The organism is Mesorhizobium sp. 113-3-3, assembly GCF_016756495.1.
GTDB lineage: Bacteria > Pseudomonadota > Alphaproteobacteria > Rhizobiales > Rhizobiaceae > Mesorhizobium.
The window spans coordinates 2704347-2762017 of record NZ_AP023243.1; the positions used below are offsets into that span (position 1 = coordinate 2704347).

At 65.1% G+C, this 57671-nt stretch carries 43 protein-coding genes and 1 pseudogene (1 of these 44 only partly in view); 30 read left to right on the forward strand and 14 right to left on the reverse strand.

Annotated features, from left to right (window positions below; all coding sequences use genetic code 11):
* Both JG746_RS13130 and JG746_RS13135 read left to right on the forward strand, forming a co-directional pair.
* A protein-coding gene (locus JG746_RS13130; protein ID WP_202358514.1) for a xanthine dehydrogenase family protein molybdopterin-binding subunit crosses the window boundary here: on the forward strand, positions 1-2124 show its 3' portion. The gene continues 141 nt to the left of window position 1, outside the view; 2124 of the gene's 2265 nt are visible here — the last part of the coding sequence; the start codon falls outside the window, past its left edge; the stop codon is at positions 2122-2124.
* Between the two features lie 17 nt (positions 2125-2141).
* Positions 2142-2387: a MoaD/ThiS family protein gene (locus JG746_RS13135; RefSeq protein ID WP_023778960.1), complete on the forward strand. Its 246-nt coding sequence runs from the start codon at positions 2142-2144 to the stop codon at positions 2385-2387.
* 229 nt (positions 2388-2616) lie between these two features.
* On the opposite strand, the gene JG746_RS13140 is transcribed toward JG746_RS13135, so the two are convergent.
* Positions 2617-3477 carry a DUF1194 domain-containing protein gene (locus tag JG746_RS13140; protein ID WP_202358515.1) on the reverse strand — a complete coding sequence of 287 codons (861 nt, stop codon included), beginning with the start codon at positions 3475-3477 and terminating at the stop codon, positions 2617-2619.
* Between the two features lie 177 nt (positions 3478-3654).
* Between JG746_RS13140 and JG746_RS13150 the strand changes: the two genes are divergently transcribed.
* Positions 3655-8469, forward strand: a complete 4815-nt coding sequence (locus tag JG746_RS13150) for an nSTAND1 domain-containing NTPase (RefSeq protein WP_244730771.1) — start codon at positions 3655-3657, stop codon at positions 8467-8469.
* A 451-nt stretch (positions 8470-8920) separates the two neighbouring features.
* Positions 8921-9403 (forward strand): transcription elongation factor GreA, encoded by a 483-nt coding sequence (gene greA / locus JG746_RS13155; protein WP_202359342.1) that lies wholly within the window; start codon positions 8921-8923, stop codon positions 9401-9403.
* On the opposite strand, the gene JG746_RS13160 is transcribed toward greA, so the two are convergent.
* Positions 9400-10356 (reverse strand): ornithine cyclodeaminase family protein, encoded by a 957-nt coding sequence (locus JG746_RS13160; RefSeq protein WP_202358516.1) that lies wholly within the window; start codon positions 10354-10356, stop codon positions 9400-9402. The two genes, greA and JG746_RS13160, sit on opposite strands and share 4 nt — an antisense overlap.
* A gap of 261 nt (positions 10357-10617) precedes the next feature.
* Here JG746_RS13160 and JG746_RS13165 point away from each other — a divergent pair, with 261 nt between their 5' ends.
* A complete protein-coding gene (locus JG746_RS13165) occupies positions 10618-11031 on the forward strand; it encodes a DOPA 4,5-dioxygenase family protein (protein WP_202358517.1) in 414 nt (137 codons plus the stop codon).
* A gap of 199 nt (positions 11032-11230) precedes the next feature.
* Here JG746_RS13165 and JG746_RS13170 read toward each other — a convergent pair whose 3' ends face one another.
* On the reverse strand, positions 11231-12007 hold the full coding sequence (locus JG746_RS13170) for an IclR family transcriptional regulator (protein WP_202358518.1): 777 nt from the start codon (positions 12005-12007) through the stop codon (positions 11231-11233).
* 247 nt (positions 12008-12254) lie between these two features.
* Here JG746_RS13170 and JG746_RS13175 point away from each other — a divergent pair, with 247 nt between their 5' ends.
* The 6 genes from JG746_RS13175 (at position 12255) to JG746_RS13200 (ending at position 19637) form a co-directional block, all read left to right on the forward strand.
* Positions 12255-13919, forward strand: coding sequence for an amidohydrolase (locus JG746_RS13175; protein WP_202358519.1), 1665 nt, complete (start codon positions 12255-12257; stop codon positions 13917-13919).
* A complete protein-coding gene (locus tag JG746_RS13180; protein ID WP_202358520.1) occupies positions 13906-14988 on the forward strand; it encodes a CobW family GTP-binding protein in 1083 nt (360 codons plus the stop codon). Before JG746_RS13175 ends, JG746_RS13180 begins: the two co-directional genes overlap by 14 nt.
* Positions 14989-15026: 38 nt before the next feature.
* Positions 15027-16211: an ABC transporter substrate-binding protein gene (locus JG746_RS13185; protein WP_202358521.1), complete on the forward strand. Its 1185-nt coding sequence runs from the start codon at positions 15027-15029 to the stop codon at positions 16209-16211.
* A 162-nt stretch (positions 16212-16373) separates the two neighbouring features.
* The gene (locus JG746_RS13190; protein ID WP_202358522.1) at positions 16374-17243 is read left to right on the forward strand and encodes a branched-chain amino acid ABC transporter permease; all 870 of its coding nucleotides are present in this window, start codon (positions 16374-16376) and stop codon (positions 17241-17243) included.
* Positions 17230-18948, forward strand: coding sequence for a branched-chain amino acid ABC transporter ATP-binding protein/permease (locus JG746_RS13195; RefSeq protein ID WP_202358523.1), 1719 nt, complete (start codon positions 17230-17232; stop codon positions 18946-18948). Before JG746_RS13190 ends, JG746_RS13195 begins: the two co-directional genes overlap by 14 nt.
* Positions 18945-19637: an ABC transporter ATP-binding protein gene (locus tag JG746_RS13200; RefSeq protein WP_202358524.1), complete on the forward strand. Its 693-nt coding sequence runs from the start codon at positions 18945-18947 to the stop codon at positions 19635-19637. The genes JG746_RS13195 and JG746_RS13200 overlap by 4 nt, the downstream gene beginning before the upstream one ends.
* A 5-nt stretch (positions 19638-19642) precedes the next feature.
* Here the strand turns inward: JG746_RS13200 and JG746_RS13205 are convergent, their stop codons facing one another.
* On the reverse strand, positions 19643-21454 hold the full coding sequence (locus tag JG746_RS13205) for a dipeptide ABC transporter ATP-binding protein (protein ID WP_202358525.1): 1812 nt from the start codon (positions 21452-21454) through the stop codon (positions 19643-19645).
* A gap of 194 nt (positions 21455-21648) precedes the next feature.
* Between JG746_RS13205 and JG746_RS13210 the strand changes: the two genes are divergently transcribed.
* The 5 genes from JG746_RS13210 to JG746_RS13230 are packed head-to-tail and all read left to right on the forward strand — an operon-like array spanning position 21649 to position 27331.
* Positions 21649-23001 (forward strand): LLM class flavin-dependent oxidoreductase, encoded by a 1353-nt coding sequence (locus JG746_RS13210; protein WP_202358526.1) that lies wholly within the window; start codon positions 21649-21651, stop codon positions 22999-23001.
* Positions 23002-23013: 12 nt separating this feature from the next.
* Positions 23014-23787, forward strand: coding sequence for a DUF427 domain-containing protein (locus JG746_RS13215; RefSeq protein WP_202358527.1), 774 nt, complete (start codon positions 23014-23016; stop codon positions 23785-23787).
* A gap of 45 nt (positions 23788-23832) precedes the next feature.
* Entirely contained in the window at positions 23833-25485 is a 1653-nt protein-coding gene (locus JG746_RS13220; RefSeq protein WP_202358528.1) for an ABC transporter substrate-binding protein, read from the forward strand.
* An 8-nt stretch (positions 25486-25493) separates the two neighbouring features.
* Positions 25494-26453, forward strand: a complete 960-nt coding sequence (locus JG746_RS13225; protein ID WP_202359343.1) for an ABC transporter permease — start codon at positions 25494-25496, stop codon at positions 26451-26453.
* Positions 26450-27331, forward strand: a complete 882-nt coding sequence (locus JG746_RS13230) for an ABC transporter permease (RefSeq protein WP_202358529.1) — start codon at positions 26450-26452, stop codon at positions 27329-27331. Before JG746_RS13225 ends, JG746_RS13230 begins: the two co-directional genes overlap by 4 nt.
* Before the next feature lie 10 nt (positions 27332-27341).
* On the opposite strand, the gene JG746_RS13235 is transcribed toward JG746_RS13230, so the two are convergent.
* Both JG746_RS13235 and JG746_RS13240 read right to left on the reverse strand, forming a co-directional pair.
* Positions 27342-27710 (reverse strand): response regulator, encoded by a 369-nt coding sequence (locus JG746_RS13235; RefSeq protein ID WP_202358530.1) that lies wholly within the window; start codon positions 27708-27710, stop codon positions 27342-27344.
* A 15-nt stretch (positions 27711-27725) separates the two neighbouring features.
* Positions 27726-29993 (reverse strand): PAS domain S-box protein, encoded by a 2268-nt coding sequence (locus JG746_RS13240; RefSeq protein WP_202358531.1) that lies wholly within the window; start codon positions 29991-29993, stop codon positions 27726-27728.
* Between the two features lie 391 nt (positions 29994-30384).
* Between JG746_RS13240 and JG746_RS13245 the strand changes: the two genes are divergently transcribed.
* Positions 30385-30528, forward strand: coding sequence for a hypothetical protein (locus tag JG746_RS13245; RefSeq protein WP_202358532.1), 144 nt, complete (start codon positions 30385-30387; stop codon positions 30526-30528).
* A 24-nt stretch (positions 30529-30552) separates the two neighbouring features.
* Here JG746_RS13245 and JG746_RS13250 read toward each other — a convergent pair whose 3' ends face one another.
* Positions 30553-32766 carry a cation:proton antiporter domain-containing protein gene (locus tag JG746_RS13250; protein WP_202359344.1) on the reverse strand — a complete coding sequence of 738 codons (2214 nt, stop codon included), beginning with the start codon at positions 32764-32766 and terminating at the stop codon, positions 30553-30555.
* Positions 32767-32985: 219 nt separating this feature from the next.
* Entirely contained in the window at positions 32986-33678 is a 693-nt protein-coding gene (locus tag JG746_RS13255) for a DUF2270 domain-containing protein (protein ID WP_202358533.1), read from the reverse strand.
* Positions 33679-33996: 318 nt separating this feature from the next.
* Between JG746_RS13255 and JG746_RS13260 the strand changes: the two genes are divergently transcribed.
* From JG746_RS13260 to JG746_RS13270, 3 genes are all read left to right on the forward strand, one after another.
* On the forward strand, positions 33997-39393 hold the full coding sequence (locus JG746_RS13260; protein WP_202358534.1) for an autotransporter domain-containing protein: 5397 nt from the start codon (positions 33997-33999) through the stop codon (positions 39391-39393).
* Positions 39394-39795: 402 nt separating this feature from the next.
* Positions 39796-41892, forward strand: a complete 2097-nt coding sequence (locus JG746_RS13265; protein ID WP_202358535.1) for a glycosyl hydrolase 108 family protein — start codon at positions 39796-39798, stop codon at positions 41890-41892.
* 23 nt (positions 41893-41915) lie between these two features.
* Entirely contained in the window at positions 41916-44759 is a 2844-nt protein-coding gene (locus tag JG746_RS13270; protein WP_202358536.1) for a DUF2235 domain-containing protein, read from the forward strand.
* Here the strand turns inward: JG746_RS13270 and JG746_RS13275 are convergent.
* On the reverse strand, positions 44646-45869 hold the full coding sequence (locus JG746_RS13275; RefSeq protein ID WP_202358537.1) for an MFS transporter: 1224 nt from the start codon (positions 45867-45869) through the stop codon (positions 44646-44648). The two genes, JG746_RS13270 and JG746_RS13275, sit on opposite strands and share 114 nt — an antisense overlap.
* A 97-nt stretch (positions 45870-45966) precedes the next feature.
* Between JG746_RS13275 and JG746_RS13280 the strand changes: the two genes are divergently transcribed.
* Complete coding sequence (locus tag JG746_RS13280; RefSeq protein WP_202358538.1) at positions 45967-46875, forward strand: LysR family transcriptional regulator; 909 nt, start codon at positions 45967-45969, stop codon at positions 46873-46875.
* A gap of 97 nt (positions 46876-46972) precedes the next feature.
* Here JG746_RS13280 and JG746_RS13285 read toward each other — a convergent pair whose 3' ends face one another.
* Entirely contained in the window at positions 46973-47605 is a 633-nt protein-coding gene (locus tag JG746_RS13285; protein WP_244730773.1) for a 3-methyl-2-oxobutanoate hydroxymethyltransferase, read from the reverse strand.
* A 59-nt stretch (positions 47606-47664) separates the two neighbouring features.
* On the opposite strand from JG746_RS13285, the pseudogene JG746_RS13290 reads away from it, so the two are divergent.
* Together JG746_RS13290 and JG746_RS13295 are read left to right on the forward strand one after the other, a co-directional pair.
* A pseudogene (locus tag JG746_RS13290) lies at positions 47665-47919 on the forward strand (helix-turn-helix domain-containing protein); the annotation flags it as partial.
* Positions 47920-48080: 161 nt separating this feature from the next.
* Positions 48081-48800 carry a gamma-glutamylcyclotransferase gene (locus tag JG746_RS13295; protein WP_202358539.1) on the forward strand — a complete coding sequence of 240 codons (720 nt, stop codon included), beginning with the start codon at positions 48081-48083 and terminating at the stop codon, positions 48798-48800.
* Positions 48801-49120: 320 nt separating this feature from the next.
* Here the strand turns inward: JG746_RS13295 and JG746_RS13300 are convergent, their stop codons facing one another.
* Entirely contained in the window at positions 49121-49984 is an 864-nt protein-coding gene (locus JG746_RS13300) for an NAD(P)H-binding protein (RefSeq protein WP_202358540.1), read from the reverse strand.
* A gap of 115 nt (positions 49985-50099) precedes the next feature.
* Between JG746_RS13300 and JG746_RS13305 the strand changes: the two genes are divergently transcribed.
* The 7 genes from JG746_RS13305 to JG746_RS13335 all read left to right on the forward strand — a co-directional run bounded on the left by JG746_RS13305 (position 50100) and on the right by JG746_RS13335 (position 53796).
* Positions 50100-50423 carry an ArsR/SmtB family transcription factor gene (locus JG746_RS13305; protein ID WP_115142524.1) on the forward strand — a complete coding sequence of 108 codons (324 nt, stop codon included), beginning with the start codon at positions 50100-50102 and terminating at the stop codon, positions 50421-50423.
* Positions 50420-50851: an SRPBCC family protein gene (locus JG746_RS13310; RefSeq protein WP_202358541.1), complete on the forward strand. Its 432-nt coding sequence runs from the start codon at positions 50420-50422 to the stop codon at positions 50849-50851. Before JG746_RS13305 ends, JG746_RS13310 begins: the two co-directional genes overlap by 4 nt.
* A gap of 135 nt (positions 50852-50986) precedes the next feature.
* Complete coding sequence (locus JG746_RS13315) at positions 50987-51379, forward strand: VOC family protein (RefSeq protein WP_202358542.1); 393 nt, start codon at positions 50987-50989, stop codon at positions 51377-51379.
* Positions 51380-51414: 35 nt separating this feature from the next.
* Complete coding sequence (locus tag JG746_RS13320; protein ID WP_202358543.1) at positions 51415-51636, forward strand: hypothetical protein; 222 nt, start codon at positions 51415-51417, stop codon at positions 51634-51636.
* A gap of 11 nt (positions 51637-51647) precedes the next feature.
* Complete coding sequence (locus JG746_RS13325) at positions 51648-52076, forward strand: DUF1801 domain-containing protein (RefSeq protein WP_202358544.1); 429 nt, start codon at positions 51648-51650, stop codon at positions 52074-52076.
* Positions 52077-52110: 34 nt separating this feature from the next.
* On the forward strand, positions 52111-52503 hold the full coding sequence (locus JG746_RS13330; RefSeq protein ID WP_202358545.1) for a DUF1801 domain-containing protein: 393 nt from the start codon (positions 52111-52113) through the stop codon (positions 52501-52503).
* 198 nt (positions 52504-52701) lie between these two features.
* Entirely contained in the window at positions 52702-53796 is a 1095-nt protein-coding gene (locus tag JG746_RS13335) for an acyltransferase family protein (protein WP_202358546.1), read from the forward strand.
* 11 nt (positions 53797-53807) lie between these two features.
* Here the strand turns inward: JG746_RS13335 and JG746_RS13340 are convergent, their stop codons facing one another.
* From JG746_RS13340 to JG746_RS13350, 3 genes are read right to left on the reverse strand one after another with little or no spacing between them, the layout of a single operon-like run.
* Positions 53808-55796 carry a glycoside hydrolase family 127 protein gene (locus JG746_RS13340; RefSeq protein WP_202358547.1) on the reverse strand — a complete coding sequence of 663 codons (1989 nt, stop codon included), beginning with the start codon at positions 55794-55796 and terminating at the stop codon, positions 53808-53810.
* 49 nt (positions 55797-55845) lie between these two features.
* On the reverse strand, positions 55846-56703 hold the full coding sequence (locus tag JG746_RS13345) for a carbohydrate ABC transporter permease (protein WP_202358548.1): 858 nt from the start codon (positions 56701-56703) through the stop codon (positions 55846-55848).
* Positions 56703-57632, reverse strand: a complete 930-nt coding sequence (locus JG746_RS13350; protein ID WP_202358549.1) for a carbohydrate ABC transporter permease — start codon at positions 57630-57632, stop codon at positions 56703-56705. The genes JG746_RS13345 and JG746_RS13350 overlap by 1 nt, the downstream gene beginning before the upstream one ends.
* Positions 57633-57671 lie beyond the last annotated feature (39 nt).

A 57671-nucleotide genomic window follows, 5' to 3' on the forward strand; every position in this document is an offset into this window, starting at 1 on the left:
GTGCTGCGCAGCCCGCACGCGCATGCGGTCATCAGGAAGATCGACACGTCGAAGGCGGAGAAGCTGAATGGCGTGAAGGCGGTGATCACGGCGAAAGACCTGCCCGACCTCACCAATGGCGATGCCGCCATGTACGACATTCTCGACAATTGCATGGCGCGCACCAAGGCGCTCTATGACGGCCATGCGGTAGCGGCTGTCGCGGCGATAGATGCCCGCACGGCAAGGCAGGCGCTGAAGCTGATCGAGGTCGAGTACGAGATCCTGCCGCATGTCACCGATGTCGACGAGGCGATGCAGCACCATGCGCCGCTGATCAACGACGCGATCTTCACCGAGGGGCTTGAGGAAAAGCCGGTAAAACCCTCCAACGTCACCAAGCGCAGCCAGTTCGGCCATGGTGATGTCCACCAGGGCTTTGGGCATGCCGATTTCATCGTCGAGCGCTCCTTCAAGACCGAGCAGACGCACCAGGGCTATATCGAGCCGCATGCGTGCGTGGCGAGCGTCTCGTCCGACGGCACCGCGGACCTGTGGGTCTGCACGCAGGGCCATTTCGTCTACCGCCAGCATTGCGCCCAGCTGCTCGGCATGGAAGCCTCGAAGCTGCGCGTCACCTCCTCCGAGATCGGCGGCGGCTTCGGCGGCAAGACCCATGTCTGGGCCGAGCCGGTAGCGCTTGCGCTGTCGCGCAAGGCAGGCCGCCCGGTGAAGCTGGTGATGACCCGCGACGAGGTGTTCCGCGCGTCGGGCCCGACCAGCGCCACCTCGATCGACGTCAAGATCGGCGCCCGCAAGGACGGCACCATCACCGCGGCGGAAGCGACGCTGCGCTATTCCTGCGGCCCCTATGCCGGCTCCTGGGCCGAGATCGGCGCCATGACGGCGTTCGCCTGCTACAAGCTCGATAACGTCAAGACGGTCGGCTACGAAGTGCTGGTCAACCGGCCGAAGACCGCGGCCTATCGCGCGCCTTCCGCGCCGATGGCGGCCTTCGCGGTGGAAAGCGCCGTCGACGAGCTCGCCAAGGAGCTCGGCATGGACCCGGTCGACTTCCGCATCAAGAACGCCGCGCAGGAAGGCACGCGCTCGTCCTACGGCCCGGTCTACGGCCCGATCGGCATCGGCCCGACGCTGGAGGCGGTGAAGAACCATGCGCACATGAAGGCGCCGCTCAAGAAAAACCAGGGCAGGGGCATGGCCTGCGGCTTCTGGTTCAACTTCGGCGGCCAGACCTGCGTGGACCTCAACATCGGCATGGACGGCTCGGTGTCGCTGGCCGTCGGCACGGTGGATGTCGGCGGTTCCCGCGCCTCGCTGTCGCTGGTGGCGGCGGAGGAGCTCGGCATCGATTACAGCCAGCTCAAGGCGATCGTCGCCGATACGTCCTCCCTTGGCTACAACGACATGACCGACGGCAGCCGCGGCACCTTCTCCTCCTCCATGGCGACCATCTCGGCCGCCCGCAACGCGATCAAGATCCTGCGCGAGCGCGCAGCGCAGATGTGGGACATTTCCGTCGACGACGTGATCTGGGAACAGGGCCATGCGGTCGCCAAGGGCGAGAAGCACGGCAATCTCGGAAAACTGTCGCTGAAGGAGATCGCGGCCGAATCCGGCAAGACCGGCGGGCCGATCGCCGGCCACAGCGAGCTCGTCGCCGACGGCGCCGGCGTCTCCTTCGCCACCCATATATGCGACATCGAGGTCGACCCGGAGACGGGCGCCACCAGGGTGATCCGCTACACGGTGGTGCAGGATGCCGGCAAGGCGGTGCACCCGACCTATGTCGAGGGCCAGTACCAGGGCGGTGCCGCGCAAGGCATCGGCTGGGCGCTCAACGAGGAGTATATTTACGGCAAGGACGGCAGGCTGCAGAACGCCGGCTTCCTCGACTACCGCATCCCGGTCTGCTCCGACCTGCCGATGATCGACACGCAGATCCTGGAAATCCCCAACCCCAACCACCCCTATGGCGTGCGCGGCGTCGGCGAAACCTCGATCGTGCCGCCGCTGGCGGCGATCGCCAACGCGGTGTCGAACGCGGCCGGCGTGCGCATGACCCACATCCCGATGTCGCCGCCACGGATTCTCGCGGCGATCGAGGCGGAACGGGGAGCGTAGGGCGAGGTCGAGCAACGATGGTCGAAGTCACCCTCTGGGGCGCGCTCGGCCAGCTCGCCGGCGGCAAGAGCAAGGTCGAGGTCGAGGCCAAGGACATCAGGGAGCTGTTCAGGAAACTGGCTGAACAGTATCCCGGGTTTGAACCGTGGATCGATCGCGGCATTGCGGTTGCGATCGATGGGGTGATTTATCGCGATACGTGGTCGAAGAAGCTGCCGGAGGGGGCGGAGATATTTCTGCTGCCGAGGCTGGCTGGGGGGTGAGGGGATGCCTCACTGCCATCGTCTGGCGCGTCAAGGGGTCGAACGTCTTGGTATAGGCCGAAACTTGCCTTTCCGCGATCGAGACGAAGTTATGGACAACCAGCCCTTCAGTTAACGGCCCTTTGACGGCGTTCATCGCTGTTGATGCTATCTGGCGTGTTTGACTGTGGGCAGCGATGCGCGAAGCTATTTCGTTGCTGCCCGCTCTCGGGCACCCCATTGCCGAGCGTTATCGGCCCGGCAACTGTCCGATCATGTTGCAATCGACCGTGCGGCCGGAACGCTCAGTGTACGCGGTGTAGATCACCTGATCCATGTCCATGGAAATCTCACGCACCAGCTTTCGACGAACGGCGGCGGCCAACATCGCGGCCTCGGTGACGCCGATTGCAAATGCGTCTGGTCCGCCAATAACGCAGCGCTCGAAATAGGATTGCAGGTTGGAAGGGTCGTACCTCGCAAACCCGTCCGCCGTGCCAGTCCGGGGCAGTGCGATAGGCAGCCCGTTGATCGTCACACCTTCCGCGATAAGAACTTGCCGAATGGGGTCAACAAGCGCTCCGGCATTGTTGGGTCCGTCACCGGACAGGTCGACAACGCTGCGCGGGCTGCGCAAGCCACTCTTCGCGAACAGATAGTTCGCCGCCGACAATGCGCCGGAAATCGACGTTCCGGGGCCTTCGGTCAACGACAGTGCCGCGAGCCTGTCTGCCAAATTTAGAGCGTCCCCGCGGCTTTCGACAATCGTCCACGGCACGATGACGGTTTGCTGGCTTGGCCCCGACCACTCCAGATAGAGCACTGCGATTCTGCCTCGCTCTCCCGACCTGATCGCCCTCGCGATATCGGCGTGACGGAAGGCCTCGACGTAGCCGTCGCGTTGCACCCTTTGCTCAGCACTGCTCATTGAGGGAGATACGTCCACGGCAAGGATCAATTGCAGATCGACTTCGGCCAAGCCGCCCGCGGGACGATCTGTCGAGTGAGCCTGCGGGGCTACCGCGAAGAACAGCGTCAGCAGGCAGGCGCCTGTGAGCCGCAGCACCGGTCTTGCACCCATACTCCCAGCAATCCGCAATAAGTAGCCCATGGCGAGACCCTCCCGTTGACAAGGGAATTGTCGGTCCGAGGCGTCTCCCCGGTCACGAATGACTTCCGATCATTCGCCGAAATCTGCGCTCCCCGCCGGTCTGGATGGTGATGGCTCTTCGTTGTGCGAAACCGTGCTAAGATCGAAGACTGCGGCTTCGTGCTTGAGGGAACTGGCTTGGATAGCTCGCCGCCCACGACGTTCGTACTCAACGGCGTTACCGCCGATCTGAGCAGCGAGACCTTGCGCGACAAGTCCAACAGGACAATCACACTTCGCCACCAGACCTTCGCGGTGCTTCGTCACCTTCTGGAGAACGCTGATCGCGTCATCACCAAGGACGACCTGATGAAGGCGGTCTGGAACGGGATAGCCGTGACCGATGACAGCCTGGTGCAATGCATTCACGAGATCCGTGCGGCGCTTGACGACAATCGGCAGGCCGTCGTGCAGACAGTGCCGAGGCGCGGTTACAGGCTTGTCCTTCCCGCAAATGCCGGACCGAGAATGGCCACCATCCTGGTCGCCGAAGTGGCCGCCGAGGGACGGCCGACGGGCAAGGATGGACGTATCTCTACTGCAACTTTCCGGGGGTACAGGCAGATATTCGATCGGCTGCTGGTTCAACATGCAGGTCGCGCCTTCTGGAGCGCCGAAGGGAGCGTGGTCGCCGAGTTCACCGGCCCTGTCGAGGCAATGCAGTGTGCGAGCGAGATCCAGCATGACGTCGATAAGCGGAACTGCGAAGTTCCCGCGACGAAGTGCCTGCGCTTCCGCATCGGCGTTCACCTGGGTTACGTCGTTCCCGAGGGCGACCACCTCGCGGGCGAAACTGTCGAGGTCGCCGCTCATCTGCAAAAATTGTCACGACCGGGCGGGGTTTGCGTCACGGAAGCGGTCCACACCCAGGCTCAGGACCGACTCTCGCTGGAATTCGTCGATCTCGGCGAGCACAAGCTGAAGAACGTCGCACGCGCCTTGCGCATCTACCGCGTACCCCTTGCTTCGGAGGAACCGGTCAGGTCGCCATTTCGCGGTCTCGATGCATTCGAATTCGAAGATGCCGACCTCTTCTTCGGCCGGGCGCGGGCGATTGCTGCCTGCACCGCAAGACTGGAGCAGCAGGCAGCCAGCGGCACGGCATTCCTGCTCATCTACGGAATGAGCGGTTGCGGCAAGTCTTCCCTCCTGCGCGCTGGTCTGCTGCCGTCGTTGACCCGGCCTGGAGCCGTGGCTGGCATATCCTTGTGGCGCCGCTGCCTGATCCGCCTATCCGAAGGACCGGATGCATTCTCTGTGCTGGCCGCGGCACTGCTTCGCGAAGCTGCTGTGCCGGAGCTGGCCTGCGAAGTAACAACCGCGGAGTTTGCTCGACTCTGCAGAAGCACGCCGGATCGGGCACTGGCGATGGTCCGACAGGCCCTTGGCAAGGCCGCCGGGCCGGCCCGTCCGCAGATCAGATTGCTTGTGGCCATCGATCAGCTGGAGGAGCTGTTTACGACGGAGAGGGAGCCGGCGACGCGCGAGGCCCTTGTGCGGCTCGTGGCGGCGCTGGCCGCGAGCGGACTGGTCTGGGTGATCGCGGCGATCCGTTCGGACTTCTTTCACCGCTGCGGTGAGGTTCCGGGTTTCTCGGCGCTCAAGGACGGCCTTGCCAGCTACGAACTCCTGCCGCCGACTGGCCCTGAGATCGCGCAGATCATCCGCGAACCGGCAGGCGTTGCCGGACTCCGTTTCGAGGAGAGTGCCGAGTTGGGGCGACTCGATGATGTGCTGCAGGAGGCAGCAGCTGCTGATCCCGGATCATTGCCGCTTCTCGAGTTTGTGCTCGACGCGTTGTACGAGGCCGGCCGCGAACACCGAGTTCTCACCTTTGCCCATTATCGCGCGCTCGGCGGGCTCGAAGGCGCAATCGCGCGCCGCGCTGATGAAGTCGTCGACTTGCTGGCGCCCGAGATCCAGGAGGCCTTGCCAGCGGTGCTGCGCGCCCTCACCACGGCAAATCCAGGCGATGAAACAGTCACGGCACGTCCGGCCCTGCTCACTGAAGTTGCAAGCACTCCCGCGCGATCGGCCCTCGTCAGGGCTTTGATCGACGCACGGCTCCTCGTCAGCGATGAGGACGCCGGGGGGCATGTCCTCGTTCGTGTTGCACATGAAGCACTGCTGAGCCGTTGGCCGCGCGCCGGTGAAATTGTGAATGCAAACCGGAACTTCCTCGAGACGCGCGACCGCCTGAGGGCCGACGCCCACCGATGGCACCTGGAGAGCAGGAATCGAGAGCTTCTCCTCCCGTCTGGCAAACGCCTTGCGGAGGGCGAGGAGCTGCTGCTGTCAAGGCGGGAGGAGATCGACGATGACGTCGTTGAATACATCGAGGCGTCCGTGCGTGCCCATCAGCAGAAAGAAGAGAAGGACCGGCGCGCAGAGCTGGCGCTGATCGAGGCCGCCGAAGAGGCAAAACGCGAGCGGTTGGAGCGCGAGGCCGAGCGCCGGAGCCTCGCGGCTGCCGCGGCAAACCGGCTTGCCCGACGTACGCGCAATGCCGCAATTGTGGCGATTGTGCTCGCTCTCTTGGCGGGTGCAGGCGCATTGGTCGCCTTCAAGGCGCAGGAGGAAGCAAGTTGGCAACGCGATCAGGCGCTGCGAAACCAGTCTCTTTCGCTCTCGTTTCTGTCGCAGCAGTCCACAGCGACAGGCAACACCGAGGCTGCAATCCTCTTGGCGCTCGAAGCACTTTCCTCGAAAGACCAGTCCGAGCGGCCGTATCTCTTTGAAGCGGAGGCAGCCCTCTACAAGGCCCTGCTGGTGCACCACCAGATCAAAATCTTCCGGCATGGCGCCGGCGTGGCGGATGCGGCGTTCAATCCGACGGGCGATCGCATCGTCACTGCATCCTTTGACAAAACTGCAGGCGTCTGGGACATCTCCAGCGGTGTCGAAACTGCAGTTCTAAAAGGTCATGAAGGGGCCGTGGAGCGGGCTGAATTCAGCCCCGACGGAAGCCGGATCGTAACGGCCGCGAGAGACGGCACTGCCCGCCTCTGGAACGCCATCTCGGGAGAACAGCTCTCCATCCTGCAGCCCGTAGGCAATTATCCAACGGCAATCTTCAGCCCTAATGGCAACCAGGTGCTGACGGCGGGGGAAAACAGCGATGCAATGCTCTGGGACGTCCGGACAGGGAAGAAAGTCCTGAGTGTAGGCAGCGATGGATATGCACGGGCTGACTTCAGTCCGGACGGTCGCAGCTTCGCGACGGCACATAAGCATGTTGTATCGATCTGGAATACCGCAGATGGCGCACTGACACGGTCAATCCGAATGAACTTCCTACCCTACAGCCTGGCATTCAGTCCCGACGGAAGCCGGCTTCTTGCTGGCGCGTGGGCACCGCTTTCGTACGGCGGTACTTCCTGCCTTTACGATGTGTCGACAGGAACGGAGATCGCAAAGTTGGCCGGCCACAACAGCGACATGCAATTGAATGGCGTGTTTTTTAGTCATGGGGGTCAGCGAATTGCCACGGTATCACTCGATGGCGCTGCCCGGACTTGGGATGGAGCGTCGGGAACCCCGCATGGCCTGCTCGGCCAGGAGGTTTCGGGTTTGAGGCTGGCCGATATCGGTGCGGACCAACGCGATGAGGAGATGAACGGTGCGTTCACCCCGGACGACCGCTTCCTGGCGACCGCTTCAGTCAATGGGCCGATCCGCATCTGGGACGTTGAACGAGCCTCGCAGGTCACGACGATCGCTGGCCATGATTCTTTGGTAGAGCATCTGGAATTCAGCCCGGTTGACAGCAACATTCTTCTCACGGCTTCACACGATGGCACCGCTCGGCTGTGGGATGTCGACGGCGCCCTGACGACCACGCTCTCTCATGAATATCGGCCGACCTTCGCAGTCTTCAGTCCCGACAATCTCCACCTGCTGACGGGTGGCGGCGACAGCGCGGTGCATCTATGGGATATTGTGAGCGGGCGCGAGATCACGCGGCTCGATACCCATGAGATCGTTCAACGCGCGACGTTCAGTCCCGATGGAAGGCGCGTCGCGACGGCATCTCTCGAGGGCCAGGTCCGAATTTGGGAGGTCGCCAGGGGATTCGAGACCGCCCAGTTCCAATCACATCGCGGGCTGATCCTGATCCAGTTTGGTCGCGATGGCAGATCGCTTGTTTCCGCATCGATCGACGGTACCGCCCAGCTGTGGGACGCGGCGACCGGCGCCGAGCACGCCGTCATCAATACAAGCAGCAAACTGCCGCAGGCCATTCTTAGCCCCGACGGACGTCTGATCTTCGCGGCCAGGGAAGACGATGCGGGCTACCTCCTGAACGCGGACGGGGCTGAGCTTAAGGCCCTTGTGGGGCATCAGGGTCGCATCACGGCAGCGGCCTTCAGCCCGGACGGTCAACTGGTCGCCACGGGCTCACGCGACCATACCGCCCGCATTTGGTCGACCACGGACGGAGCAACCGTCGCAACCCTAGAGGGACATACCGACGAGGTGACGGTGGTCGCCTTCAGCCAGGACGGTAAGTCGCTGCTGACTGCCTCACGCGACGGAGCCGTCCGGATCTGGAGCGTCCCTGGCGGACTGGAAAGGACCGTTCTCAGGGGCCACAGCGGCGCGGTGGACAGTGCCCAGTTCAGTGCCAGTGGTGGTTTGTATGTCGTGACCGCGTCGTCCGAAGATCGCACGGTCAGGCTGTGGGCGACGCAATCGGGGCGCCAGATTGCAGTTCTTGCCAGCCAGGACAAGGCGGACGCTCGACCGGGCCTTACACGCGCGGCTTTCACCTCCGACGGCACGCGGGTCGCAATTGTTTCGGGCGAAGAAACGGTCCGTGTTGTTCGCGTCTTCCAGACGCCCAACGATCTCATTGAGTTCGCACGGCGCACAGTGCCTCGCGAACTCACCCCTTGCGAGCGGCGAAGCTTCTTCCTTCCAGAAGACCCTGCAACGGGTACTTGTCCGGGCTGATGTCGGCAACGGATCAGACTTTGCCCCTTGGCCGGCTGCTGGAACCGTCATACGGCCGGTCCCAAATTGATGACCGAGCGGATCGGCCCTGAAACCCCACGAGTGAGCCGAGTTCGCCCATCGAAAGTGCAAAGGCCATATCTGTTTGTCGCCGGCATCAGCAGGTGGTCCTCTTCCAAGAAATCGATGCCAGAGGATATCTGGCACCGGTGGCGGCAGGTTACGGCATTTGGTTCGATGACCATTAATGACTGATTTTGGGCGCATTGCCGTCCGGCAGCTTTTGGCCGCAAAAGAACGGTTGGGTTCTAGCATTGAAGGCAAAGGAGCAGACCTGCCGTCGACCCCCTGTGGGCACTCCGCCGAAGCCAGCCGTCAAATTTGTTGCAGCTTTGTTGTCCCCCATAGTTTATCCCCTAACCAACATCATCCCACACGGAGTTACTCCCCATTGAGCGTAGCCTTTGCCAAGGAGGAAAGCGCGGAGGCGGCATCGGAAACCATCCTGCCGGCTCGGCCGATCTCCGATCGGATCAACCTCGTCACCGAGGCGGGTCTCGAGATGCTAAGAGATGAATTGGCTCGCGCTCGGCAGGCGCTGGAGGCGGCCAGCGTGTTGGAAGATGTCAACGAGAGGCGACGGCAGTCGGCGGTTCCGGTTCGGGATGTCACCTATTATGCCGAACGCGTCCGTACAGCTCAGCTCATGCCGGTGCCGACGTCCAATGACGTGATCGCCTTCGGTCACACCGTTACCTTCGCGCGTGATGATGGCCGCACCCAGACCTTCCGCATCGTCGGCGAGGATGAGGCCAACCCGGCGCAAGCTTCCATCTCGCATGGTTCACCGGTCGCGATCGCGCTGATGGGCAAGGCCATTGGCGATGTTGTCCAGCTGGGGCAGCGCGAACTCGAGATCCTGGCCATTTCCTAGCAGACCACCCCCGCCGCCTTTGCCCGCATGTACACCAGCCCCGCCACCGCCAGATCCCCCACGGCCATGCCCCGGAACACGAACGCCGTGGTCTCGCCCGCACCCTCCCGCCCCGCAAAGTCGCCGCAGACCAGGCCGGTCAGGTCGCCTGCGACCAGTGCTGCGTCGACCAAGGGTTTGGGCATCTGCTTCTCCTGCTCCAGATCGTCGATGACGATGCGGTCGAAGCGGCGCATCGTTGCGGGCAGCCAGGGCAGTGCCAGGTCGGTGATGGCGGCGAAGCTTCCCGGTTTCAGCCAGTTCGCGTCGAGGAACGGTTCGGGTTCGGGCACCAGGGTCACCGTCGACACCACCATGTCGGCTCCCTCCACCGCTTCCCTTGCCGTGTCGCAGGGGATTGCTTCCAGGCCTCGTGATCGCGCCATCTCGCACAGCGCGTCGCGATTGCTTTTGCCCCGGCCGAAGGCGCGGATTTCGCGCAGGGGAAAGAGGTCGGCGAATGCCTCCAAATGGCCACGCGCCTGCACCCCGCAGCCGATGAAGGCGACGGACGACGTATCGTGCCTTGCCAGGCGCCTGGCGGCGACGGCGCTGAGGCCCGCCGTGCGTTTGGCCGTCACCCAATTGCCGTCGACCAGCGCCAGCGGCAGGCCCGTCTCGGCGTCGAGCAGGGTGATCAGCGAATTGAGCGTGGCCAGCCCGCGCGCGGCGTTGCGCGGGTTGACCACCAGCGACTTGGTGGCCAGCACCGGCGGCACGGTGGCGACGCCCAGCGTGGCCATGAAGTAGCGGTCGTCGCCCGGCCACACGGCCGCCTTCGGCGCGCACCAGACTTCGCCCCGCCTCTGGCCTGATATCTGGCGTTCGATCTCGTCGACGATTTCAGGCGTGGAGATCGCCAGGCGATCGAGAACGGCCGACGACAGATAGGGCAGCGTTTCGGCGATGTTCATCTTGTCATGTTCCCCTGGGGATCATCAGGTTACACGATGTGCGCGCTGGCCGGAAAGCCTCGCGGCGCGAGCCCGTGAGCATGCCTGGCCGGGGAGAACCGCGTCCAGGCGTTGCCGATTGTCTGGGCCGATTGTCCTGGGCCGATTGTCCGGGGCCGATCGTCCCGGCCGGCCGGGCAGGGCAGTCGGATGGCCTTGCTTAAAGCCGCGTTCTTGGGCTCAATGGCCGGGTAGCCGCCACGCTGCGAGGAGAGCATTGAGATGAGCAAAGACAGTCCAAGGTCGCTCGCCGAGATCGCCAGCTATCACGCCCATATCTATTTCGACGGGCCGGCCGAGCGGCAGCGTGCCGAATGGCTGCGTTTGCGCATCGGCGAGCGGTTCCGCGTGCGCCTGGGCAATTGGCATGACAAACAGGTCGGCCCGCATGACCAGGCCATGTACCAGGTCTCCTTCGCCAACGCGGTTTTCGGCACGCTGGTTCCGTGGCTGATGCTGAACCATGGCGGCCTGAGCATCCTCATCCACCCGAATACGGAGAACCCCAAGCGCGATCATCTGGTCGATCCGGTCTGGATCGGCCGGCCGCTGGGCGTGCATGGCGACGTGCTGCCGGATGAGCATGAGGCGGAAGAGGCGCTGGAGCCAAACACCGAGCCGACCCTGCCGGCGTAGGGGTTCCGGCGCGGCCGAAATCTCCGATGGTCGCCGGAGATATCTTCCGCGGGGCAATCGCAAAACTGCACGCCCCATCCAAGTTTCGGCACAAATCTGACGCGATCGATTTGCGCGCAGCGTGCATTCCGGTTTCCTCTTCCAAAGAAGCCTCCCACCTTGTCGCGGACTTGCGGCTGGCCGGAACTTGACAGGATGATTATCTCTGCCGCAACGGCAGGGACGCATGCCATTGTTCGCCGGTGAGGTGGGCGGAAATCCTGGCGCCGGCCTCGCGGGCGGCTTGTCCTTGCCTGTCGGCCAGCGCGTCGTCGATGCGCGACACCGGCGAGGCCACCGCCAGCGTTCCCACCGGAAAACCGTCCGAGCCGAGGATGGGGGCGGCGACACTGTGCACGCCTTCCTCATAGCCCTCGGCGCTGCGCGAATAGCCGCGCGTCGCCGCCAGCCGCACGGCTCGCATCACCGCGTCGCGGCTGGTCATGGTGTGCTGGGTGAAGGCGGTCAGCGGCCTGCCGAAATGCGCCTCGATGGTTTCCGAGCGTGAAAAGGCGAGGAAGGCGATGCCGGACGCGGTGCCGTGCAGCGGCAGGATCTGGCCGACATCGACGCTGACGCGGTTGGCCTTTGCCGACAGCTCGACATGCACGGTGAGCAGCGCGCCGGCGCTGAATTCGGAGAGGTGCACGGTCTCGCCGGTCTCCAGCGCCAGCTCGCGCACGATGGGAGCGGCGACGCGCACGAAGGGCAGATGCGCGTCGCGCCTGCGGGCCAAACGGGAGAGGCCGGCGCCGAGGCGGTAGCGGCGGCTCAGCGGTTCCTGCTCGATCAGCCGGTGTTCGGCCAGCGCCACCAGCAGGCGCCGCGCCGTCGCCTTGTCGAGGCCCGACTTGCGGGCAATGTCGGAGAGGCCGATCTCCGGCTCCTTCGGCGTGAAAAGCTCCAGCAGCGAAATCGCCTTGCCGACCGTGCTCATTGCAGGGTTCTCCATTTTACTTATCGTGTTAACTAGTAGATAGTTAGCGTGTGAATTAACTTGACAGCTGCGTCAGCGCCTTGCAGTCTGTCTATAACATACAAAACGTCGGTTCACATGGTGAACCGATACGGGAACAAAAACAACGGCAGGAGCGGTGTAGCGGCAACACCTGAGGTGGCGCCGCCCGCAATGCAAAATGCCGGAACGGTCCGCGCAGGCAACCGGCGGTGAGGAGAGAAACGACATGCCAGACACAAGTGCCGACCTGGTTCTCAGCAATGGCCGCATCTACACGCTGGATCGCAAGCGGCCATGGGCCTCGTCGGTGGCCGTCAAGGGCGGGCGCATCGTGGCGGTGGGCGAGACGGGTGCCGTCGCCGGCCTGACGGGGCCGCAGACGCGCGTCGTCGATCTCGACGGCGCCATGCTGATGCCCGGCATTGTCGACGTGCACGCGCATCTGATGATGGGCGGCCAGGCGGAGCTGTTCGAACTGCGCTTTGCGCCAACCGCAAGCTTCGAGACGTTGATCGCGCGCGTCGGCGAGGCGGCGGCCAAGGCGCGGGAGGGCGCATGGATCATCGGCGGCCAGTGGGGCAGCGATCTCCTGCCGAAGCTGAACACGCTGGAGGCGCTGGCCGCGCTCGACAGTGCCAGCCAGGGCCGGCCGGTGATGCTGCGCGACGACACCTATCACAACAGGTGGATCAACTCGCAGGCTCTGCGCCTCGCCGGTGTTTCGTCAACTACGCCCGATCCGGAAAAAGGCTCGATCGGCCGCGACCCGGCTTCCGGCGCGCCAACCGGCATGATGATCGAATCCGCCGCCGGCATCGTCGAAAGCACCATCGCCAGATCGGGCCATTACACCGAGGAAATGGACCGGGCGGCGATGGCGCGGTCGATCGCCACGCTCAACTCCTATGGCGTCACTGCCTTCCTCGACGCCGCCGCCATGCAGCCGATCCTGGCCGCGCTCAAAGGCCTTGATGATCGCGGCGAGCTGAGCGCCTGGTCGGTGTCGGCCATGCCGGCGGTCGAACCGTCCTTCATGTTCGGCATTGCCGGCGACGAGCTGATCGCGCTGCGCGAGAATTATCGCGGCGTTCATGCGAAGCCGGATTTCGTGAAGATATTCCTCGACGGCGTGCCGGGCGCGCGCACCGCCGCCTTCCACGAGCCCTACACGGACGACCCGATCCTCGGCTGCTGCTTTCGCGGCTCGACCATCGTCACCGTGCCGGAGCTGATCCGCTGGGTCGGCAAATGCGAGAAGCTCGGGCTCGGCGTGAAGATCCACTGCGCGGGCGACGCAGCCGTCAGCCAGGCGCTCGACGCCATCGACGTCGTGCGCTCCTTCAACGGGCCGACCAAACTCATCCACCACATCGCGCACGCCAGCTACATCGCGCCCGACGACATTGCCCGCTTCGCCGAGTTGGGCGTTGCCGCCGACCTCTCGCCTTTCCTGTGGTATCCGACCAGCTTCCTCGAAGGCCACAAGCAGACGATGGGCGACGCGCGGGCCCAACGCTTCTGGCCGAACAAGGATCTGCTCGAGGCCGGCGCGCTGCTTGCCGGCGGCTCCGACTGGCCGGTGATGCCCAATCCCGATCCGTGGGACGGCATCGAAGGGTTGGTGACGCGGCGCAACCCGAGCGGCGCGTTCAAGGGCGCCGCCCTGTGGCCGGAACAGGCGCTCGATGTCGCCACCGCGCTTGAAATCTTCACCATCAACTCGGCCCGCGCCATTGGGCTCGCCGACACGGTCGGCTCGATCGAGATCGGCAAGTCGGCCGACTTCATCAAGCTCGACCGCAACGTGCTGGAAACGCCCGCCGACGAGATCGCCGACACCAAGGTGCTGACCACCTGGTTCGAAGGGAGGGTGGTGTATGAGCGGGACTGACCGCGCCATCCCGGTGACCGTGCTGACCGGCTTCCTCGGCTCGGGCAAGACCACGGTGCTCAACCGGCTGCTGCGCCGGCCGTCGCTGGCCGGGGCCGCCGTCATCATCAACGAGTTCGGCGCCATCGGGCTCGACCATCTGCTGATCGAGGCCAGCGAAGAGCAGTTCACGCTGCTCGACAATGGCTGCGTCTGCTGCACGGTGCGCGGCGATCTGGTGGCGACGCTGAAGGCGCTCGACCGGCGCAGCCGTGCCGGCGAGGTGCCTGACCTGACCCACGTCGTCATCGAGACGACGGGGCTGGCCGATCCCGCCCCCATCCTGCACACGCTGATGGCCGAGCCGGAACTCGCCGGCCGCTACTACGTCGCCGGCGTCGTCACCACGGTCGATGCGGTGAATGGCTGGTCGACGCTCGACCGCCATGCCGAGGCGGCCAAGCAAGTGGCGGTCGCCGACCGGCTGCTGGTGACCAAGACCGACCTGGTTTTGGCCGAAGCGCTAAGCGAGTTGCAGCGTCGGCTGGCAGTCCTCGCGCCGGCGGCGCGGCAAAGCCTGGCGCATAATGGCGAGGCCGATTTCGACATCCTCGATGTCAGGCATGTTGGCGCGGCGGCCGAGCCGGACAAGATCGCGGCCTGGCCGGAGATGGCTGGGCAGGAATGCGATCCTGATTGCGCGCGTGATCACGCGCATCATCACGGCCATCACCATGCCCACGCGCACCATGGCATCCAGTCCTACAGCTTCGTCATCGACGAGCCTGTCGAGTGGGCGGCCTTCGCGCGCTGGCTCGATTATGTCGCGGCGCTGAAGGGCGAGGACCTGCTGCGGTTCAAGGGGCTGGTGCATGTCACCGAGCAGCCGGAGCGGCCGCTGGTGCTGCACGGCGTGCAGCATGTCTTCCATCCGCCGGTGCGGCTCGATGCCTGGCCGTCGGCCGACCGGCGCACGCGGCTGGTGTTCATCGTGCGCGACATTGCGCGGGAGACCATCGCACGCACGCTGACCAAATTCGCGGCCATCGATGCCGCCAGCATCAGGGCGCCGGATCGCGCCGCCGCATGATCAGAAAATGATTCAGGAAAACCAGGGGAGTGACTGACATGCAATGGAAATCCAGCCTGCTCGCGGCGGCCTTCGCCGGCATCGGCCTTGCGGCAACAGCCGGCACGGCGTCGGCCGCCGGCCCGACCTGCAAGGACGGGACGATCAAGGTCGGCGCGGTGTCGACCATCACCGGCCCGGCCGATTTCAGCGAGGTGCCGAAGGCGACCCAGGCGGCCTTCGATGCGGTCAATGCCGCCGGCGGAATCAATGGCTGCAAGATCGACTACACGATCGCCGACGACAAGGCCGATCCGGCGGTCGCGGCACAAGCCGCGCGCGACCTGATCGACAACAAGGAAGCGGTGGCGCTGGTCGGCTCGGGCAGCCTGCTCGACTGCGCCGTCAATTCCGCCACCTACAGCCGCAAGAAGATCCTGTCGGTGCAGGGCCTCGGCGTCGACGCCGCATGCTTTTCCTCGCCCAACGTGGCGCCGGTCAATGTCGGGCCCTATACGCTCTCCACCGCGATGGCCTGGTACGCCACCAACCAGCTGAAGAGCGAGAAGCTCTGCGCCTTCTTCATCATCATCGGCGGCACGCAGGAGGCCTACAAGAAGGCGATCGAGAACTGGGAAAAGATCTCCGGCAAGAAGATCCATCTCATCGACCTGACGCTGCCCTTCCAGGGTGATCTCACACCCTATGTCATCAAGGCGCGCGACGCCGGCTGCGACGCGGTGCTGACCAACCAGGTCGAACCGCAAGTGGTGCAGCTGATCAAGACCGTCGACGCGCAGAAGATATCAGGCATCAACTGGCTGTTCCTGGCGCCCGGCTACACCGAGCAGGTCGCCTCGGCGCTGGCCGACACCAAACAGCCGATCTATGTCGGCACCGAATGGGAGCCCTTCACCGAGAAGAGCTCGGCCGCCAATGCGCAATGGGTGGCCGACATGCAGAAGGCCGGCCGGCCGCTGACCGCCTTCTCGCAGGGCGGCTATCTCGCCGCGCAGCTGTTTGTGAAAGTGGTGGCGTCGATTGACGGCGAGGTGACGCGCGAGAGCGTGAGCAAGGCGCTGCACGAGATGCAGCCGATCACCAATCCGCTCGCCGGCAGCCCTTACGTCTTCGGCACGGCGAAGATGCATTCGCCGATGCAGTCGACCAAGGTGATGAAGCTGGAAAAGGGCGCCTGGACGGTCGAGACGCCGGACTGGGTCGTGCTGCCGCAGGCGAAGTAGCGTCCTCCCGGGGCGTTGGCGCCGCTCCTCACCTGCCTGCCGGCATTCAGGCCCTTTCTCCCCGTTCGTGAGGAGAAATGTCCGGCAGGACAATGAGGGGCGGCGCCTACCTCGCCGAGGAGTTCGGCACGAGGCCTGTCACATCTCCAGACTGGGAATCCGATGAACGCATTGCTTACATCCGCCGTGGCGGGGCTGACAGCCGGAGGTACCTATGCCTTGCTCGGCGTCTGCGCCGTCTTCACCTACCGGCTGGTCGCCGTGGTCAACTTCACCGGCGCGGCCATCGGCACGGCCGGCACCTTCGTGCTGATCGCGCTCTATGAAGCCGGTTTCCCGATCTGGCCGTCGGTGCTGGCCGGCATCGCCGTCGGAACGGTGGTGGGCGTGGCCATCGGCTATATCATGACGCGGTGGTTCGGCGAGGCCAGCGCCTCGACCAAGGCGGCGGTCACCGTGGCCTTGCTGGTCGGCATCATCGCCATCGGCCTGCGGCTGACCGGCGGCCAGCATCCGCACAACATGCCGGAACTGTTTCCCGGCTCCGCCTTCCGCATGGCCGGCGTCGAGGTGACGATCGCCTCGGTGCTGACCATCGGGCTGGCGGCGCTGTTCACCGTGCTTGCCGACCTGTTCCTCAACAACACCAAGGTCGGGCTCAATCTGCGCGCACTGGCCGACCGGCCGATGGCGGCCGAACTGCTCGGCATCCGGGTGCAGCTGCTGTCGCTTCTGGTCTGGGGCATGACCGGCGCTTTCACCACCTTCGCGCTGATGATCATCGCGCCGCAGCGCTCGCCGAACTTCATGACGCTCAGCCTGCTGGTCGTGCCCGCCCTTGCGGCCGCCCTTGTCGGCCTGTTCCGCAGTTTCTGGCGCACGCTCGCCGGCGGCATCGGGCTTGGCCTTGTCGAGGGCATGGCAAGCTCGGTCGACAGCATCAGCCAGTATCGCAGCGCCATTCCGTTCCTGGTCGTGCTTGCCGTTCTCTTGTGGTCGCAACGGGAGGCCCGTTGGGATGAAGCGCGCTAGTCTGAAGGCCTCGCTGATCGTCATTGCCGCAGCACTTGTCGCCGGCAGTGTCGCCTTGCTCGGCCTGCTGCCGTCCTACTGGGTGTTTCTGGCCACTTCGGTGCTGATCACCGGCGTCGCCTTGCAGAGCCTCGGCCTCGTCGCCGGCCGCACCGGCATGATCGCGCTTTGCCAGATGTCGTTCGCCGGCGTCGGCGCCTGGACCGTCGGCTACCTCAACCTTGCCGAGGCGCCGGGCGGACTGCCCGTCTGGATCCTCATCGGCGGCTTGGCGGCGGTGCCGCTCGGCGTCGCCATCGGCCTGCCGGCGCTCAGGCTGCGCGGCATCAATCTTGCCATCGTCACGCTGTCCTTCGCCACCGCCTTCGACACCATACTGGCGACCATGACCTATCCCGGACAGACCGACTTCCTGCAGGTGCCGCGACCGGAATTGTTCGACAGCGACGAAGGCTATTTCGTCTTTGTGCTGCTGTTCTACGTGGTGATCGCGGTGGCGCTGGAAGTGCTCAGCCGTTCGCGGCTCGGCGCCTCCTGGCTGGCGGTGCGGCATTCCGAACGCGCGGCCGCCGCGCATGGCGTCAGCATCGCCACCGCCAAGCTGTCGGCCTTCGCCATTTCAGCTTTCATCGCCGGCATTTCCGGTGGGCTGCTGGCCGGCTATCTCGGCACGCTGGTCTCCGAGAATTTTGGCATGATGCAGTCGCTGTCGCTCTACGCCGTGGCGGTCATGACCGGCGCGCATTTCGCCGAGGGAGCGATCATCGGCGGGCTGCTGGTGGTGATGTTCCCGGAAATCCTGCGCCGGCTCGACCTGCCGCAGGACATCGGCAATGTGCTGTTCGCCATCGGCGCCACGCAGGCGCTGTCGACAGGCGAGACGATGAGCGAGACCTTCCGGCGGCAGTTGCGCAAGATGCTGCCGGCGCGCGTCAAGGCAGCTGTATCGGCGCCGGCAAGCGACCTGCCGAGCCCGGTCAGCCGCGCCGCCGGCCCGGCGCTCAGCATCGACAAACTCACCGTGCGCTATGGCAGCGTGGTGGCGCTCGACGGCGTCAGCCTGACGGTCGCCGCCGGCACCGTCGCCGGGCTGATCGGTCCCAATGGCGCCGGCAAGTCGACCTTCATCGACGCCGTTGCCGGCTTCCTTGCGGGCTATGAAGGCAGCATCAAACTTGGCGACAAGCCGCTGGAAGGCATGCCGGCGCATCTGCGCGCCCGCGCCGGGGTGCGCCGGACCTGGCAGACCAACCGGATCGCGCCCGAACTCACCGTGGGCGGCTATCTGGCGCTGGCGGCCAAGGGCCTGTCGGCGAGCGAGACCAAAGCGATCCTTGGCTGGCTGGATTGTCCCGATCCCGACACGCTGGTGGTGTCGGTGGATGCCGGCACCAGGCGCCTGCTCGACGTCGCCGGCGTGGTCGCGGCGCGCCCGGCCGTGGTGCTGCTCGACGAGCCAGCCGCCGGCCAGTCGCACGAGGAGAGCGTGCGGCTGGGGCAACGCATCGCCGAGATCCCAAAGCTGTTCGGCTCGGCGGTGCTGTTGGTCGAGCACGACATGGACCTGGTGCGGGCGGTCTGCTCGCAGGTGACGGTGCTCGATTTCGGCCGCGTCATCGCCTCCGGCCCGCCGGCCAAGGTGCTCGACCAGGGGTCGGTGAAGAAGGCCTATCTCGGCATCGAGGAAGAGAGCGTGGCGGCATGAGCAAGCTCGTCGTTTCCAACCTGTCGATCAACCGCGCCGAATTGCCGGTCGTGTCGTCACTCGACATAGCGGTCGAAAGCGGCGCCATCAGCGTCGTGCTCGGCGCCAACGGCGCCGGCAAGACGACGCTGCTCGAAGGTCTGTCAGGCATCATCCCGGTCGCCGGGGGCACCATCGCCATCGATGGCCACGAGATCCAGAAGGCACGGCCGGGCGTGCGCTCACGCGAGGGCCTCGCCCATGTCGAGCAGGGCCGTACCGTGTTCCGCCAGCTTACCACCGAGGAGAACCTTCGGGTGAGCCTGCATCCGGGGTCCGATGTCGCGGAAGCCTATGCGCTGTTTCCCGAACTGGTGCAGCGCCGCACGGTGAAGGCCAGCCTGCTTTCGGGCGGCGAACAGCAGATGCTGGTAATCGCCCGCGCGCTGCTGACACGGCCCAAGGTGCTGCTGATCGACGAGATGTCGGCGGGGCTGGCGCCGGTCATCGTCACACGGCTGATGAGCGCGGTGCGCAAGCTCGCCGACAATGGGCTGGCGGTGCTGCTGGTCGAGCAGTTCGCGGCGCTCGCCTTGTCGATCGGCAACCGCGCCTATGTCATGCGGCGCGGCCGCGTCGTCCATGACGGCGACTGCCTAAAATTGCTCAAGTCGCCGGCTAAACTGCACCGGCTTTATCTCGGCGGATAAGGCGGTTAGCCGGCGCGCTTCCAGCAGGCGATGAAATGGCCTGATGCAATCTCCTTGGCCACCGGTTGGGCGGCATGGCAGCCGGCGTCCGCCAGCGGGCAGCGGCCCGCGAAGGCGCAGCCGCCGGGGCCGGCTTCGAGGGCCGTCTGCGCTTCGGCCAGGGTCGTCGCTTGGCCATCGTTGGAAGACGCGGCCAACAGCATCTGCGTGTAGGGATGGTTGGGGCCGGCGAAGATCTGGTCGGAGGAACCGGTCTCGACCAGGCGGCCGCGATAGAGCACGCCGATGCGGTCGGCCATGTAGCGCACGACCCTCAGATCGTGGCTGATGAAGAGGTAGGCGGTATCCTCTTTCTTCTGCAGGTCGTTGAGCAGGTTGAGCACGGTCGCCTGCACCGAGACGTCGAGCGCCGAGGTCGGCTCGTCCAGGACCACCAGCCGCGGCAGGCCGGCGAAGGCGCGCGCAATGGCCGTGCGCTGGCGCTGGCCGCCTGAGAGTGTGCCGGGTTTCTGCTCCGATGTCGTGCGGGCGAGGCGGACCGATGCCAGGAGGTCACTGATGCGCTGCGGCACGGCGCGGCGCGGCAGGCCGGCCAGGCGGCGCAACGGGCGGCCGAGGATGCGGCCGATGCGCTGGCGCGGATTGAGCGTGCGGTCGGGCGACTGGAACACCATCTGCACGTCGCGCCGCTCGCTCGCCTGCCGCCGCTCGACCAGCGGCGCCACGGTCTTGCCGAACAGCGCGACCGTGCCCGCCGTCGGCGGCTGCAGGCCGGTGACGATGCGGGCCAGCGTCGATTTGCCGGAACCGGATTCGCCGATCAGCCCAAAAGTCTCGCCACTGGCGATGTCGAGGTCGATGCCGTGCAGCACCGGCTGGCCTCCGAAGGATTGCTTTATCCCACGGCAAGAGACGGCGATTTTGTGCTCCAATGCGGGCAGGGCGCTTTCCGTTTGCTCGCGGGCCGGCACGTCCGAAGCCAGGTCCACCGGGCTGGCATCCTCGGCCAGCCTGCCGTCGCGCTTGGTGCGGCTGAGCGTGGGAATGGCGGCGACCAGCGCTCGTGTATAGGCGTGGCGCGGGTTGTCGAACACGTCAGCGGCGGCACCGGTTTCGACAATCGAGCCGGCCTGCATCACCGACACCCGGTCGCAGGAGCGGCGGATCAGGTTGATGTCGTGGCTGATCAGCAGGATCGAGGTGCGGTGCTCGCGGCGCAGATCGTCGAGGATGGCGATGATCTCGGACTGGACGCTGGCGTCGAGCGCCGTGGTCGGCTCGTCCATCACCAGCAGTGCGGGGTCCAGCGCGATGGCAATGGCGATGTTGGCGCGCTGCTGCATGCCGCCCGACAGTTCATGCGGATAGAGCCGCAGCACGCGTTCGGGGTTGCCGACTCGCACGCGGCTCAGAAGTTGGGCCGCACGGCCAAGCGCATCGTCGTGATGCATCGGGCGATGGCGCAGGATCGTCTCGGTGATCTGGCCGCCAATGGTCATGCTCGGGTTCAGCGCCGAGCCCGGATGCTGGTAGACGGCGGCGATGCGGTCACCGCGCAGCCGACGCAGCTGGTCGGCGGAGAGGTTGCGGATCTCGCGGTTTTCGAAGGCCAACTGCGCGGCCTCGACCCGGGCATGCCTGGGCAGATAGCGCAGCACCGCCAGCGCCACCGAGCTCTTGCCCGAACCGGATTCGCCGACCAGCCCGAGCGCTTCGCCCTGGCCGATGGAGAGCGAAATGTCATCGACCGCGCGATGGATGCGCCTGGCTCCGGCATAGGAAACGGAGAGGCGCTCGACATTCAAGACTGAAGACATGGAGGACCGGAAACCACTTTCTGTCCGCGCGGCGATCAAGGGCAATCGCTTCCGCTTTCATATGGAACAATCTCTATAAAATTACTCGAATTAAGCTCGAGCGCAATCTAACTTTCGCTGACTGGACAATTTTCGGGGCACGGCCACAGGCCGCAGCGCCGGCGGTTTTCCGCATCCGCAGGGAAGGTATCGAGATGTCGCACATGATCCTCAGCGCGTTCTTCTTCAACCCGCAGGGCGACCACCGCATGGCCTGGCGCCACCCCCGCGCGCCGGGCCGCGAAGTGCTCGATTTCGACTATTATCGCGAACTGGTGCAGGCGGCCGAACGGGCACGCATCGACACCATCTTCGTCGCCGACCACGTGTCGATCTGGGATTCGGTCAAGAGCGGCGTCGCGCATTACGCCAATGCCCGCCTCGAACCGTTGACGCTGCTGTCGGCGCTGGCCGCGGTGACCAAACATATCGGCCTGATCACCACGGCGTCGAGCTCCTACAGCGAGCCCTACAATGTCGCGCGGCTGTTCGCCTCGCTCGACCATCTCAGCAAGGGCAGGGCGTCGTGGAACGTCGTCACCTCGGCGATGGACGAGGAGGCGCGCAATTTCGGCCGAGACGGCAATATCGAACACGCCTTCCGCTATGAGCGGGCCGGCGAATTCCTCGATATCGTCAAGGCGCTGTGGGACAGCTGGGAAGACGAGTCGCTCCTCATCGACAAGGAGACGGGCTATTTCGCCGATCCCGACAAGGTCCATCCGATCGACCACAAGGGCAAGCACTTCAAGGTGCGCGGGCCGCTCAACGTGTCGCGGCCGCCGCAGGGCCATCCGCTGATCGTCCAGGCCGGTTCGTCCGAGGACGGCAAGAATTTCGCCACGGCGCAAGCCGATGCGCATTTCGCCATCTACAGCACCAGGGAAGACGGCATCAAGTACCGCCAGGACATCAACGAGCGGCTGGCGCGCCATGGCCGGCGGCCGGAAAGCTTCAAGATCCTGCCCGGCATCCTGCCCATCGTCGCCGCTTCGGAGGCCGAAGGCCGCGACAAGCAGGAGTATCTGCAGAGCCTGCTGCCCGACCAGGTCGGCATCGACCTGTTGTCGAGCTGGAGCGGCGTCGACCTTTCGGCCTATCCGCCGGACGGACCGCTGCCGCCGCTGCCGGACGAGAGCACCTTCAATGGCGGGCGCACCTCGCTCAACCGCGTCAAGCAATGGTCGAAGCAGAATCTCAGCCTGCGCGACATTGCCCGCAAGCTCGCCAACAGCGGCTCGGTGCCGAACGTTGCCGGCACGCCGAAGCAGATCGCCGACCAGCTCGAGGACTGGTTCGTCGCGGGTGCGGCCGACGGCTTCAACCTGATGTTCCCGCTGCTGCCCGAGGACTGGGTGAATTTCGCCGAACAGGTGGTGCCGGAATTGCAGCGTCGCGGCCTCGTCCCGACCGAATACGCGCCGGGCACCTTGCGCGACCGTTTCGGGCTTGCCCGCCCCGCCAACCGCTTCGCCGAGCAGCGCGCCAATGCGCGCGCCGTATCCTGAGAGGGGACAGCCATGACCGCCGCACCAAACCTCCAGCCCCGCGAAGCCAGCGCTCCGCGCCTCGTCAATGTGCTGCACAGCCCCAAGCGCGTGCGCGTCAAATTCGGCGGCCGCACCATCGCCGACAGCCGCAACGTGCTGGTGCTGCGTTCCAACCATTTCCTGCCGATCTATTTCTTCCCGCCGTCCTCGGTCGATGTGTCGGTGCTGAAACCTTCCGCGCACCGCGAGCCGCACGCGGTCGGCGGCGAGACCGCCTATTGGGACATAGACAGCGGCGACAGGCGCGCCGCCAATGCGGCGTGGTCGTTCACGGCACCGCCGGACGAAAATCTTTCGCCGCTTGCCGGCCGCATCGCCTTCACCTGGAAAGCGGTCGACCAGTGGTTCGAGGAGGAAGAGGAAGTCTTCGTCCACGCCCGCGATCCCTATGCGCGCATCGACGTGCTGCACAGTTCCAGCCATGTGCAGGTCTGGTTCGACGGCGACATCATCGCCGACAGCAAGCGCCCGGTGCTGCTGTTCGAGACCCTTCTGCCGACGCGGTTCTATCTGCCGCCGGATGATGTCCGGCTGGAGCGGCTGACGGCGTCCAATTCGACGACGCGATGTCCCTACAAGGGCATCGCCTCCTACTGGTCGGGTCTTTTGAAGGACGGTTCGGTTCGGCCGGACATTGCCTGGAGCTACCGCGACCCGATCGACGAAATGCCGAAAGTCAAAGGGCTGATCGCCTTCTATCCGCAAGCGGTCGACCGCATCCATCTCGACGGCCAGCCGGCCTGACGGCGGCTTTTTCTCCCCCATCCTCCCATTGATGAGAGACTGACAATGACGAAACGTTCCGACATCGATCTTCTGCGCAACCAGTCGACGCGCGGCCACACAGGCGACATCTGGAATGTCGCGGTGGACGAATATGCGCAAGGCTTCCTCAAGCGCCGCGACCTCCTGAAATACGCCGCACTCCTCGGCCTCGCCGGCTTTGCCGCCTCGCAGGGCCTGTTCACGCCGGGCGCGGCACGCGCGGCGACACCTGGGGGCACGGTCCGCGTCGGCCTCGGCCAGCCGACCAAGGCGATCGATCCCGTCACCATCACCGACCCGGCCAGCATCGGCGTGATCAGCCAGGTCGGCGAATATCTGATCCTCGACGATCCCAAGGACGGACTGCAGCCGAAGCTTGCGGTCTCGTGGGAAGCCGACGAGACGGCCAAGCGCTGGACGTTCAAATTGCGGCCGGGCGTGAAATTCCACGATGGCCGCACGGTCACGGCCAAGGACGTGGTGGCGAGCTTCGAACGGCTGGTCGATCCGGCCAGCGGCTCGTCGGCGCTGTCGGCCTATAAGGGCATCCTCTCCAAGGGCGGCGCCAAGGTCGTCGACGACGAAACCGTCGCCTTCGATCTCGACCAGTCGAACAGCAATTTCCCGTTCTACGTTTCCTCCGATGTCTACAACGCCGTCATCGTGCCATCAGACTATGCCGGCGATTTCGAGAAGACGTTCAACGGCACCGGACCTTTCAAGCTGGAGTCCTTCCGTCCCAAGCAGGGCGCCAGCTTCGTGCGCAACCCGGACTATTGGGGCGACAAAGCGCTGCCCGACCGGGTCGAGATCAAGTTCTTCGACGACGAGCAGGCGCAGGTGCTGGCCTTGCAGGCCGGCCAGCTCGACGTGATCCCTTCCACCACGCGGTTGGAGCTGGCGATCGAGGGCAATCCCAATTTCAAGCTGCTCAGTGTGCAGGCCAGCTCGCATGATCCGGCGCATCTGCGAACCGACCAGGCGCCGTTCACCGACAAGCGCGTGCGCCGCGCGCTGGCGCTGACCATCGACCGCGAGGCGGTGGTCAAGGGTCTGCTGAAGGGCCGCGCCGTCGTCGGCAACGACACGCCGTTCGCGCCGATCTTCCCATCGGCCGATCCGTCGGTGCCGCAGCGCAAGCAGGACATCACCGAAGCCAAGCGGCTGCTTGGCGAGGCCGGCGTGCCCAACGGCTTCGAGGTGACGCTGACCACCGAGCGCGCCTACGACATTCCCGACTATGCCGTGATCATCCAGAACTTCGCCAAGAAGGCCGGCATCGACATCAAGCTCAACGTGCTGCCGCAGGATGCTTATTACGGCTCGGCGACGTTCGGCAGTTCGCCATGGCTGGACTCCAATCTCGGCATCACCGATTTCGGCCATCGCGGCACGCCCGACATCTTCCTCAACGCGACGCTGAAGAGCTCGGGCGCCTGGAACGCGGCGCATTTCAACAATCCGGATTATGACGCGCTGCTCATCGACTACGGCAAGGCTCGCGACCTGCAGGCGCAGCGCGTGGCCGCCGGCAAGATCCAGACGCTGCTGCTCGACGAGACGCCGCTGATCATCAGCTATTTCTCGCAATACAGCCGCATCGTCTCCTCGAAGGTCGAGGGCGTGCGCTTCACCGCCATCTCGCACCTGCTGCTCGACAAGGTGTCGTTCGTGTGACCGCCTCGATGGCGATCGTGCGGCCGCTGGTGGCACGCGCCGGCTCGCTGCTTCTGACGCTGTGGCTGGTCAGCGCGCTGGTCTTCCTCGCCGGGCAAGTGCTGCCCGGCGACGTCGGCCGCGTCATGCTCGGCCCGTTCGCCGACGCACAGGCCGTCGCCGAGCTGAACCGCAAGCTCGGCACCGACCAGCCAATCCTTGCGCAGTATTGGCACTGGTTCAGCCTGGCGATCAGGGGTGATTTCGGCGACTCGCTGTCGATGCGCGCGCCGGTGGCGCCGTTCGTCCTGTCTGGTATCAAGAATTCCGCGGCACTGGCCGGTGTCGTGCTGCTGTTCCTGGTGCCGATTGGCATCGGTGCCGGCGTCGTCGCGGGCCTGCGCTCGGGGAGCCTTGCCGACAGGCTGATCGTGCTGACCGGCGTCTCGCTCTCTATCGTGCCGGACTTCGTCTCCGGCCTGCTTTTGCTGATGGTCTTCGGCCTGTGGCTGGCCTGGTTTCCGATCTCCGGTGCGGCGCCGGATGGGGCCGGCTTCTGGACGTCCAGCTACCACCTCATCCTGCCGGCGCTGCCGCTGGTGCTGAACCTGATCGGCTATGTCGCGCGCATGACCAGGGCAGGGGTGATCGACGCGCGCGCGGCGGACTATACGCGCACCGCGATCCTCAAGGGTCTCACCCCCTCGCAGGTGTTGTTCAAGCATGTGCTGCGCAACGCGCTGGTGCCGACGGTGGCGGTCATCGCCACACAAAGCGGCTTCCTGCTTGGCGGGCTGGTGGTGATCGAGGCCCTGTTCGGCATTCAGGGGCTCGGCAATCTGGTGCTCAGTGCCGCCAAGGCGCGCGACTTTCCGATGCTCGAGGCCGGGGTTCTGGTGATGGCGGCCATCTTCGTGTCGACGGCGGCGATCGGCGATCTCCTGCAAGCGCTGCTCGACCCGCGCCAGCGCCGGCGAAGCGCGCCATGACCGATCTCGCCCAGTCTCCCATGCGCGGCGACATCAGGCTCTCCTGGATCGGCCGGCTGCGTGGCCTTGTGCCAGACGTGGCGCCCTCGACAGTGATCGGCTCGGCGGTGCTGCTGTTCTGGGTCGTATGTGCGATTGCCGGCGCGCAATTCGTGCCGTTCGATCCCTATGCCGAGGATTTCCTGTCGATGATGACGCCGCCCGACGCGGTGCACTGGTTCGGCACCGACCAGCTCGGCCGCGACGTGCTTTCGCGCATCATCGTCGGCTCGCGCGACATCCTTTTGGTGGCGCCGGTGGCGACGCTGGCCGGCGTCACCGCCGGCAGCGTCATCGGCCTGGTGCTCGGCACGTTTGGCGGCATGGTCGACGCCGTCGGCGCGCGGCTGCTCGATGCCGTCATGTCCCTGCCTTTCATCGTTCTGGTGACGATGGCGCTGGTGGCGATCGGCCCGTCCAACCTCACCGTCATCCTGGTGATCGGCCTTGCCTATGCGCCGCTGGTGGCGCGCACCGTGCGCACCGCCGCGCGCGAACAGCGCGAGCGCGACTATGTCAGCGCCGCCCGGCTTGCCGGCGAAGGACGGTTGGCGATCATGTTTCTCGAGATCCTGCCCAATGTCCGGGAAACCATCCTGATCGAGCTCATCACCCGGCTCGGCTATGCCTTCTTTTCGATCGCGACGCTGAGCTTCCTCGGCCTCGGCATCCAGCCGCCTTCGGCCGACTGGGGGCTGGCCATCGCCGATGGCTACGGCTTTCTCACCGGCGGCAAATGGTGGGTAGTGGTGTTCAATTCAGCCGCGATCATCTCGCTGGTGATGGCCACCAACCTCATCGCGCAAGGCATTGGGGCGTTTGAGAACGGCGATAGATGAGGCGTAGAGCTTAGTCGAGCAGGCCCTGGATGGTCGCCGCCACGGCTTCCGGCGCATAGGGCTTTGGCAGGAAGACGCCGCCGCTCGGCATCGCGTCCCGGGCGGGCTGTTGCTTGCCCGACGTGATGATGATCTTGACCGGCGGCCAGCGGTCGCGCACGGCCGCGGACAGGCGCAGTCCGTCCATGGAGCCGGGCATGTCGATGTCAGTGAACAGGATGGCGATGTCTTGCCGGCTCTCCAGTATATGGATCGCCTGGTCTGCATTGCTCGCCTCCAGCACGTTGAACCCCGCCTCGCGCAGTTCATCGGCGATGGCAAACAGCAGAAAGGCTTCGTCTTCGACGACGAGGACGGTGACGAGGCTCTGGGTGGTCATGGCACGCCTCTGCGATCAGTACGGTTCTGTCGGCAATTGGGGTGCCGGTGCGTTCAACACGCATTCGACGCCGCCGGGATGGTAGTCGATCTGGACCGACCCGCCGAAGTCTGTGCCGAAGACGCGCTCGATCAGGAATCGGCCGAAGCCGCGGCGGCTCGGCGGCGTGACCGGCGGCCCGCCGCTTTCGCGCCAGCGCCAGACCAGCCGCTTTTCGCCTGATGCCTCGATCGATGGCTGCAAGGACCATTCGATCGACACCTTGCCTTCGGGTGTCGACAGCGCGCCGTATTTCAGCGCGTTGGTGGCCAGTTCGTTGACGGCGAGCGCCAGCGTCAGCGCCATCTTCGGATTGATCGGCAGCGCCGGGCCGGAAATCGAAATCTGTTCGAGCGGGAAGGTGGCGATGGTGTTGTCGACCACCTCGCGGATCGAGGCGCTGGTCCAGCGGGTCTTGTTCAATATGTCGTGGGCGTTGGCCAGCGCGCGCAGACGCTCGTTGAAAGTGGCGCTCGCGGTGGCGATATCTGTGTTGCGTAGCGTTTGCGAAGCGATGGCCGCGACCATCGCCAGTATGTTCTTGATGCGATGTTCAAGTTCGTGGGTGAGCAGTTCCTGCCGCGCCTGCGCCTCGCGCCGGTCGGTGACGTCCTGCATGACGCCGAACATCTTGACCGGCTTGCCGGTCTCGTCGTGGACAAAGTCGATGTGACGCGACAGCCAGCGCAATTCGCCGGTATCGGGGCGGCGGATGCGGTATTCCACGGCAGGCACGGCGGTGCCTTCTTCCCGCGTCTGCCGGTTGGAGCGGACGTCCTTGTCCTCCGGAATGACGATGTCTTCCAGCACGGAGATGTGCACGCTCTCGCGCGGCGACAGCCCCCAGAGACCCCAGAAGCCCTCGGACCCGACCACGGTCCCGCTGGCGATATCGAGTTCGAGCGCCGCAATGCCGGCGGCATTCTGTGACAGCTGCAAGCGGCGTTCGCTCTGCAGCAGGGCCTGGGCCGCCTGCTTTTGATCGTCGATATCGGTGTTGGTGCCGATCCAGCGCAGGATGACGCCGTCGGCGTCGCGGATCGGGACGGCGCGGGCGATGAACCAGCGATAGATGCCGTCATGCCGGCGCAGCCGGAACTCGGTCTCGTAGAACGTGCCGGCAGCCAGCACCTGCTGCCACTTTTCGGCGGCTGCGACGATGTCGTCGGGATGCACGATGTCGGCCCAGTCATGACCGTCAAGCTCGCCCGGCTTCGCACCGGAATAATCGTAGACGCGCGGGTTGAACCAGTCGAGGAGCCCTTCCGGTGTCGCCGTCCAGACGTGGTTCGGCATCGCCTCGGCGAAGGTGCGGAATTGCGTCTCGCTCCGGCGCAGCGCCTGCTCGGCGATCAGCCGGTCGGTGACGTCAACCCCTTGCACGAAGATGCCGAAAACCTCGCCGGCCGGATTGCGCACCGGTTGATAGACGAGGTCGATGAAGCGGTCTTCGATCGGCGCACCCGGCGTGCGTTGCAACTCGGCCTTCAGCGCGTAGCCGACGAACGCCTCGCCGGAGGTGAACACCCGGTCGAGCAATTCGAAAAAGCCCTGGCCCTCGATCTCCGGCAAGGCTTGGCGGATTGGCAGGCCGACAATATCGCGGTGGCCGACGAGCTGCATGTAGGCGGCATTGGTCAGTTCGACGACATGCTGCGGACCGGAGAGCATGGCCATGAAGCCCGGCGCCTGTTCGAACATCTGGCGCTGGCGGTCGCGCTCGCCGGCGCGCCAGCGCTCGGCGGCAACCTTGCCGGTCGTCTCGATGACGATGGCGATGACGCCGGCCGGCTCGCCGCTTTCGTCGAGCACAGGCGAATAGTCGAGATCGAGCCAGACCTGCTCGGGCCTGCCGGTGCGGTTCAGCGTCAGCACCTGTTCGCGATAGGCGAGCGTGCCGCCGCTGCCCAGGCACACCTTCATGATGTTGTCGTTGAAGTCGGCCACCTCGGGCCAGCCTTCGCGCACTTTCGAGCCGAGCAATTGCGGATGGCGGCCGCCGGCGAATTCCGAATAGCCGTCATTGTAGATCATGACACCGTCCTCGCCCCACAGCATGACGATCGGCACCCGCGAGCGCAGGATCAGCGAGACCGCTGTCTTCAGACTCTGCGGCCAGACCTCGATCGGTCCTATCGAGGTCGAGGCCCAGTCGAACGCCGCGATCAGGCGGCCGAGCTCGCCGCCGCCGGCGAGAAAGGCATGACGACGATCGTCTATCACGTTTGTGCTGGTTGCTGGCATGGCGTCTCGTGGATCGGTCGGCGTTTATTCAAGTTTCGTCCTGTCGGGGCTAACATCTCAGGCGCGCCCGTCGATGATCATCCATCACCGCCCCATGGCTTCGTGCCATCGGCGCGGTGCCGAAATTTCCTGTATTTAATGAGATTGCGATCATGCATGCCCCGACGTCCACAACCCCGGACGGGCCGATCGGTTCCCGATGCGTGGGGATTTTCCTTTGGATACCGGGGCTTCGCCAGCCAATGGTCGGCTATTCGAGCGAATTTCTTTGCAAGTCGTTAATTCGGCAATGCTGTTAATGAGCGTCTTCTAATGCATGTCGACCGGAGCTGCTTTGCGGTTTTGGGATAACGACATGCGCAAAAATGATTGGTTTGGCGCGGGGTACGCAATGACCAAGAATCTCGGCAACGCACGCTATGTGCCGCCCAAGGACACGAAGGTTTCCTTCTTCAGCAAGGCAGCACCGGCGCTGTTTCCGCTCGTCGCGGCGGCGCTGGGTTACGTGATCGGGCGACAGTTCTTCGGCCTGTAGGTTGCGACAGCCGAGCCGGAAGGATCAGGCGCCGATTTCGGCTGCCGTCCCCTCGGCATTGGCATCGGTTCGCTTGACGCGTTCGCTGGCCAGAAGCACGACCGGGCAGGCGACCGCGGCGAGCACGGCTGTCGCCGTGTCGCCGAAGAACAGCTCGTCGCCCGGCCGTTGGGTGACACCCATCACCACCATCGCGGCCCCTTTTTCCACCTCCCTGGCAATCGCCCTGTCTGCCGTGGCCCGGGTGCGGATCGCGGTGTCGACGGCGACGCCATAGCGGTCGGCGAGATCGGCGACATCCTTGAGCACGGCTTCCTCCCGGCGGTGCGAGACCGAGCCTGGCCGGCTGCCTTGCCTGGCTTGCGAGACATAGAGCACCTTGACGCGGGCCCGGTGCGGCCGCGCCAGCGCCAGCGCGAAATCAGCGGCGCGGCGCGCGACCTCGGTGCCGTTGACGGGGACCAGTATCGTGGTTCCGGCGCGCAGCACGGGCATCTTTCCATTGGCCTTGGCTCCGTTCAGCACGAGGCAGAGCGGGCCGTCGAACCCGCTGCTGATGTCCTTCAGCGCACCGCTGAAGGTGCCCTTGTCGGTCAGAGTGTTCTCCAGCCCGGCCAACAGAAGCCCATAGCCCTTGCGGGCTTCCGCGGCGATCGTCTCGGCGCTGGCTTCGAGCTCGGTGCGGGCTGTGAGATGAACCTTGTCGACAAGCGTGTCCTCTGCCCTGCTGACGGCTCTTGCGCTCCTGGCGGCCCCCTTCTTGACCTCCCTGGACGCGCGCTCCGGACCTTTGTCGTTAACCTGGCCGGCGAGCTTGCCGTCCTGGAGATGAAGCAGCGTGGTGGGCATGCCGCTGCCGCCGCCGACCAGGCCTGCAAGGTAAGCAGTGAATTTGCCGACCGGGCTGTCGTCGACCAGCAGCAGCAGGCGCTCCAGCCTGGAGACGAAGCCGCGCTCGTCGAGCAGTTCGCGGTCGACGCGCTGCTTCTCGGCATGTCCAACCGGCAGGCGGCCGAGCGCCCAGCGCAGCATGGGCGGCATGGCGAGCGTGGTGATGACGGCCATGGTGACGATCATCGTGAACAGATTGTGGGACAGGATGTTCATCGACAGGCCGATGCTGGCGACGATGACCTCGGTCGAGCCGCGGGCGTTCATGGCGCTGCCGACGGCGGTGGCCTCTTTGAACGACATGCCGGCGATCCTGCCGCCGAGAAAGGCGCCGCCGAACTTGCCGACGCTGGCGATGGCAACCAGTGCCAGCGTCAGCGATGCCAGCGTCGGATCGGCAAGCACGGTAAGGTCGGCGGACAGGCCCGCCATACCGAAGAACACCGGCATGAACAGGGCGGTGATGACGCCGCGCAACTGGCTCTCGATGTGATCGGACAGGATTGGCGATTCGCCGACAAGTATGCCGGCGACGAAGGCGCCGAGCACGGTGTGGACGCCGATCAGATTGGTGATCAGCGCCATGACGCCCATGATGATGAGGATCACCGTGATGACGGCATATTCGCTGCGGAAAGAATCGTTGCTCCAGCGGATCAGCGTGAAGACAAGGCGGCGGCCGATAGTGAAGGAAAACGCCATGAACAGCGCCACCTCGGCCACGGTGGTGATGAGTGGCAAAAGCTGCAGGCTGCCATTGGTGGCGATGCCGAAGGTGACGGCGATAATCAGCCAGCCGATCGTGTCCTCGATGATGGCCGAGGAGATGATGACCTGGCCGAGATTGCGGCGCATGAAGTTCATCTCGCGCACCACCATGGCGACGATCTTGACGGAGGAGATCGACAGCGCCGTGCCGAGGAACAGCCCGGCGACGACGCGCTGTGTCGGGTCGGGCAGCAGGGTGTCCGGCAGGAACTGCGCCAGCGCGAAGCCGCAGGCGAAAGGCACGACGACGCCGGTGATCGAGATCGAGAAGCAGGCAGCCCCCACGCGGCGCACCAGGCGCAGATCCGTCTCCATGCCGGTCAACAGGAGGAGCAGCAGGATGCCAAGTTGGGAGACGGCATCGATCATGCTCTTCTGCGCCGGATCGCTGGAGAAGATCAGGTGCTGCGCGTCGGGCCATATCCAGCCGAACAGCGAGGGGCCGAGCAGGATGCCGCCGATCAGCTGGCCCATGATCGCCGGCTGGCCGTAGCGCTGGAAGATTTCGCCGAGGCCGCGGCCGACCAGCAGGAGAAGCACGATCTCGGCGACGAAGAGGCCTTCGGCCGAGCCGCCCATGCCTGAGGCGTGGCCGGGCGCGGTCGCGGCGAAGGCATTGCTTGCCGTTGCAAGAACCAGGATAGCCAACACGAGAATGGCCGCGAAGCGGCCTGACGTCGTTGCCGGTTGCCGGTTCATGGGTTCCCTCAAACGTCGCGGCGGACTGATCATGACAACGCATGGCCGGGATTTGCGTTGCAGCCGCCGGTTGCCGAAATTGGTAGTCAGCGATCGCGGTCAGACGTGGACGTCGCCGAAGGCGAGTTCGCCGTCGTCGCCCGCCGCGAAAAGGACGATGGCGAGCAATCCGACATAAAACCCGGCCACGATCACCACGATCGCGACGCCTGGGATGGGACCAAGCGCGGCGCTGTCGATCGCCTCGCGCAGCGAGCCGACAAAGCCGGTTCTGACCCCCGCGGTTTGCAGGCTGGGTGTCGATATCTTCAGCACCCATGCCAGCAGCAGGATGAGGAAGAGGTAGATGTAATTGCGGCGCAGGCGCCGCGCCAAGGCGGCACGATGCGACAGCAGGAATTTCGGCGCGCGCAGGCCTTCGCCGACGATGAGCAGCCAGTCCGAGGCGAAGTCGGGCTGCGGCGAGAAGATCTGCGCGAAATAGTGGCGCTCGAACTGGCGCACGCGGGCTCGATAGAAGTCGAAGAAGCGGTAGCGGCGCGCCTCGATCCACAAAAGCAGCAGGATCAGCAGCATGGCGAACAGCAGCACGCCATGGTGCGCGCTGGCCGTCGACAGCGACACTGAAAGCATTGCCGCCACCACGGTGATCGACCAGTTCGTGGTCCTGTCGAGCCGATCACGCCAGCCCGCCATGCGCGCGATCTCGGCGCGGTGAAAATGCGACAGCGTGTTCACGCGCTCCGTCGAGGAAAGGACGGGACCCACGGGCGTCGCCGACGCATCGTTCATTGCAGCCTCCGGCAAGGACTAAAACAGTTTGCCGGCAACATTGTTCCCTGGTCGACGCCGTATCGATGCGCGGCGATTCGCCTGTCGGCGCGACGCGGGAGCAATCCTGCCCGATGGGAGCATCAGAACCCCCATTGCGAGCCGGATGACGCGGCGATGTCCTGAATTGTCCGCATCTGTCCCTAACTGCCGGTATCGACCAGCGGCGCACGCCTCTAGCTTTTTCTTCGGGCCACCGGCCGGTGCGCCCGAGGGGATGTTGCGCGGGTCGAACGCCGATCCGCAAGCTGGGGCAGGGACGGAATGGACAATCAACCGATGGCAGGCCGGCGACCGATGGCAAGCCGGCGTGCCTCGCTCGCGCTGGGGCTGGCGGGGCTGCTGCTGTCTAGCTCGACATTGGCGCTGGGCGCCTCGCTGACCTGGAACGGGTCTGGCTCGGGCAACTGGTTCACATCGGGCAACTGGACGCCGTCCTCGGCGCCGACCGCCAGCGATGACCTCACCATCAACAGCGCCGGCGTCAATACTGCGACCGTCAGCTTGGCAGGTGCTTCGGCCAGGACAATCAATATCGGCAGCTCGGCCGGTTCGAACGGGGCGCTCGTGGTCACTGGCGCCGGCACGCTGTCGGTGGCGAGCAACTATCTCATTGTCGGTGACTTCGGCACCGGCGCGCTGACCGTATCGGCTGGCGGCAGGATCACCAGCGCCGGCGGTGTCGTCGCCAACAACCCGTCCTCTTCCGGCACGGTGACCATCACCGGTGCCGGATCGCAATGGACGAACAACTTCCTGTCGATCTCGGCTGATGCCGGCGCGGTCGGCCGCGTCAGGGTCGAGACCGGCGGCAGGCTGTCGTCCAGCGGCAATGTCATGATCGGCGAAAGTTCCGCGCTTGCCGACGGCCAGCTGATCGTCACCGGCAGCGGTTCCAACTTCACCATGACCGGATCGATCGCCACCCAGTTCGTCATCGGCGCGACCGGCAAGGGCGATTTCCAACTGCTCGACAATGCTACGGCGACGACCATACGCACCTATGTCGGCGGCAATGTCGGCACCAGCGGCGTCGGCACCGCGACGGTTTCGGGCGGCGCGTCATGGGCGACCGGAAATCTGTTCGTCGGCCAGACGGGGACCGGCACGCTGACCGTCTCCAGCGGCGGCAAGCTCACCACCACCTATACGGTTGGGGCCAGCACGGCGGCCAATATCGTCAACGGCAAGGTGACGGTCACCGGCGCCGGTTCGCAGTGGAAGATCACGGGCGCCTATAGCAATGTGCCGCTGGCGATGGGCGCGACCGGCCAGACATCGGAACTCAACGTGCTGGCCGGCGGCACGGTGCTGATCGATTCCACCGCCAGCAGCTTCCTCAACGGCGACGCCAGGATCGCCAACACCGCCAACTCCAAGGCGGCGATCACCGTCGATGGCGCGGGATCGAGTTTCACCACGCCCTATCGCCTCTACCTCGGCAACGCCACCAACTCGACCGCCACGGTGACGGTCTCGGGCGGCGGCAAGCTCAACACCGGCTACACCAACATATCAAGCGCCAGCGACGCCACGGCAGCGACATCGGACATCGTCACGGTGATCGGCGCGGGTTCGCTATGGACGATCAGCGACACGCTTGGTTCCGGCCCCAGTGATCTGCAGGGGCTTACCATCGGTGGCGCCGGCAAGGGCGTGCTGACCATCGCCGACGGTGGCGTCGTCAGGGTCAATGGCGGCGCCGGGACGGTCGGCCTCGGCGCGCTGGCCGGCTCCTCGGGCACGCTCAACATCGGCGCCGCTGCCGCCAGCCCCGCGGCCGCGCCCGGCACGCTCGAGGCGGCGCAGGTGATCTTCTCAGGCTCCGCCACCGGGCCGATGGCGATCAATTTCAACCACACTTCCAGCAACTATGTCTTCGCGACGAACATTGCCGGCTTCGGCCCGCTGGCCGGCCCCGCCGCCGTCAACATCCTTGCCGGAACCACAATCTTCACCAGCGAGAACGCCTATTCAGCGGTCACCAACATCAGCCCCGGCGCTGTCCTGCAGCTCGGCAATGGCGGCACGACCGGCAGCATCCGCGATGGCGTCGTCAACAATGACGGCACGCTGATCATCGACCGTTCGGCCGATATCTTCCCCCGCTACGCCGGCGTCATTTCCGGCTCAGGTTCGCTGGTCAAGAACGGCACGGGGCTGATCACGCTGATCGGCGCCAACACTTATAGCGGCGGCACCACGATCAACACCGGCGAGCTGCGCATCGGCAACTTCTCGGCCGATGGCGCGTTGACCGGCAACTATGTCAATCACAGCAAACTCTCGGTGTTCTTCAACGGCACGCCCAGCTATTCGGGTGTCATCTCGGGCGATGGCAGTTTCGAAAAGAGCGGCAACGGCACGCTGACGCTGACCGGCGTTCAGACCTATACCGGCGGTACGACGCTGTCTTTCGGCAGCCTCATCCTCGGCGGCAGCGATAGGCTGGTGACGACAGGCGCGCTGATCGGCAGCGGCGGCGTCTTCGACCTCAACGGCTTCAACCAGACGGTCGGCGATCTCTCCGGTTACGGCCGCCTCGAGATCCGTACAGGCACTCTCACCGCAGGCGGTTCGGCCGACACGCTCTACCAGGGCCAGATCAACGGCACTGGCGCCTTCACCAAGCAAGGCAGCGGCACGCTGATCATTGCCGGCAACAAGAATTTCTCTGGCGCCACCAACGTCAACGCCGGCACGCTGATGGTCGACGGCTCGATGGCATCGAGCACTTTTCAGGTCAATTCCGGCGGCGCGCTCGGCGGTACCGGCTCGCTGGGCGCCACGACCATCGCCAATGGCGGCACGTTGCTTGGGCTGGCCGGCCAGACGCTGACGATGGCGTCATTGACGCTCAACGACACCTCCAATCTCAACGTCTCGCTGGGGGCGGCGAACTCGATGCCGCTGTTCGACGTCACCGGCGCACTGACGCTGGACGGCAAGCTGTCGGTGAGTGACGCCGGCGGCTTCGGCAACGGCACCTACCGCATTGCCAATTATGGCGGGACGTTCACCAATAACGGCCTCGTCATCGGCTCCGTGCCGCCGGGCTTCAACCCGGGCGACTGGTCGATCCAGAGCGGCGGCGGCGTGGTCAATCTGCTGGTCGCGACCGGTGCCGGAGAACAATATTGGGACGGCGCCAACATGACGCCCGGCGTGATCGCCAACGGGCGCGGCGGCAACGGCACCTGGGATGCCGCGAGCAGCAACTGGACCAACGCCGCCGGCGACATCAACGCCGCCTGGGCGAGCCAGAAGGCGGTGTTTGCCGGCACGCCGGGCACGGTGACGGTGGTCGGTTCGCACACCTTCACCGGCCTTCGCTTCGTCTCGCATCCGACGGACTGGACCTACACGCTGTCGGCTGGTGCGGGTGGCGCATTGGTGACCAATTCGGCGGCCACCGAAATCATCGTCGCCGCCGATCCAGGTGCGGCGGTCAACAAAGCTTTCATCAATGTCGGCATTTCCGGAACGGGGAGCATCGTCAAGCTCGGCGACGGCTCACTGACGCTGGGCGTGGCCAATTCATACCAGGGCGGTTCGACCATCAAGGAGGGCGAACTCGTTGCGGCGGCCAATGGCGCGCTCGGCACCGGTGGGGTTTCGGTGTCGGGCGCGCCGGCGGCAACGCTGAAGCCGGTGCTGCGCTTTGCCGGTCCGGTCAGCGCCGGCAGCCTGTCGATCTCGACGCAGAACGGTTCCGTCGTCTTCGACAACCAGTCGAGCGCCGGCACCTCGACCATATCAAACCAGGGTAACGGCAGGACGGTGTTCCTGGCCGGCAGCAGCGCCGGTTCGGCCGTCATCATCAACCAGGGCGGCGGCACCACGTCATTCCGTGGCGACAACGCGTCCAATGCCGCCAGGATCATCAACCTGGCCGGCGGCAAGGTCGACATCTCGGCCTTCGACGCGCCAGGCCTGTGCAACTGCGTTTCGCTGGGCTCGGTCTCCGGCGCCGGCGGCATCGCGCTCGGCGCGCATACGCTCAAAGTTGGTGCGCTCAATCTCGACGAGACGATTTCGGGCGTCATCTCCGATGGCGGTGCGCTGGCCAAGGGCAGTTTTGCCAAGGACGGCACCGGCAAACTCATCCTTTCTGGCGCCAATACCTATCTCGGCACCACGACCGTCAATGCCGGCATCCTGCAAATCGACGGTTCGCTCGGCTCGGCCGATGTCTCGGTGGCGAGCGGAGCGACGCTTGGCGGCAACGGCGCAATCGGAGGTCTGGCCGGCGGTATGGTGACCATCCAGGCCGGCGGCCATCACGCGCCCGGCGCCTCGATCGGCACGCAGACCATCAATGGCAATTACAGGTTGGCCGGCACGCTCGACATCGAGGTCGACACGGCCAGCGCCGACAAGGTGGTGGTGACGGGCACTGTCGATGTGACCGGCGGCACGCTTGCTCTGCATGAGCTCACAGGCACCGGCTGGCAGCCGAGCCAGACCTACACCATCATCGACAATCAGGGCGCGGGCGCGGTGACCGGGCAGTTCGCAGCGATCAGCCATGTCTATGCCTTCCTGACGCCCGACGTGAGCTACACCGGCGGCGACGGCAACAATCTCGTGCTGACGCTGACCGGCAACGCGGTCGACTTCTCGTTCGTTGCCGAGACGCCGAACCAGAAGGCGGCCGCCGGCGGCGTCGAGCAGCTTGGCGCCGGCAACCCGGTCTACAATGCCATTGCGCCACTTTCGGCCGACGGCGCGCGCTTTGCCTTCGACGAGCTGTCGGGCGAGGTGCACGCGGCCGTGTCCGGCCTGCTCCTCGACGAAAGCCGGCTGCTGCGCGACGCCGCGCTCGGCCGCACCGGTGTGGCCATCGCCAATCCCGGGGCAAAGGGCTTCTGGATGCAGGGCGCCGGCCTTGCCCGTTCGCTCGGAAGCGACGGCAATGCCGCCGATGTCGACGCCAGTACCGGCGCCTTCTTCGCCGGCGCGGACGCCGCTGTGGGAGATGGCTGGACGCTCGGCTTCCTCGGCGGCATCGGCGTCACCGCGCTCGACATCGATGACCGTGCCTCCTCGGCTGATATCACCAGCGTGCATCTCGGCGCGTATGGCGGCGGCATGATCGATGCCGTGCAACTGAAATTCGGCGCCGGTTACAGTCATCATGATATCGACACCACGCGCGACCCGTCCTTCTCCGGCTTCAGCGAGCAACTGAAGGCGAGCTATGGCGCGAGCACCGTGCAAGTGTTCGGCGAGGCGTCGCGGGCTTTCGATGTCGGGGCTCTCAAGGTCGAGCCGTTCGCGGGGCTGGCCTATGTGCATTTGTCGACCGACGGTTTTGGCGAGGAGGGGGGAGCCGCCGCGCTCGGCTCGGATAGCATTAGCAATGACGCCACCTTCACCACGCTCGGCGCACGGCTCTCGCAAACATTCACGGTCGGCGGCTCGGCGCTCGAGGCGCGCGCCTCGCTCGGCTGGCGGCATGCCTTCGCCGACCTGCCGGCGGCGCGGCTGTCCTTCGCCGGCGGGGACGCCTTCACGGTCACCGGCGTGCCGATCGCCAGGGACGCGCTGGCGCTGCAGGCCGGCGTCGATCTCGCCATCGGCCAAGCCAGCCGGCTCGGCTTCACCTATGACGGCCAGTTCGCCTCAGGCGCCATGGAGAACGCCTTCAAGGCGACTTTCTCGACCCGTTTCTGAGTGTGTCGGCACCGCCCCTGGAGCCTACGCGAAATAGGGCCGCAGATTGTGCCGGCAATCCATTGGCGGCCGCTTTTCGACTGCGACCGGATTTCTTGAAGGTTTGGGCGAATAGCCTTTTAGAACAAGTTGAATTACCTTCTATTAACTTCGAATCAGCGTCGCTTGACATATTAGGTAATATAAGAATACCATTTGGAGTTGCCGAATTGGGGGGCTCCAATGACGGACATTTCTGTAAGCGCGAGCTTGCTCTCTCGTGCTGCGAAGAGGAATGGCTATGCCGTTCCTGCCAAAGGCCTGGTGTTCTTTGGCATTCGTGGCCTGTCTCCAGATCATCCGTTCGATAATACTTTTGCGCAGAGTCAGCCGGCGCATTTCAGCGCCTATGATTTCCGCCACATGCGCTGCACTCTTGGGCAGTGGAAGGTGGAGACAGGTGAAGTGGCGCTGTTTCCAGGTTCGACCGTACCGTCCCTGCCCAACATCACCAACGCCAAGGCCAAGGGCGGCTCCGGCACCAATCTTTTGATGCCTGGCCGCTTCGAGCATGAGCGTGGCACGCACAAGGCCGGCAAGCCTAGTGGCCACCGGGCCTTTCGCCAGGCGTCCTTCCAGCCGGTGTGGCGCACCGCCGACAATCTGGACTACGATCTCAAGGACAGACTGGATTTCGGCTCGAGCTCGGGCGATTTCGTCTGGGACAATATCCACTGCGCCTATTACGACAATCCGGAGGCGGGCTATTCCAGTGCCGGCTGCCAGGTCATCTGCGGCCTGCCGCAGTCGCCGTCGCGCCACATGGCGCCGGAGACGGGCCCCTGGCGCGCCTTCATCGACAGCGCCTACGGCACCAGTCAGACCCGTTTCGTCTATCTGCTGTTCACCGCCGAGGAATTGTCGTCCGTCGACAAGATCGCCGACACGGCGCTCAAGCAGGTTGTCTGCTTCGGCTCGTCGGGCGCGCTCGCCAAGAAAGTGCAGCAGGCGCTGGTCAAGCAAGGCGATTTGCAGGGCACGCCCGATGGCGCCTTCGGACGCCTGTCGCTGATGGCGCTGGTGAATTTCCAGAAGCGCCAGTTTGGCGCGGGCGCAGCCGACGGCGTGTGTGGCGAGAAAACGGCGGCAGTGCTTGGCATCGATCTTCCCACCATCGCCAACGCCGGTACGGCGCCGATGCCGACGGGTCCCGCCGACGAGGCGACATCGGGCAATCCGGATCTTCCCGACGAGACCGATCTGGCGCCCGATGTGCTGACGATGCTGCTTGTGGCGCTGGGATTGCAGCCGCCGCCCGACGCTCCGGCGTCGACGTCGGCGGGCCCGGCCGCCGGCCCGGCCCAGGGAAGCGCCGCCTCGACGGCCGGCCCGGCGGCGGTATCGCCACCGGCCGATGGCGGCAAGGCCAATTTCGAACGCGCGCAAGAAATCGTTCGCGAGTTCGAAGGCGGCTATTCCGACGATCCGAAGGATCCTGGCGGGGCCACCAATTTCGGCATCACCCGCAAGACGCTTGCGGCCTGGCGCGGCAAGCCGGTCTCCAAGGCCGACGTCGCCAATATGAGCTACCAGGAAGCCAAGGAGATCTATTTCTCGGAATACTGGTCGAAATCGTCCTGCGGCGCGATGCCTGGTCCGCTGGCGCTCGCCGTCTACAATGTCGCCGTCCACGCCGGGGTCGGCACCGCGGCAACCTATCTGCAAAAGGCGCTCAACCAGAATGGCGCGGCGGTGGCCGTCGATGGCGGCATCGGCGGCGAGACTCTGGGCGCGATCCCGAAGACGCCGCTGCCGGATGTGATCGGCGACGTCATCGATCTCTATGACGCGAAGCTGCGCGCGCATCCCGACTACGAGCATTTCAAGAACGGCTTCAATCGGCGCGTCAACAAGCTGCGGCTCGAAACCGAGCGCTGGCTTGAGGAAGACGGCGAACAGACGCTTCCGATACCGACGCCGAACCTAGAGGAAGGGGATCCTGTCGTGACGGACAAAGTGAGCGAATTCATTCAGGCGCTGCTGGCTGCACTGCAACCCGGCGCGACCACAATAACTGGAACCACGACGACCACGCCGGCAACCACCACGACGACGACCACGCCGGCACCGGGAACGGGAACCACCGTGGCGGCGGCTGCCAGCCTGGCCTTGCTTCTGCGTCAGCTGGCGCAAGGTCTGGATGGCAACCCTGTCGTCCTGCCGCCGAATTCGGCGGCCACCAATGTGCTGACGCCGGTCAATGGCGCGCTCGGCCAATGGCTGGGAAAGTTGCTGGATGGGCGCAAGAGCGCGCTCGGCATTATTGGGGTGCTGGCAAGCGCCTTGCTGACGCCGGGAACGGCCGGGGCGGCGGCGACCACATCTCCCCTGGGCGAGCTCATTCCGATCATAGGCTCGATACCGGGACTGGCGCCGATCATGATGCCGATCTCGCTGGCGCTGACCGCGTGGGGCCTGCTCGGCAAGATCGACAAATACGTGCGCGCGGCAAAGCAATAGGACTGGCGCCAAGGGGGGAACCAATGGCTGATGTTCCAGGCGATGGACCATCCCGGAACATCGTCGTCTTTGCCGATGGCACCGGCAACAGCGCCGCCAAGGCGTTCAAGACCAATGTGTGGCGCCTCTACCAGGCGCTGGACCTGACCAGTGCGGACCAGATCGCCGTGTTCAGCGACGGTGTCGGCACCTCGCAATTCAAGCCTTTCGAGATCATCGGCCTGGCGCTCGGCTTCGGTGTGAAGCGCCGCGTGCTGGCGCTCTACAAGTTCCTTTGCCTCAACTATGAGCCGGGCGACAGGATCTTCGCCTTCGGCTTCAGCCGCGGCGCCTTCACCATCCGCGTGCTGGTCGGCATGATCGCCAGCCAAGGGCTGGTCGACTTCAAGACGGAAGAGGAACTCGACCGCAACGCGCTCGCCGCCTATCGGGCGTATCGGCCGAAGGCCTTTGGTTCGAAACTGCCTTGGGTGGTGTTCGCCCGCTTCGTGCGCGACCGGGCGGTCGACCTGTGGAATGAGATCACCGGGAGCCGCCCCTACGCGCAAGTGCAGCTGCAAGCACCGGCCTTCCGCTCGGCCGGCGAGATCCGCATCGCCTTCGTCGGTGTATGGGACACCGTCTCCGCCTATGGTCTGCCGGTCGACGAATTGACCAAGGCGGTGGACAAATGGGTCTGGCCAATGACATTCGCCAACAGGGACCTTCTCGGCGCCGTCGATTGCGCCCGGCAGGCCTTCAGCATCGACGACGAGCGGCGCACATTCTTTCCGATACCCTGGAACGAACCTGCTCCGGCACTGGCTGCGGCGGTCCGGAAGCAGATTGACGTTCCCGATCCGCGCCTGCTGCAGGTCTGGTTCGCCGGCTGCCACGCCAATGTCGGCGGTGGCTATCCGGACGACAGGCTTGCCCACATACCCCTGTGCTGGATGATCGGCGAGGCCGCCGAGCAAGGCCTGCAATTCAAGAAGGATCTGGTCGCCGACTATTGGGACTATGCGTCCGAGACCGGGCGCATCTACGATTCGCGATCCGGCGTCAGCGTTTTTTACCGCTACCATCCGCGCGATGCCCAGGATCTGATGGAGCGTGACGGGAAGCGCATCAACCATGGCGTAAAGCCGCTGGTCGATGCCAGCGTCATAATCCGCATGGCGAAGGGATCCGACGACTACGCGCCGATCGCGCTGCCCGAGCATATCGACGTGTTGTCGCCGCTCGGCGAGCGGATACCTTTCATTGGCCTGCCGGGCAAACGCCTGGCGCCGACAAGCAAAGCCAAGCCTGTCGACAAATTGCCGCTCCCGATCGGTCGCGAGCGCGATCTGGCCGACATGGACGAGAAGCTCCGCGAAGCACTGGAAAAGCTTCAGGAGAACGGCGCCGGCAGCGCCGAGAAGGCGAGCAAGGTACCGGCGTCCGGTGAAGGCAACGCAGCCGGCGGCGGCATTCACCCGCAGAGCCGCCTGCAACGCGCGGAGTTGATGCGGGACACCGTGTGGTGGCGCCGTGGCGTGTACTATGCCTTGCTGTCGATCGCGGTCCTGTTCCTGACGTTTCCGCTGTTCGCCGGCTATGTCACGCTCGATGTCGGCGGTGAAATCGGAAAGTCCGCTTCCGGCCTCATCGGGCCGATTTTCGGTCTGGTCAGCGGCTTGTTGCCTGGTTTCGCCGCGCCGTGGATCGATGCGGTGGTCAATTATCCGCCGCCGGCCGCGATCCTGGTGGCGCTGCTTGGTATTCTGCTTTGGGTCAACGGCGTGTTGCGCACGCGTATCAACGACCGGGCGCGGGCCGCCTGGAATGTCAACGCCGGGCGCAGTGCGACAATGCTGCAATCGAGCAGGAATGATGCGCATCGCCGCACGTCGCTGTTGGGAACGGTCAGCCTTGGCGCGGGCGCATTGGCCGTGTGGCTTGGTGGAAATTACTACACCGGCTGGGCCTTCGCCGCGGCGGCGCTTGGCTTGCTCGGGATCTATCTCTTGCTGACCCGCAGAGGACCGAGCCCCAAGGCCGTGCCGGCACCTGTCTCTCTCCGCTTCGCCCGCGCCGTGCGGACGGACCCCTTTGCCATACGGGTCTACAACATGCTGAGGGAATATGTGCTGCCGGCGGTATTTCTTACCTTGTCGATTGGCCTCATTTTGTTTGCCGTCAACAAGACCACGTTCGAGGTCGCCGATTCAATGGGCGCCTTCTGTGAGGAGCGGAAGGGAGAATTGCCCAAAACCGAACAGCTGACGGGAAAAGTAGCCGAGTTCAAAACATCGCAGATGTGTAGCGACACCGGCAACTGGTTGCAGGAAGGTGTTCGCTACGAGGTCGCCATTTCAATCAAGAACAAATGGTCCGACAGAACGCTGTGTGCCGATACGCGCGGTGTGGGTGGAGGAAGCGTAACCCATTACTTCGGCACCCTGCTCAAGCGCTGGTGGGCCGAACCGTATTTCAAGCCCATCGCGCGTGTCGGCACATACGGCAATGACGAGTATGTGCTAAATCCCGTCGACCCCGCTGTCGCCAACCCTGGGGTTGCCAACCCCGCAGCCGCTGTCACCTGTCCGAATAACGAGCTCAGGGCAGAGATCAAGCCCAAGGCGTCGGGCGAACTCTATGTCTACGTCAACGACGCGGTGATTGCCTTGCCGGGGTTGAACGACCTGTTTTATCGCGAAGACAACAATCACGGGTCGGCTGAGATAATAGTCAGCAAGGTGAACGTGTTTCCTTGCAAACGATCGGCCGGCTCAGTTCCGCCCGCCGATCCAGTCGACGAGAAGTGCGACGAGCCCAAAGGCGCCGCTGATGGTGCACACGCAAGTCCACCCGCCCCAGCTCCAGGCAACACCGGCCAGCAATGAGCCGATGGCGCCGCCGATGAAGAAGATGCCGACGAACAGGCCGTTGAGGCGGCGGCGCGCCTGGGGCTGAAGCAGATTGACGGCGCGGCGGCCGAGCGTCTGGTCGCCTGTGACGCCGATGTCGAGCAGCACGGCGCTGACGCCCATCAGCACGAGCGGCTGCCATGACGCGCCGGGCTGAGAGGCGCCGGCCCAGGCGGCGAGCGCCATCGCGCCGATCAGCACGAGATGGCAGGCGATGGTGGCGGATCGCGTCCAGCCATGGTCGCCGGCGCGGCCGAACAGCGGCGTGACCACGGCGCCGCCGGCGCCGACGAGCGCGAAGAGTGCAATGCCGCGCTGGCCAAGGCCGAAGGGCGGCTGTGCGAGACGCAAGGCCACCGCCGTCCAGAACAGGCTGAACGCCGCCATCACCAGCGCCGCCGTCAGCGCGCGCCGCCGCAGCACCGGCTCGTCGCGCAGCAGACCGAACAGCGAGGCAATCAGCGCGCCATAGGTGGATTTCGCCTGCGGGCGGCGCTGCGGCAAGGTGAAGGCGAGCACGCCGGCGAGCAGGACGAGCGCGGCGGCGCTGAGGCCGTAGAAGGCGCGCCAGCCCCAGGCGTCGGCGATCAGGCTGGCCAGCGGCCGCGCCAGCAGGATGCCGATCATAAGGCCGCTCATGACATCGCCGATGACGCGGCCGGCCTCGCCGGGCGGCGCCATCGAGGCGGCGATCGGCACCAGGATCTGGATCGCCGAACAGGCGGCGCCGAGGACGAACAGCACGATCAGCAGCGAAGCGGTGGTGGGCGCGAAGGCGGCGACGCCGGCCGCAAGGGCCGCCGTCAGGAGCATGCGCAGGATCAGGGCGCGGTTCTCGGCAAGGTCCGCCATCGGCACCAGGAAGAACAGGCCGGCAGCATAGCCGAGCAGCGTGGCCATGGCGACGAGGCCGACGCTGGCGGCGCCGGCGCCGAGCGACGGCCCGATCAGGCCGACCAGCGTCTGCGGCGCGAACAGATTGGTGACGATGATGCCGGTGGAGGCGGCGAAGAGCAGCGTCTGCGGGCCGGTGATGGTGCCGGCGGGCAGCCGCTCGCACAGCTGGCCATGATTGGTGTCAGGCATGGAGTCCTCAAGAAGCTGCATACTGTGAGAGGACTTTATGCTGAAGCATTATCATGCTACAATTCAATCAATTCGATAATGATTATGCGAGATGTGCATGAACATCCATGACCTCGAAGCCTTCATCGCCGTGGTGGAAACCGGTTCGATCGTCGGCGCCTCGGCCAGGCTCAACCTGACGCAGCCGGGCGTCACGCGCCGCATCCAGAATTTGGAGGACGGGCTGGCGACCGCACTGCTCGACCGTCAGTCGAAGCCGCTGAAGCCGACGGCGTCCGGGCGCGAGGCCTACGAGCACGGCAGGCGGGTGCTGCGCTCGCTGGAAGATTTGAAGGCCGGCGTCTCGCCGCAAGGCGAGGTCAAGGGCGAGTTCCGCCTGGGCATCATGCCCTATCTCTCCGACGCGGCTCTTGCGCTGCCGCTCGACAGCCTGCGCGCCGCCTTTCCGCGGCTGACGCTGCGCATCAGTTCGGGCTGGTCGCCAAGGCTGGTGGAGCAAGTGGCGCGCAGCGAGCTCGACGCGGTGGCGGTGTGCCTCGCCGAAGGCTTGTCGCCACCGGACGAGCTGGTCTGCGACGATCTCGGCGCGCAGTCGGTGCTGCTGGTCGCGTCGCCCGGCCTCGGCGTGCCGAAGCCGGGGAAGCTCGCCGACCTGTCGCGCTTTGCCTGGGTGATGAACGAAAACGGCTGCGGCTTTCGCGCCTTCATCCGCCAGAGTTTCGAGGCGGCAAGGCTGCCGTTCCAGGTCGGGGTGGAGGCGCTCAGCGTCGACCTCAGAATGTCATTGGTGGCGCGCGGCCACGGCATCGGCATCGTCACGCCCGGCGCCTTCGCTGACAGCCGCTGGCGCGACAAGGTGGAGGTCATCGACTGTCCCGACTTCAAGCCGCAAGTGCGCGCCTGGCTGCTGCACCGCCCGCCGGCGGGACGGCTGACCCGTCCGATCGCGCTGTTTCGAGACGCGCTGATCGACGGGCTGAAGGTGCCGATGCCGCTGGTGTCGTGAGTTGGGCGGTGAATTGCATTGCCGCCTGAACAGCGCTCCCCAAGGCAGTGGCGCACGGAGACGACGCCCGATGCCGTTGTGCCGAGGTTCGTCCGCTTCATGGATCAACTCGGATGGGTTGCTCAGCCGGTGCGGCAGTCGCGCTAGTCCCGTCCTGCCTCCAACGCCTCGCAAAGCGCTTCCAGCTCGGCATCAGCAATCCCGGCGATCTCGGCGTCGGCCGGGTAGCTGCCGTCCGCAACCTCCCTGCGGAAGCTCGACAGCGCCTCGACGCGGGCGTCGCGGACGGCCTTGTGCAAGGCGGCAAGATTGCCCCAGGCGCGGGCATGGCGGGCAGGCGGGCGCTTTCGCCACAAATGTCGGACGTGGCCAGGAACATCACATCCGCCGCCGGGCCTGAGCCGAGCGACACTGTGACCAGCCCGGAGCGGCAGTTGATCTCGGCCATCACCTCGGCTGCGATGATCTCGCATTCGACGGCGAAGGCGCCGGCATCTTCAAACCAGCGGAAGCGGTCCCAGAGTTCGAGCGCTTCGGTAGCGGTTTTGCCGACGGCCCTGATGCCGCCGACCCAGGTCGATTTGCGCGGCACGAAGCCGAGATGACCCATCACCGGGATCTGCTCGTCGGCGAGCATGCGCGACGTGTCATGGCCGCGCCCGGTGATGACGGCGTCGGCGCCCGTCGTGATCGCCGTGAAGGCGGTGCGCAGGATTTCGTCCGAGGTCACCGCGTCGGCGAAGCCTAGCGCGTGGTGCCGGCTGGGCGGCGTCCGACCTTGCGGAGGTCACCGGCCTCGGCGCCTCGCAGGTGCGGCGGCTGTTCCAGAAACATCTGCGCACCAGCCCGCACCAATGGCTGATGCGCGAGCGGCTGATGCAGGCACAATCGCTGCTGGTGCAAGGCGACCAGCCGCTGGCCGAGGTCGCCGAAGCCTGTGGCTTCTGCGACGTCTACCATTTCGGCCGCGAGTTCAAACGCTCGGTGAGGATATCACCGGCAGCCTGGCGGCGCAGCGAGTTGAGTGCCGCCCCGGGGCGGTAGCTTGGGTGAGTCTTTTCAGGTGCTTGGGTGTGTGTGCTCAGGTTTTGAGTCGGCGGGGTCGCTTCCGATTGCCAGCGGCGCCGACTCTGGAGAAAAGTCATCAGCGAACTCTATTCCGGCTCGCCCTTGAGAATCCCTCTGCCTTGGGCAACATGACGAACATGAACAAGCCGATTTCCACCAACCCACCGCGCAAGGCGCCGATGGCGCTGACCGAGGCGCTGGTGGCGCGGACCATGCGGGTGGTCGAGGATGCCGGGCCGACGCCGGGCATGGTCTACATGACTGACGCCGACTATGCGCGCTTTCGCGACGAGATCCTGGCCTCTGCACCGCCCGGGCCGCTGAAATTGTTCGCCTATGGCTCGCTGCTGTGGAAGCCGGCGGGCGAGGTGCGGGGCGGCGAGCGGGCGGTGGCGCGGGGCTGGCACCGGTCGTTCTGCTTCACGGTGCAGCGTTTTCGTGGCACGCTCGAGCAGCCCGGCCTGATGATGGCGCTCGACCGTGGCGGCCAGTGCCGGGGCATGGTGTTCGAGATCGCCGAGCCGGTTGCCGCCAATCTGGAGGCGCTGCTGCGCCGCGAGATGACCATCCTGCCCGCCGTCAACGTGCCGCGCTGGCTGCGGGTCAGCACCGAAAGCGGGGAGGGTCGGGCGCTCGGCTTCGTCGTCGATCCGGCCAATCCGCGCTATGCCGGCAAGCTGGACAAGAAGGCGGTCGCCGCGACGTTGGCCAGAGCCGTCGGCCACTGGGGCTCGGGCGCGCAATATCTGTTCGAGACGATCCGCCACCTCGACGCCTGCGGCATACGGGACCGCAATCTGTGGCAGCTGCAGGAACTGGTGGCGCGGGAGATCGGGGGCGCCCATTCGGCCCTCTAGCTGTTCTGCGAGGACGTTTTGACCAGTCGCCTGCGCTGACGGATCGTCTGTCTTCGCGATTGGCGGAAACATCCACGGCTTCGTCATCCACGGGCGGAGCAAGGAGCGAAGCGATGCGGCGCAGACCCGAGGATCCATGCCGGGACTCCTGAGCCTCGCCACGGTGCAGAATTCTGCTCCGCTGCACACTTCGATAGACGTCACGGAATGGATCAGGGTCTCCGCGACGGAGCTTCGCTCCTGCTTCGCCCAGGGATGACGAAGTTGGGAAGGCCTCGGCTAATCCTCCATCCATCGGTCAAAATAACTGAGCCGGGGAACTAGCCTTTCGTCAGCACCCCAAACACTGCCCGAACCAGGAAATCCCGAAAGCTTTCCGGTGGCTTACCTGTAAGCGCGGTGAAATCGCTGGAGGTCGAGGCATAGCGACCCTCGGCGATCGAGGCGCACAGGCTGGAGAAGGCCTGTGGCCACGGCTCGTCGAGGCGCGCCGACGCCGAGGCCAGATAATCGCCGAGGGCGCAGGAGCGATAGTGCAGGGGCTGTGCCGTTGCCTCGCTATAACAGGCAGCGATCTCGTCGAAGCCCAGCGGCCGGTCCCCGGTGATGGTGTAGAGGGCGCGGGATGTGTCGGCCCCGGCCGCCGCCGCTGCAACGGCCGCCGCAACATCGCCGCGCGATACCGGCGCAACCAGGCCCTGTCCGGCAGGCAGCGCGAGTTCGCCCGAGGCTGGTGCGAGCCAGGTGTCGAGGATGAAATCGCTGTAGAGGCCGCAGCGCAGGATGGTCGAGGGCACGCCGCAGGCGGCCAGCCGGCGCTCGGCGTTCCGGTAGGCAGGCGCGTAGTAGAAGGGCGAGGTCTCGCCGATGTCGATGATGCTGGTGAAGGTGATGTGGTGGACACCGGCTGCGGCTGCCGCCGCTATGGCGTTGGCATGATGGCGCGTGACCGTATCCGCCGCGCCATCGCTTGAAATCAGCACCAGCCTGTCGATGCCGGCGAAGGCTGCTTTCAGCGCCGAGGCATCCTCGTAGTCGCCGACGCGCAGCGCTGCTTCCCGGGGCAGGCGCTTTTGTGCGGCCTCAGGCTTGCGGACCAGCGCAGCGACTTCTTGGCCTGACGATACCAGCCTCGAGACGACGGCGCGCCCGACATGGCCGGTGGCTCCCGTGACGAGGATCATCAGCGTGCTCCATCTTCTGCCCAGTCGAGTCTTGCACCGGTTCAATCTTGCTCTTGACGAACATATATCCCTGTGGTTATACGTCAACCAATAGCCAACGGGTTATCGATCTGACATGCCAGACGCACATGACATGCTCTTCAGGACGCTCGCCGACCCGACCAGGCGGGCGATTTTCGAACGGCTGTGCCGCCAGGGCGAGCAGACGGTGGGGGCGCTGACGAGCCAGTCCGGCGTCTCGCAGCCGGCGGTGTCGAAGCATCTGGGCGTGCTCAAGCAGGCCGGGCTGGTGCGCGACCGCCATGAAGGTCGCCAGACGCACTACAGCGCGCAGCTTGGCGCGCTGGCGCCGCTGATGGACTGGACGCGTGATATGGCCGGGTTTTGGGAGGCTCGGTTCGATGATCTCGAGGATTTGCTCAAAAGGATGGACCAGTGAACGATAGTGCCACTGAAAACCGCACTGTCGTCGTCGAGCGGCAGATTTCCCATCCGCCGGAAAAACTCTGGCGCGCGCTGACGCAACCGCATCTGATCGAGGAGTGGCTGATGAAGAACGATTTCAAGCCTGATGTCGGCCACCGCTTCAACATCAGCGCCGATTGGGGCGGCGTGCTCGACTGCGAGGTGCTGGCCGTCGAGCCGAACAAGACGCTGTCCTACACCTGGAACCTCGCGCACCCGGACCCGGCCTTCGATCTCAGGAGCGTGGTGACCTTCACGCTCACCCCAACGCCAACCGGGACGCATCTGCGCATGGAACAATCCGGCTTCCGGCCCGATCAGCGGCGCGCCTATGGCGGCGCCAAGATGGGATGGCCGCAATTCTTCGAGAAGCTGGAAGAGCTTCTCGACCGGACGGATTAGACTCTTTGTTTTGACGCAATTCCGGACGGAAAACCGTTTCACACTTTTCCTGGAATTGCTCTGGTCCGGCCGACCGAACCCAAATCCTGATTTCACCGGGCGGTTCACCGCCAGCAAAACCTATGGAGAAAGACGATGAAGATCAAACTGACCAGCATCTATGTCGATGACCAGGAAAAGGCCCTGGCCTTCTACACCGGCGTGCTCGGCCTGACCAAGAAGGCCGATTTCAGCAACGGGCCGTTCCGCTGGCTGACCGTCGCCTCGCCGGACGAGCCCGAGGGCACCGAGCTGCAGCTGGCGCTCAACAGCCAGCCGGCCGCCAAGGCCTATCAGCAAGCGATGTTCGAGCAGGGTCAGCCGGCGGTGATGTTCTTCACCGACGACATCAAGGGCGATCATGAGCGCATCACGACGCGCGGCGGCACCTTCGCCATGGCGCCGACCGAGGTGACCGGCTCGACCATCGCCAAGCTGAACGACGGCTGCGGCAATCTCATCCAGATCACCGAGCTGGCGCGCTGGTAGCGCGCCCGGTTTCACGCGTTTCACGGGAGGTCATCTTGGACTGGAGCAAATGGATCAGGCAGGCGCATCGCTGGCTGTCGATCATCTTCACGGCGACCGTCGTCGCCAATTTCGTCACCATGGCGTTTGGACAGCCGCCCGCCTGGGTGGTTTACTCGCCGCTGCCGCCGCTCTTCCTTATGCTGTTCAGCGGCCTCTATATGTTCGTGCTGCCCTATGTCGCGGAAGGACGCAGCACGCAGCGGGCCAACGGATAGGAGGAAAGCGCATGGCCAAGTCGACATCCGCCAAGGCCGAGCCAAAACTGCTTTCCGGCGGCAACCCGCAGATCGCCAAGGGTTATGGCGATGCTCCCGTGCAGGCCTATATCGCGGCGATGCCGGGCTGGAAACGCGAGATGGGCGGGCGTCTCGACGCGCTCATCGAGCGCGCCGTGCCCGGTGTGCACAAGGCGGTCAAATGGAACTCGCCGCTCTATGGCATTGAAGGCGAGGGCTGGTTCCTCGGCATCCATTGCTTCACAGCGTATATCAAGGTTGCCTTCTTTCGCGGCCTGTTGCTGGATCCGGTGCCGCCGGGTGAATCCAAGAGCCAGGACACGCGCTACCTCGACATCCATGAGGACGACGCGTTCGACGAGGCGCAATTCAGCGCCTGGGTGAAGCAGGCCAGCCAATTGCCTGGCGAGCGCATGTAAGCGCGCTATTGTTCAATTTTTTGAGGAGAACAGCATGACCGGATCGCAGGAGAGCAAATCCCCCTCCGAACTGATCGACGGCAGGATCGAGGAGCTCGGCGACTGGCGCGGCGAGATGCTGGCCCGGCTGCGCGCGCTCATCCATCAGGCCGATCCCGATGTGGTCGAAACGTGGAAATGGCGCGGCGTGCCGGTGTGGGAGCATGACGGCATGATCTGCACCGGCGAGACCTACAAGAGCGTCGTCAAGCTGACATTCGCCAAGGGCGCGGCGCTGCCCGATCCGGCGGGGTTGTTCAACTCGAGCCTTGAAGGGAATACGCGGCGGGCTATTGATTTTCAGAAGGGGGAAGAGGTCAACGAGGATGCGCTGAAGGCGCTGGTGCGGGCCGCGGTGGCTTTGAACAAGTCGAAGGGTCGCAAGTAATGCTGCCCGCAGGCAGGCGAGGGGCAGCGCCGACGCCAGAAGATTGCCAATGACTTTGACACTGCCTGGCAGCAGCCAAGAATGGCTCGCTGTCTGCACCCCGCGAAACCATCCGTGTTTACGATCTGGGAAGCTTGATGGTGCTAGACATCTGGGAATGATGGCTGGCCTCGTTGGCCGGCCCCGGATGGATTTGCCATGAACAGCCCGATGCGCATGCCGTGGGTGGACACGGCCAAAGGCCTCTCGATCATCCTCGTGGTCATGATGTATTCGGCCTACAACACCGGCGAGTACACGGGCGGCGTCGGCTTCCTGCACTATGTCATCGGCTTCGCGACGCCGTTCCGCATGCCGGAATTCTTCCTGATCTCGGGCCTGTTCCTGTCGCAGGTGATCGACCGGCCGTGGCGGCGCTATGTCGACCGGCGCGTCGTCCACTATCTCTATTTCTACGTGCTGTGGGCGATCATCTCGATCGGGCTGAAGATCGGCGTCTTCAGCAGGGATCCCGGCGGCATGCTGCACGATCTCGCAATGGCCGTCGTCCAGCCCTATGGCGTGCTGTGGTTCATCTACATGCTGGCGGTGTTCGGCCTTGTTGCCAAGCTTTTGCGGCAGTTCCGCGTGCCCGCCTGGATCGTCATCCCGTGTGCCGCCGCCCTGCAGATGTGGGCGCCGCATCCCGACAGCTATGCGCTTGAACAGTTCGCGGCCTATTTCGTGTTCTTCTATGTCGGCTTCCTCATGGCGCCGCTGGTGTTCCGCCTCGTCGAATGGACGCAGCCCCGCCCGATGCTGGCCGTCGCCGGCCTGGCTCTGTGGGCTGTCGTCAACGGCCTGCTCGTCTATTCGCCGGGCTATGCCATGCAGCCGGTCGGCATGCAGATGGGGTTGGCGGCATGGCCGCCGCTGCATCTCACCTTGGCCATCGCCGGTGCCGTGGCGCTGTGCGTGCTTGGCGGCTTCCTGTCGACATTCCCTGCCATGGAATGGCTGCGCTGGCTTGGCGAACATTCGCTGGTCGTCTATGTCGCCTTCACCATCCCGATGTCGCTGTTCCGTGGCGCCGCGCTGGCAAGCGGCCTCTTGACCGACACCGGCATGCTCAGCCTGGCGGTGCTGCTGGTCTCGATCATCAGCCCTGTCGTGCTCTACCTCATCATCCAGCGCATCGGCTTCGGCATGTTCCTGTTCGAGCGGCCCGCCTGGGCGCATGTCGACAACAGCGCGCCGCAAGCCGCACCAAAGACGGCGCTGCCTGCTGCCGCCGCCCAATCGAGCCGGCCCTAGTCGAGCCCGCCTCAACCGTCGCGCAGCCACACCAGCATCTCGCCGGGCTCGCGGTTGTCCCAGGCGTAGTAGGGGATGGCTGTCAGCCGCGTCTCGACGCTGGCCGGCGGCTCTCGCCGGTAGAGCCCATCCTGCCAGCCGTCGCCGGCATCGGCCCACGCCGTGGCTGAAAGCGTCACCACACCGCCCAGCAGCCCGGGCGCTTCATGCGCTTCTATGCCTGCCGTGCGCGGCAGGGTCAGGCGATGCAGCCGGCTGTCATTGTCGGATGCCTCGACGCAGTAGATCAGCGGCCCGCGCGACAGCGCGACGCGGCCGGCATCCTGCCGGACCTCGGGGTTGGCGTAGAGCCGCTCGATCGGCATTTCGAGGTCGAGCCGGACGCGGTCGCCGTTTTTCCAGACGCGCCGGATCGCGGCATAGCCGTCGCTGATCATGTCTTCGAGGTCGACTGCCTCGCCATTGATCTCAAGCGTCGCGCTGCTGCTCCATGCCGGGATGCGCAGATGCAGCGTGAACTCCACCGGCGCCTGCGGTTCGACCGTGATCCCGACGGCGCCATCCCAGGGATAGCGGCTTGCCTGCGTCAGGCTGACCGCAGTGCCCGCAATGTCGAAACGGGCGGTGGAGTCGCCATAGAGATGCACGGCCAGCGCATCGTCCGCCAGGCTGTAGAAATAGCTGCCGATCGCGGCGACCATGCGCCCGACATTGGGCGGGCAGCATGGGCAGCGGTGCCATTTCCACCGGTTGTGCCGCCCACGGCTTTCCAGCGGGTTTTCATAGAAGAACAGCGAGCCGTCGAGCGACAGGCCGGAGATCGAACCATTGTAAAGCGCGCGCTCCATCATGTCGGCGTAGCGGGCGTTCGGCCCCATGCCGAGCATGCGGCTTGCCCAGAACACCAGGCCGACGGCGGCGCAGGTCTCGGCATAGGCGCTCTCATTGGGCAGGTCATAGTCGCTGGTGAAGCCCTCATTGTGGGCCGACGGGCCGAGCCCGCCGGTGATGTAGAGGTTCTTCGTGGTCAGGTCGTCCCACAGCCGGTCGAGCGCGACGCGCAGGCTATCGTCGCCATATTCGGTGGCGATGTCGGCCATGCCCGAATAGAGATACATCGCCCGCACCGCATGGCCGACGACCTTGTCCTGCTCGCGCACTGGCCGGTGCGACTGGCTGTATTCATAGGTCTTGAAATGGTAGGCCCTGGGGTCGGCGCCACGGGCGCGCGCCTCCTCGTCGAAATAATGCGGCTGCTGGCCGCGCTGGTCGATGAAGTACTTCGCCAGCTCCATGTATTTCTGCTCGCCGGTAACCCGCGCCAGCTTGACCAGCGCCAGCTCGATCTCCTCATGGCCGCAATAGCCCTTCTTCTTGCCGGGCTCGGGGCCCAGCACCGAAGCGATGTGGTCGGCGTAGCGGCACATGATGTCGAGCAGCTTGCGCTTGCCGGTCGCCTGGTAGTAGGCGACCGCGCCTTCGATCAGGTGGCCGGCGCAATAGAGCTCGTGGCAGTCGCGCAAATTCGTCCAGCGCTTGCCGGGCTGGATGCGCTGGTACCAGCTGGAGAGATAGCCGTCCTCCTGCTGCAGCCTGCCGTACATGTCGATGACGGCGTCGATCTTCTTCTCCAGCCCGGGGTTCTTGCGCCGGTAGAGCGAATAGGCCGCGGTTTCGATCGTCTTGCCGAGATCGGAATCCCAGAACATCTGCGTCGTCACCGTCGAGCCAGTGAATTCGGCGCCCTGGCGGTCCGCTTCATCGGGCGAGGGCGAGTGGAAGGGAATGACGATGCCGGGCGAGGGGCGGTCCGGATCGATCTGCTCCAGCATGCGTGCCGCCACGCAGCGCTCGTAGAGGATGTCGGCGGTGCGGGTGGCGACAGCATCGGCGCGGTCGCCCCAAAAACCGTGCACGTCGACCTGCGGCACCGGCAGCGGGCGGAAGGCGAGCCTGGGCTTGGCCGTCGTGGCGGGGCGGGGGGATGGCGATGCGGTCATGAACTCACTCCATTGTATCGATTGGTTGACGGCCTCGGCCGTCAGGCGATTACTTGACGGCCCCGGCCATCAGGCCGCGGATGTAGAAGCGCTGCAAAGCGAGGAACAGGATCAGGCACGGCACCATCATCACGGTGACGCCCGCCTGCACGGCGCCCCAGTCGATGGCGCCGAAGCGGCCCGACTGCAGTGCCGTCATCATCACCGGCAGTGTGAATTTCGACTGGTCGGTCATCAGCACCAGGGCGGCGAGGAACTCGTTCCAGGCGCCGAGGAAGGCGAACAGCGCGATGGTGACGACGCCCGGCCAGACCAGCGGCAGCATCACCTTCAACAACATGGTGGCGTTGCCGGCGCCGTCCATGCGCGCGGCTTCCTCTATCTCGCGCGGCACGGCGTCGAAGGCGTTGCGCATCATGAAGATCGAGAACGGCAATTGCAGCGTCACATAGACGCCGACCAGGCCGGTCAGCGTGTTGTGCAGGCCAAGCTTGGTCAGCACCAGGAAGATCGGCGTCAGGATCGACTGGAACGGGATCATGATCGTCGACAGGATGAGGACGAAGAACAGGTCCTTGAACGGAAAGCGGAACCGCGAAAAGCCATAACCGGCCAGCACGCTGACGATGACCGACAGCAGAACGGTCATCACCGAGACATAGATGCTGTTCTGCGCCGAGGCCCACAGGCCGTCGCCGAAGGAGTTCAGCGTGGCATAGTTTTCCAGCGAGAAGCCCGTGGTCGGCCATGGCGGCAGCGGCGGCAGGCGCGCTTCGGCCGCCGGCTTGAAGGCCGACAGCGCGGTCCACACGATCGGCGCGACGAACAGCACCGAGGCGATGACGCCGGTGGAGTGCCGGGCGAAGCGCGCGGCGAGCTTGCCCCTGGCTGATATCGCCTGCGCCATCAGTCGAGCCCCTCGGGCTTGCGCAGCAGCCACAGCTGGATGAGGCTGAGCGCCACCAGGATAACCAGCAGCACCATGGAGAGTGCCGCGCCGTAGCCGAGCTTGAACGACACGAAGGACTGGTTGAAGATCCAGTAGACCGCCGTCAGCGTCTGGTTGCGCGGGCCGCCGCGCAGGATGATGTAGAACTGGTCGAAGGCGAGTATCGAGCCCGCGACCGACAGGATCAGCGCCAGCGCCAGCGTGCGGCGCATAAGCGGCAAGGTGATCGCCCGGAAGCGCGCGAAAGGCCCGGCGCCGTCGATGACGGCGGCCTCCTGCAGATCCTGCGGGATCGATTGCAGGCCGGTCATCAGGATGATCATGGTGAAGCCGGCGACCTTCCACACCACCATGGCGATGATCGACCAGAAGGCCGGCTGGAAGGTGGCGAGCAGGTTGAACTTCTTGTCGATCAGGCCGAGATCGTAGGCGGCCGGGCTGAACAGGCCGGAATCGACATTGAGCAGCCATGACCACAAAAGGCTCGCCGAGGCGAAGCCGACCACCGCCGGCATGAAGAAGAAGGTGCGGTAGAGATTGGTCAGCGGCCGCGGTTTCTCGATGAAGATCGCCAAGGGAAAGGCGACGGCGAAGATCGCGATGGTGACGACCACCGTGTAGTAGCCCGTGAATTTGAGCGCGTTCCAGAACCTGGTGTCGCGCAAGATCGCCCAGTAATTGTCGAGGCCGATGAAGGCGTGCTCGCCCATCAGCGGCCAGTTGTGCAGCGACATCCACGCCGTCATGCCGAGCGGGATGACGAAGAACACCATGACCAGCGCCACGGCCGGCGCGACATAGATGAGGCCGATCCATTGCCGGCGCCCGGCGCCGACGAGTTTTCGGGCGCGGGGCGGGGCGGTGGTGCTGGCGGTGATGGTGGTCATGGCTGAGGGCTCGCCTTGCGACGCCTCGAACCGGAGATG

What these genes read in the sequence shown, in the direction of transcription:
- JG746_RS13135 (WP_023778960.1), top strand. Translation starts at nt 2,142, where the DNA reads ATGGTCGAAGTCACCCTCTGGGGCGCGCTCGGCCAGCTCGCCGGCGGC.
- JG746_RS13140 (WP_202358515.1), bottom strand. Translation starts at nt 3,477, where the DNA reads ATGGGCTACTTATTGCGGATTGCTGGGAGTATGGGTGCAAGACCGGTG.
- JG746_RS13160 (WP_202358516.1), bottom strand. Translation starts at nt 10,356, where the DNA reads ATGAACATCGCCGAAACGCTGCCCTATCTGTCGTCGGCCGTTCTCGAT.
- JG746_RS13165 (WP_202358517.1), top strand. Translation starts at nt 10,618, where the DNA reads ATGAGCAAAGACAGTCCAAGGTCGCTCGCCGAGATCGCCAGCTATCAC.
- JG746_RS13170 (WP_202358518.1), bottom strand. Translation starts at nt 12,007, where the DNA reads ATGAGCACGGTCGGCAAGGCGATTTCGCTGCTGGAGCTTTTCACGCCG.
- JG746_RS13175 (WP_202358519.1), top strand. Translation starts at nt 12,255, where the DNA reads ATGCCAGACACAAGTGCCGACCTGGTTCTCAGCAATGGCCGCATCTAC.
- JG746_RS13180 (WP_202358520.1), top strand. Translation starts at nt 13,906, where the DNA reads ATGAGCGGGACTGACCGCGCCATCCCGGTGACCGTGCTGACCGGCTTC.
- JG746_RS13185 (WP_202358521.1), top strand. Translation starts at nt 15,027, where the DNA reads ATGCAATGGAAATCCAGCCTGCTCGCGGCGGCCTTCGCCGGCATCGGC.
- JG746_RS13190 (WP_202358522.1), top strand. Translation starts at nt 16,374, where the DNA reads ATGAACGCATTGCTTACATCCGCCGTGGCGGGGCTGACAGCCGGAGGT.
- JG746_RS13195 (WP_202358523.1), top strand. Translation starts at nt 17,230, where the DNA reads ATGAAGCGCGCTAGTCTGAAGGCCTCGCTGATCGTCATTGCCGCAGCA.
- JG746_RS13200 (WP_202358524.1), top strand. Translation starts at nt 18,945, where the DNA reads ATGAGCAAGCTCGTCGTTTCCAACCTGTCGATCAACCGCGCCGAATTG.
- JG746_RS13205 (WP_202358525.1), bottom strand. Translation starts at nt 21,454, where the DNA reads ATGTCTTCAGTCTTGAATGTCGAGCGCCTCTCCGTTTCCTATGCCGGA.
- JG746_RS13210 (WP_202358526.1), top strand. Translation starts at nt 21,649, where the DNA reads ATGTCGCACATGATCCTCAGCGCGTTCTTCTTCAACCCGCAGGGCGAC.
- JG746_RS13215 (WP_202358527.1), top strand. Translation starts at nt 23,014, where the DNA reads ATGACCGCCGCACCAAACCTCCAGCCCCGCGAAGCCAGCGCTCCGCGC.
- JG746_RS13220 (WP_202358528.1), top strand. Translation starts at nt 23,833, where the DNA reads ATGACGAAACGTTCCGACATCGATCTTCTGCGCAACCAGTCGACGCGC.
- JG746_RS13225 (WP_202359343.1), top strand. Translation starts at nt 25,494, where the DNA reads ATGGCGATCGTGCGGCCGCTGGTGGCACGCGCCGGCTCGCTGCTTCTG.
- JG746_RS13230 (WP_202358529.1), top strand. Translation starts at nt 26,450, where the DNA reads ATGACCGATCTCGCCCAGTCTCCCATGCGCGGCGACATCAGGCTCTCC.
- JG746_RS13235 (WP_202358530.1), bottom strand. Translation starts at nt 27,710, where the DNA reads ATGACCACCCAGAGCCTCGTCACCGTCCTCGTCGTCGAAGACGAAGCC.
- JG746_RS13240 (WP_202358531.1), bottom strand. Translation starts at nt 29,993, where the DNA reads ATGCCAGCAACCAGCACAAACGTGATAGACGATCGTCGTCATGCCTTT.
- JG746_RS13245 (WP_202358532.1), top strand. Translation starts at nt 30,385, where the DNA reads ATGACCAAGAATCTCGGCAACGCACGCTATGTGCCGCCCAAGGACACG.
- JG746_RS13250 (WP_202359344.1), bottom strand. Translation starts at nt 32,766, where the DNA reads ATGGGCGGCTCGGCCGAAGGCCTCTTCGTCGCCGAGATCGTGCTTCTC.
- JG746_RS13255 (WP_202358533.1), bottom strand. Translation starts at nt 33,678, where the DNA reads ATGAACGATGCGTCGGCGACGCCCGTGGGTCCCGTCCTTTCCTCGACG.
- JG746_RS13260 (WP_202358534.1), top strand. Translation starts at nt 33,997, where the DNA reads ATGGCAGGCCGGCGACCGATGGCAAGCCGGCGTGCCTCGCTCGCGCTG.
- JG746_RS13265 (WP_202358535.1), top strand. Translation starts at nt 39,796, where the DNA reads ATGCGCTGCACTCTTGGGCAGTGGAAGGTGGAGACAGGTGAAGTGGCG.
- JG746_RS13270 (WP_202358536.1), top strand. Translation starts at nt 41,916, where the DNA reads ATGGCTGATGTTCCAGGCGATGGACCATCCCGGAACATCGTCGTCTTT.
- JG746_RS13275 (WP_202358537.1), bottom strand. Translation starts at nt 45,869, where the DNA reads ATGCCTGACACCAATCATGGCCAGCTGTGCGAGCGGCTGCCCGCCGGC.
- JG746_RS13280 (WP_202358538.1), top strand. Translation starts at nt 45,967, where the DNA reads ATGAACATCCATGACCTCGAAGCCTTCATCGCCGTGGTGGAAACCGGT.
- JG746_RS13295 (WP_202358539.1), top strand. Translation starts at nt 48,081, where the DNA reads ATGAACAAGCCGATTTCCACCAACCCACCGCGCAAGGCGCCGATGGCG.
- JG746_RS13300 (WP_202358540.1), bottom strand. Translation starts at nt 49,984, where the DNA reads ATGATCCTCGTCACGGGAGCCACCGGCCATGTCGGGCGCGCCGTCGTC.
- JG746_RS13305 (WP_115142524.1), top strand. Translation starts at nt 50,100, where the DNA reads ATGCCAGACGCACATGACATGCTCTTCAGGACGCTCGCCGACCCGACC.
- JG746_RS13315 (WP_202358542.1), top strand. Translation starts at nt 50,987, where the DNA reads ATGAAGATCAAACTGACCAGCATCTATGTCGATGACCAGGAAAAGGCC.
- JG746_RS13325 (WP_202358544.1), top strand. Translation starts at nt 51,648, where the DNA reads ATGGCCAAGTCGACATCCGCCAAGGCCGAGCCAAAACTGCTTTCCGGC.
- JG746_RS13330 (WP_202358545.1), top strand. Translation starts at nt 52,111, where the DNA reads ATGACCGGATCGCAGGAGAGCAAATCCCCCTCCGAACTGATCGACGGC.
- JG746_RS13335 (WP_202358546.1), top strand. Translation starts at nt 52,702, where the DNA reads ATGAACAGCCCGATGCGCATGCCGTGGGTGGACACGGCCAAAGGCCTC.
- JG746_RS13340 (WP_202358547.1), bottom strand. Translation starts at nt 55,796, where the DNA reads ATGACCGCATCGCCATCCCCCCGCCCCGCCACGACGGCCAAGCCCAGG.
- JG746_RS13345 (WP_202358548.1), bottom strand. Translation starts at nt 56,703, where the DNA reads ATGGCGCAGGCGATATCAGCCAGGGGCAAGCTCGCCGCGCGCTTCGCC.
- JG746_RS13350 (WP_202358549.1), bottom strand. Translation starts at nt 57,632, where the DNA reads ATGACCACCATCACCGCCAGCACCACCGCCCCGCCCCGCGCCCGAAAA.